General features: G+C 69.1%; 49 protein-coding genes (1 of these 49 only partly in view). 29 read left to right on the top strand and 20 right to left on the bottom strand.

The window, feature by feature from the left end; translation table 11 throughout:
* Positions 1-782: the 5' portion of an SLC13 family permease gene (locus tag HGBR_RS04215; RefSeq protein ID WP_019158082.1), read on the bottom strand. Its footprint begins 595 nt before the window's first position; only the first 782 of its 1,377 coding nucleotides appear in the window; its start codon is at positions 780-782; its stop codon lies off the left edge, out of view.
* 121 nt (positions 783-903) lie between these two features.
* Here HGBR_RS04215 and HGBR_RS04210 point away from each other — a divergent pair, with 121 nt between their 5' ends.
* Both HGBR_RS04210 and HGBR_RS04205 read left to right on the top strand, forming a co-directional pair.
* Positions 904-2,091 (top strand): trans-sulfuration enzyme family protein, encoded by a 1,188-nt coding sequence (locus tag HGBR_RS04210; protein ID WP_026077326.1) that lies wholly within the window; start codon positions 904-906, stop codon positions 2,089-2,091.
* 127 nt (positions 2,092-2,218) lie between these two features.
* The gene (locus HGBR_RS04205; RefSeq protein WP_019158080.1) at positions 2,219-3,325 is read left to right on the top strand and encodes a baeRF3 domain-containing protein; all 1,107 of its coding nucleotides are present in this window, start codon (positions 2,219-2,221) and stop codon (positions 3,323-3,325) included.
* Between the two features lie 390 nt (positions 3,326-3,715).
* Here the strand turns inward: HGBR_RS04205 and HGBR_RS16340 are convergent, their stop codons facing one another.
* From HGBR_RS16340 to HGBR_RS04175, 6 genes are all read right to left on the bottom strand, one after another.
* Positions 3,716-4,753 (bottom strand): type 2 periplasmic-binding domain-containing protein, encoded by a 1,038-nt coding sequence (locus HGBR_RS16340; RefSeq protein WP_019158079.1) that lies wholly within the window; start codon positions 4,751-4,753, stop codon positions 3,716-3,718.
* Between the two features lie 137 nt (positions 4,754-4,890).
* Complete coding sequence (gene dctP / locus HGBR_RS04195; RefSeq protein ID WP_019158078.1) at positions 4,891-6,183, bottom strand: TRAP transporter substrate-binding protein DctP; 1,293 nt, start codon at positions 6,181-6,183, stop codon at positions 4,891-4,893.
* 72 nt (positions 6,184-6,255) lie between these two features.
* Positions 6,256-7,797 carry a TRAP transporter large permease gene (locus HGBR_RS04190; protein ID WP_019158077.1) on the bottom strand — a complete coding sequence of 514 codons (1,542 nt, stop codon included), beginning with the start codon at positions 7,795-7,797 and terminating at the stop codon, positions 6,256-6,258.
* Between the two features lie 46 nt (positions 7,798-7,843).
* Positions 7,844-8,383, bottom strand: a complete 540-nt coding sequence (locus HGBR_RS04185) for a TRAP transporter small permease (RefSeq protein WP_026077325.1) — start codon at positions 8,381-8,383, stop codon at positions 7,844-7,846.
* A gap of 200 nt (positions 8,384-8,583) precedes the next feature.
* Entirely contained in the window at positions 8,584-9,756 is a 1,173-nt protein-coding gene (locus tag HGBR_RS04180; protein ID WP_019158075.1) for an acyl-CoA dehydrogenase family protein, read from the bottom strand.
* A 31-nt stretch (positions 9,757-9,787) separates the two neighbouring features.
* Positions 9,788-10,930 (bottom strand): thiolase family protein, encoded by a 1,143-nt coding sequence (locus HGBR_RS04175; protein WP_019158074.1) that lies wholly within the window; start codon positions 10,928-10,930, stop codon positions 9,788-9,790.
* Between the two features lie 168 nt (positions 10,931-11,098).
* Between HGBR_RS04175 and HGBR_RS04170 the strand changes: the two genes are divergently transcribed.
* From HGBR_RS04170 to HGBR_RS04155, 4 genes are read left to right on the top strand one after another with little or no spacing between them, the layout of a single operon-like run.
* Positions 11,099-11,851, top strand: coding sequence for an SDR family NAD(P)-dependent oxidoreductase (locus tag HGBR_RS04170; RefSeq protein WP_019158073.1), 753 nt, complete (start codon positions 11,099-11,101; stop codon positions 11,849-11,851).
* 17 nt (positions 11,852-11,868) lie between these two features.
* On the top strand, positions 11,869-12,546 hold the full coding sequence (locus HGBR_RS04165) for a TetR/AcrR family transcriptional regulator (protein WP_019158072.1): 678 nt from the start codon (positions 11,869-11,871) through the stop codon (positions 12,544-12,546).
* Positions 12,543-13,505, top strand: coding sequence for an NAD(P)H-dependent flavin oxidoreductase (locus HGBR_RS04160; protein WP_019158071.1), 963 nt, complete (start codon positions 12,543-12,545; stop codon positions 13,503-13,505). The genes HGBR_RS04165 and HGBR_RS04160 overlap by 4 nt, the downstream gene beginning before the upstream one ends.
* 52 nt (positions 13,506-13,557) lie before the next feature.
* The gene (locus tag HGBR_RS04155; RefSeq protein ID WP_019158070.1) at positions 13,558-15,105 is read left to right on the top strand and encodes an AMP-binding protein; all 1,548 of its coding nucleotides are present in this window, start codon (positions 13,558-13,560) and stop codon (positions 15,103-15,105) included.
* 10 nt (positions 15,106-15,115) lie between these two features.
* On the opposite strand, the gene HGBR_RS20690 is transcribed toward HGBR_RS04155, so the two are convergent.
* Positions 15,116-15,739, bottom strand: coding sequence for a PaaI family thioesterase (locus HGBR_RS20690; protein WP_245533259.1), 624 nt, complete (start codon positions 15,737-15,739; stop codon positions 15,116-15,118).
* 175 nt (positions 15,740-15,914) lie between these two features.
* On the opposite strand from HGBR_RS20690, the gene HGBR_RS04145 reads away from it, so the two are divergent.
* The 6 genes from HGBR_RS04145 (at position 15,915) to HGBR_RS04120 (ending at position 22,490) form a co-directional block, all read left to right on the top strand.
* Entirely contained in the window at positions 15,915-17,456 is a 1,542-nt protein-coding gene (locus tag HGBR_RS04145) for an acyl-CoA synthetase (protein ID WP_019158068.1), read from the top strand.
* Positions 17,457-17,564: 108 nt separating this feature from the next.
* Positions 17,565-18,359: an enoyl-CoA hydratase-related protein gene (locus tag HGBR_RS04140; RefSeq protein ID WP_019158067.1), complete on the top strand. Its 795-nt coding sequence runs from the start codon at positions 17,565-17,567 to the stop codon at positions 18,357-18,359.
* Positions 18,360-18,427: 68 nt separating this feature from the next.
* Complete coding sequence (locus HGBR_RS04135) at positions 18,428-19,417, top strand: NADPH:quinone oxidoreductase family protein (RefSeq protein ID WP_019158066.1); 990 nt, start codon at positions 18,428-18,430, stop codon at positions 19,415-19,417.
* 1 nt (position 19,418) lies between these two features.
* Complete coding sequence (locus tag HGBR_RS04130; RefSeq protein ID WP_019158065.1) at positions 19,419-20,228, top strand: SDR family NAD(P)-dependent oxidoreductase; 810 nt, start codon at positions 19,419-19,421, stop codon at positions 20,226-20,228.
* Between the two features lie 115 nt (positions 20,229-20,343).
* On the top strand, positions 20,344-21,960 hold the full coding sequence (locus tag HGBR_RS04125) for a long-chain-fatty-acid--CoA ligase (protein ID WP_019158064.1): 1,617 nt from the start codon (positions 20,344-20,346) through the stop codon (positions 21,958-21,960).
* The gene (locus HGBR_RS04120) at positions 21,960-22,490 is read left to right on the top strand and encodes a GyrI-like domain-containing protein (RefSeq protein WP_019158063.1); all 531 of its coding nucleotides are present in this window, start codon (positions 21,960-21,962) and stop codon (positions 22,488-22,490) included. The genes HGBR_RS04125 and HGBR_RS04120 overlap by 1 nt, the downstream gene beginning before the upstream one ends.
* 105 nt (positions 22,491-22,595) lie before the next feature.
* Here the strand turns inward: HGBR_RS04120 and HGBR_RS04115 are convergent, their stop codons facing one another.
* The gene (locus HGBR_RS04115) at positions 22,596-23,468 is read right to left on the bottom strand and encodes a hypothetical protein (protein ID WP_019158062.1); all 873 of its coding nucleotides are present in this window, start codon (positions 23,466-23,468) and stop codon (positions 22,596-22,598) included.
* 69 nt (positions 23,469-23,537) lie between these two features.
* Between HGBR_RS04115 and HGBR_RS04110 the strand changes: the two genes are divergently transcribed.
* The gene (locus tag HGBR_RS04110; protein WP_019158061.1) at positions 23,538-24,473 is read left to right on the top strand and encodes a 3-hydroxyacyl-CoA dehydrogenase NAD-binding domain-containing protein; all 936 of its coding nucleotides are present in this window, start codon (positions 23,538-23,540) and stop codon (positions 24,471-24,473) included.
* A gap of 96 nt (positions 24,474-24,569) precedes the next feature.
* On the opposite strand, the gene HGBR_RS04105 is transcribed toward HGBR_RS04110, so the two are convergent.
* Positions 24,570-24,923, bottom strand: coding sequence for a nuclear transport factor 2 family protein (locus HGBR_RS04105; RefSeq protein ID WP_019158060.1), 354 nt, complete (start codon positions 24,921-24,923; stop codon positions 24,570-24,572).
* A gap of 189 nt (positions 24,924-25,112) precedes the next feature.
* Here HGBR_RS04105 and HGBR_RS04100 point away from each other — a divergent pair, with 189 nt between their 5' ends.
* Positions 25,113-26,495, top strand: a complete 1,383-nt coding sequence (locus HGBR_RS04100; protein ID WP_019158059.1) for an NAD-dependent succinate-semialdehyde dehydrogenase — start codon at positions 25,113-25,115, stop codon at positions 26,493-26,495.
* 106 nt (positions 26,496-26,601) lie between these two features.
* Here HGBR_RS04100 and HGBR_RS20995 read toward each other — a convergent pair whose 3' ends face one another.
* A complete protein-coding gene (locus tag HGBR_RS20995; RefSeq protein WP_019158058.1) occupies positions 26,602-27,435 on the bottom strand; it encodes a DUF805 domain-containing protein in 834 nt (277 codons plus the stop codon).
* 216 nt (positions 27,436-27,651) lie between these two features.
* Here HGBR_RS20995 and HGBR_RS04090 point away from each other — a divergent pair, with 216 nt between their 5' ends.
* Positions 27,652-28,101, top strand: a complete 450-nt coding sequence (locus tag HGBR_RS04090) for an NUDIX hydrolase (protein WP_019158057.1) — start codon at positions 27,652-27,654, stop codon at positions 28,099-28,101.
* A 65-nt stretch (positions 28,102-28,166) separates the two neighbouring features.
* Here HGBR_RS04090 and HGBR_RS04085 read toward each other — a convergent pair whose 3' ends face one another.
* A complete protein-coding gene (locus tag HGBR_RS04085) occupies positions 28,167-28,466 on the bottom strand; it encodes a hypothetical protein (RefSeq protein WP_026077319.1) in 300 nt (99 codons plus the stop codon).
* Between the two features lie 252 nt (positions 28,467-28,718).
* On the opposite strand from HGBR_RS04085, the gene HGBR_RS04080 reads away from it, so the two are divergent.
* Both HGBR_RS04080 and HGBR_RS04075 read left to right on the top strand, forming a co-directional pair.
* Positions 28,719-29,948, top strand: coding sequence for an amidohydrolase (locus HGBR_RS04080; protein WP_019158056.1), 1,230 nt, complete (start codon positions 28,719-28,721; stop codon positions 29,946-29,948).
* Positions 29,945-31,438, top strand: coding sequence for an amidase (locus HGBR_RS04075; RefSeq protein WP_019158055.1), 1,494 nt, complete (start codon positions 29,945-29,947; stop codon positions 31,436-31,438). The genes HGBR_RS04080 and HGBR_RS04075 overlap by 4 nt, the downstream gene beginning before the upstream one ends.
* A gap of 278 nt (positions 31,439-31,716) precedes the next feature.
* Here the strand turns inward: HGBR_RS04075 and HGBR_RS04070 are convergent, their stop codons facing one another.
* The 5 genes from HGBR_RS04070 to HGBR_RS04050 form a co-directional block, all read right to left on the bottom strand.
* Complete coding sequence (locus HGBR_RS04070; RefSeq protein ID WP_147522211.1) at positions 31,717-32,136, bottom strand: hypothetical protein; 420 nt, start codon at positions 32,134-32,136, stop codon at positions 31,717-31,719.
* On the bottom strand, positions 32,133-33,137 hold the full coding sequence (locus tag HGBR_RS04065) for an aldo/keto reductase family protein (RefSeq protein ID WP_019158053.1): 1,005 nt from the start codon (positions 33,135-33,137) through the stop codon (positions 32,133-32,135). Before HGBR_RS04065 ends, HGBR_RS04070 begins: the two co-directional genes overlap by 4 nt.
* A 51-nt stretch (positions 33,138-33,188) precedes the next feature.
* Complete coding sequence (locus tag HGBR_RS04060) at positions 33,189-34,778, bottom strand: outer membrane protein assembly factor BamB family protein (RefSeq protein WP_019158052.1); 1,590 nt, start codon at positions 34,776-34,778, stop codon at positions 33,189-33,191.
* Between the two features lie 67 nt (positions 34,779-34,845).
* Complete coding sequence (locus HGBR_RS04055; RefSeq protein WP_019158051.1) at positions 34,846-35,550, bottom strand: hypothetical protein; 705 nt, start codon at positions 35,548-35,550, stop codon at positions 34,846-34,848.
* 126 nt (positions 35,551-35,676) lie between these two features.
* The gene (locus tag HGBR_RS04050; protein ID WP_019158050.1) at positions 35,677-36,864 is read right to left on the bottom strand and encodes a D-alanyl-D-alanine carboxypeptidase/D-alanyl-D-alanine-endopeptidase; all 1,188 of its coding nucleotides are present in this window, start codon (positions 36,862-36,864) and stop codon (positions 35,677-35,679) included.
* 90 nt (positions 36,865-36,954) lie between these two features.
* Here HGBR_RS04050 and HGBR_RS16325 point away from each other — a divergent pair, with 90 nt between their 5' ends.
* From HGBR_RS16325 to tagD, 3 genes are all read left to right on the top strand, one after another.
* Positions 36,955-38,268, top strand: a complete 1,314-nt coding sequence (locus tag HGBR_RS16325) for a CDP-glycerol glycerophosphotransferase family protein (protein ID WP_147522209.1) — start codon at positions 36,955-36,957, stop codon at positions 38,266-38,268.
* 95 nt (positions 38,269-38,363) lie between these two features.
* Positions 38,364-40,016 (top strand): stealth family protein, encoded by a 1,653-nt coding sequence (locus tag HGBR_RS18660; RefSeq protein ID WP_019158048.1) that lies wholly within the window; start codon positions 38,364-38,366, stop codon positions 40,014-40,016.
* A 27-nt stretch (positions 40,017-40,043) separates the two neighbouring features.
* The gene (tagD, locus tag HGBR_RS04035; protein WP_019158047.1) at positions 40,044-40,430 is read left to right on the top strand and encodes a glycerol-3-phosphate cytidylyltransferase; all 387 of its coding nucleotides are present in this window, start codon (positions 40,044-40,046) and stop codon (positions 40,428-40,430) included.
* Between the two features lie 30 nt (positions 40,431-40,460).
* On the opposite strand, the gene HGBR_RS19305 is transcribed toward tagD, so the two are convergent.
* Both HGBR_RS19305 and HGBR_RS04025 read right to left on the bottom strand, forming a co-directional pair.
* Entirely contained in the window at positions 40,461-42,299 is a 1,839-nt protein-coding gene (locus HGBR_RS19305; RefSeq protein WP_083882713.1) for a glycosyltransferase, read from the bottom strand.
* A gap of 35 nt (positions 42,300-42,334) precedes the next feature.
* Positions 42,335-45,577, bottom strand: coding sequence for a CDP-glycerol glycerophosphotransferase family protein (locus HGBR_RS04025; RefSeq protein ID WP_019158045.1), 3,243 nt, complete (start codon positions 45,575-45,577; stop codon positions 42,335-42,337).
* 347 nt (positions 45,578-45,924) lie between these two features.
* Between HGBR_RS04025 and HGBR_RS04020 the strand changes: the two genes are divergently transcribed.
* From HGBR_RS04020 to HGBR_RS04000, 5 genes are all read left to right on the top strand, one after another.
* Positions 45,925-46,785: a CDP-alcohol phosphatidyltransferase family protein gene (locus HGBR_RS04020; protein ID WP_019158044.1), complete on the top strand. Its 861-nt coding sequence runs from the start codon at positions 45,925-45,927 to the stop codon at positions 46,783-46,785.
* Positions 46,786-47,093: 308 nt separating this feature from the next.
* Positions 47,094-47,951 carry a glycosyltransferase family 2 protein gene (locus tag HGBR_RS04015; RefSeq protein WP_026077316.1) on the top strand — a complete coding sequence of 286 codons (858 nt, stop codon included), beginning with the start codon at positions 47,094-47,096 and terminating at the stop codon, positions 47,949-47,951.
* Positions 47,952-48,036: 85 nt separating this feature from the next.
* Positions 48,037-48,996: a UDP-glucose 4-epimerase GalE gene (galE, locus tag HGBR_RS04010; RefSeq protein WP_019158041.1), complete on the top strand. Its 960-nt coding sequence runs from the start codon at positions 48,037-48,039 to the stop codon at positions 48,994-48,996.
* Positions 48,997-49,055: 59 nt separating this feature from the next.
* Positions 49,056-50,777 carry a formate--tetrahydrofolate ligase gene (locus HGBR_RS04005; protein WP_019158040.1) on the top strand — a complete coding sequence of 574 codons (1,722 nt, stop codon included), beginning with the start codon at positions 49,056-49,058 and terminating at the stop codon, positions 50,775-50,777.
* Positions 50,778-50,919: 142 nt separating this feature from the next.
* A complete protein-coding gene (locus HGBR_RS04000) occupies positions 50,920-51,483 on the top strand; it encodes a GtrA family protein (protein ID WP_019158039.1) in 564 nt (187 codons plus the stop codon).
* Positions 51,484-51,561: 78 nt separating this feature from the next.
* Here the strand turns inward: HGBR_RS04000 and HGBR_RS03995 are convergent, their stop codons facing one another.
* On the bottom strand, positions 51,562-52,824 hold the full coding sequence (locus tag HGBR_RS03995) for a nucleotide sugar dehydrogenase (RefSeq protein ID WP_019158038.1): 1,263 nt from the start codon (positions 52,822-52,824) through the stop codon (positions 51,562-51,564).
* 90 nt (positions 52,825-52,914) lie between these two features.
* On the opposite strand from HGBR_RS03995, the gene HGBR_RS16315 reads away from it, so the two are divergent.
* From HGBR_RS16315 to HGBR_RS20155, 4 genes are all read left to right on the top strand, one after another.
* Positions 52,915-54,084, top strand: coding sequence for a glycosyltransferase family 4 protein (locus tag HGBR_RS16315; protein ID WP_019158037.1), 1,170 nt, complete (start codon positions 52,915-52,917; stop codon positions 54,082-54,084).
* Positions 54,081-55,745: an asparagine synthase-related protein gene (locus tag HGBR_RS03985; protein ID WP_019158036.1), complete on the top strand. Its 1,665-nt coding sequence runs from the start codon at positions 54,081-54,083 to the stop codon at positions 55,743-55,745. Before HGBR_RS16315 ends, HGBR_RS03985 begins: the two co-directional genes overlap by 4 nt.
* Entirely contained in the window at positions 55,742-56,176 is a 435-nt protein-coding gene (locus tag HGBR_RS03980) for a hypothetical protein (protein ID WP_019158035.1), read from the top strand. Before HGBR_RS03985 ends, HGBR_RS03980 begins: the two co-directional genes overlap by 4 nt.
* A partial coding sequence (locus tag HGBR_RS20155; protein ID WP_019158034.1) for a glycosyltransferase occupies positions 56,173-57,671 on the top strand: 1,499 nt, incomplete at its 3' end. The genes HGBR_RS03980 and HGBR_RS20155, both read left to right, overlap by 4 nt.

Raw genomic sequence — 57,671 nt, 5'->3', positions numbered from 1 at the left:
GTCGCGATCTGCTCCTGGTTGAAGGGGGCGGCGGAGTCCGCGGCCGCCTCCGTCGTCGCGTCCGCGGCGCTGAAGCGGGCGTCGTCATCGTCGCCCTCGCCGAACTCGACGGACGCGGTCGAGGCGCCGCCGCGGGTGAGGACGGCGGAGTCCCTGTGGGCCGCGGCCGCGGTGCGAGCTGCGGCGGCGCGGGAGCCGCGGCCCCACACGAAGTAGGAGAAGCCCAGCATGAGCAGGTAGGTGACGACCGCGATCCCGAACAGCAGGAACGGGTCGAGCTCGATGCCCGCTCCGTGCGCGGTCGAATAGGTGACGATGCCGTAGAGGCTCGTGGGGGCGAAGCCGCCCGCGCCGATCGCGAAGCACATGGACAGGCCCATGAGCGCGTAGTCGACGCCGTAGCGCCGCGCCACCTGCATGCCCACGGGCATCATGACGAGACCCGCCAGCGGTGCACCCATCGACGCGATCGCACCGGTGATGACGAAGAAGACCAGGGGCAGCAGGAGGGTGTTCGACCCCACCTTCGCCAGGGCCCGGTCGATCAGCTTGTCGATCGTCCCGTTGAGCTGGGCGATCGCGAAGAAGAGGGTCACGCCCGCCAGGAGCACCATGATCGACAGCGGGAAGCCTGCCACCACATCGTCCAGGGGCATGTCGGTGAGCAGGAGCGCTGTGCCGGCGGCACCCGCGAACATGAGCACACCGATGTGCACTCCGCGGATGGCGCCCAGGGCGAAGAGGGCGATGAAGATCGCCAGGGCGATGATCTGTGCAGTCATGATTCCTCGGGGAACAGGGGTTTCGGGTCGGCGCTGACGCCGCAGGGTAGCCTAGCGGACCGGCGCGGATGACGCCCTCGAGCGCCCCCCGGCCGGACGCGGCGGGGCACGGGTCTAGCATGTGGCCATGAGCGCTGACCACCGCACCGGACTCCGACCCTCCACCCGCGTCGTCTCGCTGGGACGGCCCCCGCACGAGGACGACGCAGCGGTGAATCCGCCCATCACCCTCTCCTCCACGTACGTGGGCACCGGTGCAGTGGCCAGCGGTTCGCGCGGATACGGCCGCTACTCGAACCCCACGTGGGATCCCTTCGAGGAGGCGCTGGCGGACCTCGAGGGCGCGCAGGTGCCGGGTCTGCTCTACGGTTCCGGCCTCGCGGCGATCGCGTCCGCACTGGACCTCGTGGCCCCCGGCGGCACCGTCGTCATGCCGGCGCACACGTACCAGGGTGCGCTGCTGGGCGCCCAGGAGACCGCCGCGACCGGACGCTTCGACCTCGTCACCGTCGACATCGCGGACACGCGGCAGGTGGTCGAGGCGCTCACAGAGGCGCAGCGGGCCACAGCGGACCTCGAGCACCCGCGTCCCGTCATGCTGTGGCTGGAATCGCCCACGAACCCCATGCTCGAGGTCGCAGACATGCCCGCGCTCATCGAAGCCGCGCACAGCCGGGACGCGTTCGTCGTCGCGGACAACACCTTCGCGACCCCGCTCCTGCAGCGTCCCCTGTCCGTGGGTGCGGACGTCGTCGTCCACTCCGTCACGAAGTACCTGGCCGGGCACTCCGACGTCGTCCTGGGCGCGTGCGTGCCGGCGACGGCGGAGGTCCGCGACCTCCTCCTGCACCACCGGTCGATCCAGGGCGCGATCGCGGGGCCGTTCGAGGCGTGGCTGGGCCTGCGCGGTCTGCGCACCCTGGCGCTGCGCGTCGAACGGTCGTGCGCGAACGCGCAGATCCTCGCCGATCGTCTGGCGGAGCACCCCGCCGTCACCGCGATCCGCTACCCGGGTCTGCCGGACGATCCCGGACACCGCGTCGCCGCCGCGCAGATGGACGGGTTCGGCGCGATCATCTCGATCGATCTGGGATCCGCCGCCGCGGCGGACCGCCTCGTCGAGCAGTGCCGCCTCTGGACCCCGGCCACCAGCCTGGGCGGAGTCGAGAGCCTCCTGGAGCGCCGTCGCCGGCACACGGCGGAGCCGGAATCCGTTCCTGAAGGCCTCGTCCGCCTGAGCGTGGGCATCGAGGACGTCGAGGACCTGTGGGACGACCTGACCGCCGGGCTGGCCGCCGCGGGGTCCTGACACCGCGACGGGCGACCGGGGCATCCGAACTGCGACTGCGTCGCATCTGCCGAAGTGGGCGTCCGCTCGATTAGGGTGGGAGGGGCAAGCTGCTGAGGCAGACGCCCCCGTCCAGGAGGTCTCGACGATGACGACCGACCCGCAGGGAACAGTGGATCCACTCGACTTCGACGCCGTTGTCGAAGCGGATGCGGATCCGGGACCCAAGGTCACCTTCTACGTCCCCACTGAAGTCACGACGACGGCCGGCGGACACGCCGCCGCGACCCTGACCGCGCAGCTCAAGACCGCTCAGAAGGGCCTCGAGGAGGCCGGGCTGAGCACAGCCGACGCCGAGGCCGCCCTGGCCGGGGCACGCGAGCTCACCACCGACTCCCCCTACTGGAGGAGGCAGAGCCGCGGACTCGTCGTGTTCGCGGCCCCCGGCTTCCACCGGGCGGTCCGATTGCCCATCGACGTCGCCGAGTCCGTCACAGTGGGGGACCGCTTCCACGTGCGGCCCCTGGTCCCCGTGCTCGAGAGCGCGGGTCGCGCGTACGTGCTGGCCGTTTCGAAGAGGTCGGTCCGCCTGTTCGAGACGACGCGGAACGCGATCGAGAGACTGCCGCAGGGACGCATCCCGGAATCGTTCGAGGACGTCGTGGACGAGCTGCCGGAGGCGCAGCTGCAGAGCCGTGCGACCGGTGGCGGACGTGCGGCGTTCCACGGGCACGGCAGCGCTGACGACACGGACGCGGTGCTCACGCAGAAGTTCCTGCGAGCGGTGGGTGAGGCGGTCGCCCGGGAGCTGGGGACGGCACGGTCGCAGCCGCTGGTCCTGGCGGCCGTGGCGGAGCACCTGCCGGTCTTCCGCGACGTGTGCCCCTACCCCGTCATCCACGACGAGGCCATCGCCGGCAATCCGGACCACACGGATCCGGACGAGCTGCGGTCCGCCGCCTGGCGACTGCTGCGCGCGCGGGCGACGCAGCAGGAGGCGGAGGAGGCGGAGCGGGCGCAGACCCAGGCCCACAACGGCCGCGGGTCGTTCGATCTGGCGGAGATCGCGGCCTCGGCGGTGGAGGGCCGGGTCGAGACCCTCTACCTGCCGCGCGATCCGCAGCGGCTCAGTGCGCCGGATGCGTCCGCGCTGGCGGATGCGGCGATCCTCGACACCGTCCGTGCCGGCGGCACCGTGCGCACGTGGGGCGAGTGGGAGCGGTCCGCGGACGCGGTCGCGGTCTTCCGGTACTGACGCGGCAGCGCGGTGGACCCTCCGGCCACCGCTCTGGAACCGCGACACGCCGGGTGAGTGTTCGACACGCCGAGGTCGTCCCTCAGTGCGTCGGACACTCACCCGGCGTGTCGCGTCAGTAGCTCGGGGTGATCAGCTGGGGCGGTGCTCCTGCGCCGTCCCGTCCTCGTACACGGCCTTCGCGTAGCCCGTGAAGTCCGTCTCCGTGTCGTACCACTCGTCGAAGTCCTCGACCGTGCCCTCGTCGGCGTAGCCCAGCTCCTCGAACCGCTGGGTCCACTCCTCCTCGGCCGCGACGATTGTGTCGACGATGTCCTCGGCGACCAGACCGTTCTCGATCGCGGCAGCCGACAGCTCCTCGGAGTACGCGCTGATCTCGTCCTGCAGCTCCTAGTCGTACGCGCCGATCTCGCCGTTCGCCTCCTTCGCCTGCCCCACTGCGGCGGCGTTGCCGCCGATGACCGCCTGCATGCCGCCGGACGCGGCGAGTGCGTTCGAGTCGAAGATGATCTGCTGGTACGCCAGCGGGAGGTCCTGGAAGCCGGACCCGGCGAGGTACGCACCCGGCAGGCGGGAGAACGAGGCCTGCGTCGTGTAGCCCAGATGGGGCGCGACCTCGAAGATGCCGCCCTCGGCCGAGGGGACCAGCTGGCCCAGTGTGCAGTCGACGGTGCCGCGCTGCAGCGCCTCGAACGTCTCCGCGTACTCCATCGACACGGGTGAACCGCCCAGGTGCTGCGTCTGCGCCGCCTGCGCGCTGGAACCGATCCGGACCTGCAGGCCGTCCCAGTCGTCCTTGGACTGGACCGGCTTGTTGCAGACGGTGTAGTACCCGCCGGATGCGGCCAGAGGGGTGAGCGGTGTGAGGCCCAGTTCCTCGTACGTGCTCATCGCCTCCTCATTCGTCCAGCCCAGCTCGTTGCCCACCGCGTTCGCCACGAGCTCGCCCAGGAACGGCGACGGGGTGAGCGAGGCCATGACCGTGCCCAGGTCGTTGATCGCTGCGAACTGCGCGGGGTCGTAGGGCGGCAGCGTGTACGCGACGTCCAGGCGACCGTCCGCCAGCGCGTCGTGGACCTCCGCGTAACTCGCGATGGCCTGGCCCCAGACCAGTTCGACGGTGATCTTCCCGCCGGAGCGCTCCTCGACGATCTCCTTGAAAACGGTGCCCGCCGGGGCCATGACCGAATCGGGGGAAGCGGCGGACGGCTGGAACGTGATGGTGACCGGATCCAGGTCGGCGATCGCCGCGTCGACGTCCTCCTGGGGCGCGTCGTACGCGAAGCCCTCACCGGCCTCGGCGCCTCCTCCGTTGCCGGCCGTGCCGGCCGAACCCGCGCAGGCGGACAGCGCCAGGGCGAGGACGCCCAGCCCGGCCGTCGCCGTCGCCGCACGTGTCGCGCGTGTGGTGTTCTGTGCATTCCGCATCGTCGGCTCTCCTTCGAGTCGACCGGACGACGATCGTCCGGTGGGTGGGGAATCTGCGGGACCCCCGCGTCGGTGAGGGGGTCCGGTGCCCTGCGGGCCCGGCCGTCACCGGCCGGGCCCGCAGTCCAGTCCTGGGATCAGGACGGGCGGTGGGGGAGGATGACCTCCTCGTAGATGGCCTGACCCAGGGGACGGAAGTCCGTCTCCGTGTCGTACCATTCGTCGAAGTCCTCCGTCGTGCCGTCGTCGGCGAAACCGAGTTCCTCGGCCTTCGCGGCCCACTTCTCGGCGGACTCCTCGACACGGGTCTGCAGTTCGCCGCCGGCCACGCCGGACTCCGCGAGCTCCGCGCGCTTGTTCTCGGAGAACTCCGCGATGTCCTGCTGGAACTCCTCCGGGAACTGCTCGATCTCGCCGCCGGCCTCCTTCGCCATGCCGATCGCGACGGCGTTGCCGCCCACGGTCGTCTGCATCTGGCCGTGGAAGTAGTCCGTGTAGGCGTCGAAGATGACCTGCTGGTAGCCCAGCGGCAGGGTCTCGAACCCGGACCCGGCCAGCAGGGCGCCCGGGCTGCGGGAGATGCTGGTCTCCGTCATGTAGCCCACGTGCGGGGCGACCTCGAAGATCCCGGCTTCCGCAGACGGGACCAGCTGGCCCAGGGTGCAGTCGACGGTGCCGCGCTGCAGGGCCTCGAACGTCTCCGTGTACTCCATCGAGACCGGGGAGGCACCGATGCTCGTCATGAGCTCGCCCTGGGTCTTCGACGCGATCCGGACCTGGCGTCCGTCGAAGTCCGCCTCCTCGACACCCGGGTCCGCGCAGACCGTGTAGTAGCCGCCCGAGGCGACCGTGGGCGCGATCGGGTGGATCCCCAGGGACTCGTACTCCTCGACGATCTCCGGGGTCTGCCACGCGACGTCCGTCGCGACGGCGTTCGTCACCATCTCGCCGAGGAACGGCGAGGGGTCCAGACCGCCCAGCGCGTCGCCCAGGGCGTTGACCGCAGGGAACTGCGCGGGGTCGTACACGGGGAGCGTGTAGGCGAGGTCGACGCGACCGTCGGACAGCGCGTCATGCACCTCCGCATACCCGGCGATCGCCTGGCCCCACACGGTGTCGACGGTGATCTTCCCGCCGGACCGCTCCTCGATCGCCTCCGCCAGGACGGTGCCCGACGGTGACTGGACGGACTCCTGCGAGGCGGCCGAGGGCTGGTATGTGATCGTCACCGGCTCGAGGTCCGCGAGCGCCTCATCGATCGCAGCCTGGTCGGCACCCGCCTCGTAGGCGCCGTCCCCGCCGCCGTCCCCGCCGGAGCTGCCGCCGGCGGATCCGGCGCAGCCGGTCAGGCCCACGGCCAGGGCCGAGGCCGCCGCGAGTGCGGGTGCGAGCCGCGACGTGCGGCTGCGGGTGATGAGAGAACGGGCCATCGAGGGCTCACTTCCTTCCCCGGGAGCGGGGATCTTGAGGGGGACTGCAGAGAGGGGCGCTGCGGGCGGTGACTACTGGGTCGCAGTGCCGCCTGCCGTCCGTTCGAGCAGATCGGGCAGCCATTCGGTCATCTGCGGCACCGCGATCATGAGGATGAGGAACAGGACGGCGATGGGCAGGAACCACAGCAGGGAGGTGAAGACGTCCCTGAGCGTGATGGTCTGCCCCAGGTTCACCTCCGGGTTCTTCGCGATGTTGTGGACGATGTAGGACAGGATGCCCACCGGCGGCGTGATCATGCCCAGCTCGCCCAGAAGCACGACGAACACGCCGAACCACAGCGGGCTCACCTCCATGGCGGACAGTGTGGGCAGGAGGATCGGGATCGTCAGCAGCATCATCGACAGGGTGTCGAAGAACATGCCCATGAAGAGGTAGAGGACGACGAGGACCAGCAGGAAGCCCACGCGGCTGAGGCCCAGACCAGTGATGAACTCCGTCATGACGGGGGCCAGTCCCGTGATGGCCAGGAGCTTCGTGAGCATCTCCGCGCCGATCATGATGAAGAAGATCGCGGCGGTCGCGGACACGGTCGAGATCGCGGCCTGTGCGACGTGCGAGAACGGCTTGTCCTTGCGGGTGTAGAGGAGGGTCAGCAGCAGCGCGGTGAGCGCGGCGGCCGCGCCGGCCTCGGTGGGGGTGAAGGCGCCGGAGAACATGCCGCCGAACAGCACGAGCATGATGACGGGGAAGCCCCAGATCTCGCCCAGCGACTCGAAGCGCTGCTTCCACGTGACCGTGGGCGTCTTTTCGCCCGTCGCATTCTTGCCGCGACCCACGAGCTTGGGCGCGAAGAGGCCCAGGCAGAGGATGAAGAGGCCGAACGAGAGGGCGACGCCGATGCCGGGGACCGCGCCCGCCATGAGCTGCGGGCCCACGGGGACGGAGGCGATGCCGGCGTAGACGACGAGCAGGATCGACGGCGGGATGAGGCCACCGGGCAGGCCGGAGACGATGACGGTGCCCACGGCCACGCGCTTGTCGTAGCCGGCCCGCAGCATCTCCGGGATGCCGGCCCGGCCCAGGGTGTAGGTCATGCCGATCGTCGAGCCGGACACGGACGCGAGGCCCGCACCCGCGGCGGTCGTGCCGATGCCGATGCCGCCGGGCAGCCAGGAGAACCAGCGATCCGTCGCGCGGTAGATCCGGGCGGCCATGCCGGAGTTCGCCAGGAGCATGCCCATGAAGATGAACATGGGCAGGACGGAGAACGACCACTTCGACACCGCGTGGAAGGGAGCGGTGCCCAGGATGTTCACCGTCGCGGGGATGCCCGCCAGCCCGTAGGCGCCCACGAGGCTGGGGATCGCCAGGGCGATCGCCACGGGGACGGACATGAACATGAGGACGATCATCATCGCGATGCACCAGAGGCCGGCGACGGGGCCGGACGGGCTGGTGAAGAACCCGACCAGGCAGACGGCCAGGAGTGCGAAGCAGACGATCATGCCGATGCGGCCGGGCTTCTTCCCGCGAGTGGCGGTAGGGAGCAGACTGCCGGACGTGAGGGTGGGGGCGTCGGTGCCCGCCGTGGGGGTGTTGGTCGAAGTCATGAGGCTTCCTTCAGAAGTGCCGTACGTGAAGTGGAGTCCGCCGCGCTCAGAGCGTCCGGCCTTCGACGAGTTCGTCCTCGATCGCTTCGCCGGTGATCGGGTCGAGGTCCGGGTCGCCGGTGCGCGCGATCACGTACATGTCGAATGCGTGCAGGAGGGCCAGGAGCACGAAGGTGATCGGGACCAAGAAGTAGATCGGCCACGTGACGATGTCCGTGACGCCGGCCGTCGCCCCCATCTCCATCTTCTCCATGGCCTCCTCGAAGCCGAAGAACGCGAAGCCCACGCTCACGAGGATGCAGACGGCTCCCACGAAGAGTCCCAGGATGTTCTTGTAGATCCGCCCCATGCGCTCCGTCACGAGCGTGACGGTGATGTGCTCGTTCTGCAGGTGTGCGGCCGGGATGCCCAGCAGGGCGATCGCGGGCAGGTACCAGTACGCCACGATCTCGTTCGTGCCGTACAGGGGGGAGTTGAGGAAGAAACGCAGCAGCGCGTGCGCGACGACGTGGAGCATCATCAGCACGGTCGCGACCGCAGCGAGGACCGAGAGGACCTTGTCGATTCCCGCGTTCACTCGTGTCATGAGAAGCCACCTTTGCCTTCATCGGGGGAGGAGCGGGAGACCGTCCCCCGCACCTCGTCATGCGGCCGGAACGGGACGGACCCGGGCCGGCGATCGTGCCGTCCCGGGTCCGTGGACCGAGCAGCACTCGGTCGAACTTATCGATTGATCATCCAAAGTGCAAGAGGCGTGGTCGCCTCCCGCATCACGATCTGATCTCCCTAGCGATCCTGCCGGTACCGCCGGCGGATGTCCTTCCCCACGATGTGCTTCATGACCTCCGTCGTCCCGCCGTAGATCGTCTGGATCCGACTGTCGCGGAACGCGCGGCCGATGGGGTACTCCAGCATATAGCCGTACCCGCCGTGCAGCTGGAGGCAGCGGGTGACGACCTCGACCTGGAGCTCTGCGCCCAGCATCTTCGCCTTCGACGCGTCGACTGCGGTGAGAGTGCCGTCATTGAGTGCCAGAGCGCACCGGTCGACGAAGGCCTCGAGCATGTCGATCTTCGCCTCCATGTCCGCCAGCTCGAACTGCGTGTTCTGGAGGTCCCCGATCGTGGCGCCGTAGGCCTTGCGGCTGAAGACGTACTGGGCCGTCCACTCGAAGGCCGCGCGAGCGCCGGCGAGGCCGCCCGAGGCGATCCCCATCCGCTCGTACGGGAGGTTCTGCATGAGGTGGATGAAGCCCTTGTCCAGTTCGCCCAGTCGCTGGGAGTCCGGGACGCGGACATCCTCGAAGGACAGCTCGGAGGTGTCCTGCGCGTCCAGGCCGACCTTCGCGAGCTTGCGACCCTTCGTGAAGCCCGGGGTGCCGTCGTCCACGATGAACAGCGACGTCCCCTTCGCGCCGGGTGCGTCCGGGTCCGTCCGTGCGACGACGATGACGAAGTCGCAGTTCTGCCCGTTCGTGATGAACGTCTTCGCCCCGCTGATGAGCCAGTCGTCCCCGTCCCGCACCGCGCGGGTGGCGACGTTCTGGAGGTCCGAGCCCACGCCCGGCTCCGTCATCGCGATCGCACCGATCAGCTCTCCCGCGGCCAGGCCGGGGAGGTACCTCTGCTGGAGGTGCTCGCTTCCGAACCCGGTGAGGTAGCCCGGGACGATCCCGTCGGACACGCCCCAGCCGCCGGTGGACGAGGCCAGGCCGCGCTTGGCCGACTCCTCGCCGCGGATCATCTCGAAGCGGTAGTCGCTGATCCCGCCTCCGCCGTACTGCTCCGGCAGTGAGAAGCCGATGACGCCCGCTTCCGCCGCCGCCGTCCACATCGAGCGGTCGATGATCCCCTGCTCCTCCCACCGCTCCTGGTGGGGGACGACCTCCTTGTCGAAGAACGCGGCGACGGTGCGCCGGAAGTCCTCGTGGTCCTCTTCGTACAGATTCCTCGTCACCATGGTGCGGTGCTCCTTCTCCCGTGAGCCCTGCTCAGAGCAGCTCGAGGATCGTCGCGTTGGCCTGACCGCCGCCCTCGCACATGGTCTGGAGGCCGTAGCGGATCCCGTTGGCCTGCATGTGGTGGACCATCGTCGTCATGAGGCGCGCACCGGAGCCGCCCAGCGGGTGGCCCATCGCGATCGCTCCGCCGTTGGGGTTGACCTTCGCCCAGTCCGCGCCGATCTCGTGCTGCCACGCCAGGGGGACCGTCGCGAAGGCCTCGTTGACCTCGAACACCCCGATGTCGTCGACGCTCAGGCCGGACCTCGCGAGCGCCTTCTGCGTCGCGGGGATGGGACCGGTCAGCATGATGACGGGGTCGGAGCCCGCCAGCACCGCGGTGTGGACCCGCGCGATCGGCGTGAGCCCCAGCTCCTTCGCCTTCGCGTCGCTCATCATGAGGAGCGCTGCGGAGCCATCGGAGATCTGCGAGGAGTTGCCGGCCGTGACGATGCCGTCCTCCTTGAAGACGGTCGAGAGCTTCGCGAGGCCCTCGACCGTGCCGCCGCGACGGATGCCCTCGTCCGCGCTGATGCGGCCGTGCTCCGTCTCGACGGGCGCGATCTGCGACTCGAAGGCGCCGGAGTCCGTGGCCGCCGCGGCACGCGCGTGCGACTCGATCGCGAGCTCGTCGACCTGCGTGCGGGTGAAGCCCCACTGCTCGCCGATCATCTCTGCGCCGATGCCCTGGTTGGGCTTGACCCCGTCGTAGCGGGCCATGAAGCGCTCGCCGTACGGGTTGGCCCCCTGGGAGGAGGAGCCCATGGGCACGCGGGACATCGACTCGACACCGCCGGCGATGACGATGTCGTACTGCCCGGCGATGATGCCGGCGGCGGCGAAATGGACGGCCTGCTGGGACGATCCGCACTGGCGGTCGACGGTCACGCCGGTGACGGTCTCCGGGAAACCGGCGGACAGGGCGGCGGTGCGCGCGATGTCACCGGTCTGCTCGCCCGTCTGCGACACGGTGCCCCAGATGACGTCCTCGACGAGCGCCGGGTCGACGCCCGCGGTCTTCACGAGGTCCTCGAGGACGTGGGCGGACAGGTCGGCGGGGTGGACGCCGGACAGGACTCCGTTGCGCTTGCCGGTGGGCGTGCGGCGGGCTGCGACGATGACTGCATCGGTCATGGTGTCTCCTCAGCTGAACGAATGTTCGAAGAATTCGTGTGCTCAGCTTCACATATCCGCCCAAACCGGTCAAGATGGACTGGTAATCGATTCCGGGTGGCGTTCGCCGTGCGAGCGCCGCCCCGGATCGCACAGGACCGGGTGCCGACCCGGAGAAGGAGCACAGGCATGCAGATCAAGGATCAGGTCGCGTTCGTGACCGGAGGGGCGTCCGGGCTGGGGCTCGCGACGGTCAAGGAGATCGTGGCGCGCGGCGGCAGGGCCGTCGCCTTCGACCTCAAGGGATCGGACGAGGTCCGCGCGCTGGGTGAGGATGTCATCGTCGTCGAGGGCGACGTGACGGACGAGGCGCAGGTGAAGGCCGCGATCGAGCGCACGGCGGAGCTGGGCGACCTGCGCATCATCGTCAACTGCGCCGGGATCGGCGGCTCGCACCGCGTGTCCGGGCGCAAGGGCGTCTACCCGCTGGACCACTTCACGAAGGTCGTGACGGTCAACCTCATCGGGACGTTCAACGTGATCCGACTGGCCGCCGCGCACATGCAGGGGATCGACCCCGTGGGCGAGGAGCGCGGCGTCATCGTCAACACCGCCTCCGCCGCCGCGTTCGACGGCCAGGTGGGCCAGGCGGCGTACTCCGCGTCCAAGGGCGGGATCGTGGGCATGACGCTCCCGATCGCCCGCGACCTGGCCTCGTCGAAGATCCGCGTCATGACGGTGGCGCCGGGCATCTTCCACACGCCGCTCATGCTGGGCGCCTCGGAGGAGACGCTCAACTCGCTGGGCGCACAGGTCCCGCACCCGTCCCGCCTGGGCCAGCCGGAGGAGTTCGGACTCATGGCCGCGCAGATCGTCGAGAACCCCATGCTCAACGGCGAGACGATCCGTCTGGACGGCGCCATCCGCATGGCCCCGCGCTGATCGAGACGAGGGTCGCAGTGGTCGAGGACACCGCCGCCGAGGCCGTGGTCGGGGAGCCGGATCCGTCCGGTTCCCCGGGCCGCGGCCCGGGCAGTGCGCCCGCGGAGCGGGGTCAGGAGCGCGGCCGGATCGCGAAGGACGCGATCCTCACCGCCGCGATCGAGTGCCTGCTGGAGGACGGCTACGCCGCGACGACGACCCTGCGCGTCCAGGAGCGCGCAGGGGTCTCCCGCGGGAAGCTCCTCCACCACTTCCCGTCGAAGCAGGTGCTGCTGTCCTCCGCCGTCAAGCGGCTCATGGAGCAGCGGCTCGATGAGGCCCGCAGCGCGGACCTCACGGGTGCGCCGCCGGGGGGCGACGCCCCCGCTCGGGCCCGGTGGGCGGTGCGACGGATGTGGGACTCGTTCTTCGCGGACACCTTCTGGACGGCGATGGAGATCTGGATCGCCGCGCGCACGGACCCGGCGGTGGCGACGGATCTGGTCGACCACGAGCGGCAGGTGCTGCGGCGCGTGCGCGACGGATACCGACAGGCGTTCGGAGAGCAGCTGGCGGGGCGCCCGGGCTTCCCCGACGCGCTGGCGCTCGTCTTCACGAGCATGCGCGGCATGGCCCTCACCTACACGTTCTCCGGGCGCGATCACCGGACGGAGCCCATGCTCGAGACGTGGACCGAGGTGTTCCTGAGGTCATGACGAGGACTCCGCCGGCGGCCCCGGACCTCTCCGGACTGCGCCTCCCGCTCATCGTGGCGCCGATGCTGCGCGTGTCCGACCTGCACCTCACGTCCGCCGCCGTGCGCGCCGGCGTCATCGGCGCGTTCCCCACCCTCAACGCACGGTCGGAGTCCGCGCTGGTCGAGTGGCTGCGGGAGTTGGACGCGGTGCAGTCCCACTCGACCGGCCTCCACTGCCCCAACCTCGTGATGGCGGATGCGGACGCGATCCGCCACGCGCGCCTGATCGCGGACTCCGGGGCCCGGATGGTCATCACCTCTGTGGGATCGCCCGCTCCCGTGACGGACCTCTTCGCCCGCGCGGGGATCGCCGTGTTCGCGGACGTCGCCACGGTCGCCCATGCGCGGAAGGCGGTGGCGGCCGGTGTCACCGGGCTCGTGCTGCTGACCGCGGGGGCGGGCGGTCAGGCGGGCTGGCTGAATCCCTTCGCCTTCATCGACGCCGTCCGCAGGTTCTTCGACGGCCCGGTCGTCCTGGCGGGCGGGATGACGGGCGGCCGCAGTGTCGCCGCGGCGCGGACGGCGGGCTACGACCTCGCCTATTCCGGCACCCCCTTCATCGCGAGTGCGGAGAGCCCGGCGGGCGCGGCCCACAAGAGCGCGATCGTCGACTCCGACCCGGACGGGATCCTGCTCACGCGCGCCTTCACCGGCCTCCCCACCAGCATGCTCACCTCCTCGATCCGGGCGGCGGGGCTGGACCCGGCGCGGTTGGACGAGGGGGCGAGCCCCGAGTCGACCGCCCGCCTCTTCGGGAACCGGGCACGGGGCGACGGCCCCCGCCGCTGGGCCGACATCCACTCGGCCGGCCACTCCGTGGCCGCAGTCGACTCCGTGCGCCCGGTCGCGCGCATCGTCGACGACTGGGCACACGCATACGACCGCATCCGCACCTCCCCGTGGGAGCGCGGCACCTGAAGCCCCCGCAGCCGCGGGCCCACCTCTGTCAACGACGACGAAGGAGCACCCGATGGAGATTCCCGCCCACCTGTCCGGCCCCACGATCGGCGCGCAGTACCGACGGATCCTCGAGCGCCATCCGGACCGCATCGCCTTCCAGGACGACCGCGGACCGCAGACCTACGCCGCTGTGCAGAGTCTGATCGGCGGGTACCAGGCCGTCCTCGAGAGATCCGGTCTGCGTCGCGGCGACGGGGTCGCGGCGCTGGGCGGCAATCGGTACGAGGTCTGGGCGCTGGGCATCGCCGTCCAGTCGCTGGGGCTCTACGTCACGTGGCTGCACCCCATGGGCGGACAGGCGGACCAGCTCTTCCAGCTGGAGGACGCCCGCGTGTCCGCGCTCGTCGTCGACGAGCTGCACCACGCGGACCGTGGCCGGGAGCTGGTCCGGGCCGCGGCCTCGGCGGGTCTGCGCACGTGGAGCTTCGGCCCGTCGGACTTCGCGGACGACCTGGAGACCGCGGTCCGGCAGACGGGACCGCAGGAGTTCCGCGATGAGGGGCGGCCGGAGGACCTGGCGATCCTCAACTACACGGGCGGGACCACGGGGCGGCCCAAGGGCGTCAGCCGCCGGCAGTTCAACCTGGGTCCCGCGATGGCCGACATCCTGGCCGACTTCGAGATCCCGGACCGGCCGCGCTACCTCCTCATCCCGCCCATGAGCCACGTGGCGGGATCGAAGGTGGGGCCCGTCCTGGCCCGGGGCGGCACCGTCCACCTCATGAACGGGTTCGATCCCGCCGCGGTCCTCGAGGCGATCGAGCGCGAGCGGATCTCGATGACCCTGCTGGTGCCCACGATGATCTACGTCCTGCTCGATCACCCGGACCTGGACGAGCGCGACGTGTCCAGCCTCGAGTACGTCCTCTACGGGACCTCGCCCATGTCGGAATCCCGGCTGCAGGAGGCGCTGGCACGGATCGGTCCCGTGTTCGGGCAGCTGTACGGGCAGACCGAGTGCTACCCGATCTCCGTCCTGTCGCGGGAGGACCAGCAGGTCCCCCAGCTCCTCCTGTCGTGCGGGAAGCCCGTCCCGTCCGTCGACGTGCGGATCCTGGGCGCGATGGGGGAGGACCTGCCGCGGGGCGAGGCCGGTGAACTGTGCGTGCGCGGGCGCTCCGCGATGGACGGCTACTGGCAGCGCGACGACACGACGGCGGAGACGATCGTCGACGGGTGGCTGCGCACCGGTGACATCGCCCGGATGGACGAGGCCGGCTACCTCTTCATCGTCGACCGGTCGAAGGACATGATCATCTCCGGCGGCTTCAACGTCTTCCCGCGCGAGGTCGAGGACGCTCTCATGTCCCATCCCGCCGTCGCCCAGGCCGCCGTGTTCGGGATCGCGGACGAGAAGTGGGGCGAGCAGGTGACGGCGGCGGTCGTGCTGCGCGACGGGCAGGCGGATCAGCTGGACGACATCACCGCGCACGTGCGCGCGCTCAAGGGCGCCGTGCAGACGCCCAAGGTGATCCGCGTCGTCGACCGGCTGCCGCAGACCGCGGTCGGCAAGGTCGACCGCCGGGCGCTCCGCGGCATGGTGGAGAGCGGGGACTGACGCGCGTGTGTCAGACCTGAGCGGCGTCCTTCGTGATCGACTGTCCGTATCCGGGCTGTGCCTCCCGCGGACTGATCCACACCCCGGTGGCGGAGGCGGCGACCCGCCCGTCGACCAGGACCTCGCCGGACAGGAAGCGCTTGCGGCCGTCGACCCGATCGATCCGGCCCACGACCCGGACGGGTGCGTCCAGCGGCGTCGCCTCGTTGTAGGTGATCGTGAGCTCGCGCGTGTACGACGGTGGGAGACCGGACGCGTGCGCGGCGTTGCCCAGCACCTGATCGAGCATGAGGGCGACGATGCCGCCGTGCACCCGGCCGGGCGGACCCACGTACTGGGGCGGCAGCCGCGTGTCGCTCACGGACTGCCCGTCCTCCTGCCGGATTGACAGGGGCGGCGCCAGGGGGTTAATCGCGGAGGTGATGGGCGTGAGGTCCTGCGCGAAGCTGGTGGTCTGCGGATGGGGATCCGCCACGGTCACCGCGGCGGGATCGTCCGTCGCCTCCAGCAGCTGCCGGGCGATCGTGCGGACGCGGTCGACCAGCGCCGCTTCGTCCCGCTCCTCGACGAGGGCGCGTGCCAATCCGCGTACCAATCCCGCGGAATGCTCCGCGAAGGGGGAGTGCTGTCCCACTGTCCGTCCTCTCCGGCGCCTGCGCGCGACGATCTTGTCTGGCGCCCGGGATCCCGATAAGGTCCTGAGCAAACGTTCACTCAGACGGAGTGTAGCGTCACTCCCGTCGACGGTCGCCGTGCGTCACCCGCGCACAGCGACCGTGCCGCGGAAGCATCACGAAGGAGTGATCACGGTGTACCCAGGAGCCCACGCAGTCGCGAACCCGGACAAGCCCGCCGTCATCATGGCGGACACCGGGCAGACCCTCTCCTACCAGCAGCTCGAGGAGCGCTCGCTGCGCCTCGCGAACGCCTTCCGGGACCGCGGGCTGGTACCCCGGGACCACGTGGCCGTCGTCGCGGAGAACCGGTTGGAGATCGTCGAGGCGCTGTGGGCGGCCCTGCGCACGGGCACCTACATCACGGCGGTCAACCGGCACCTCACCGCGGAGGAGGCCGCCTACATCGTCCACGACTGCGGGGCGAAGGCGCTGCTGCTGTCCGGCGAGCTGGAGACGGCGGACGAGCTGGCGGGCCTGTGCGCGGACGTCCCCCAGCGGATCGGGATCGGCCGCACACCGGACGGGTTCGAGCGCTACGAGGACGTTCTGGCCGCCGCGAGCGCCGTCAAGCCGGAGCGCGAGCCCCGCGGCGACGACATGCTCTACTCGTCCGGCACCACGGGGCGCCCCAAGGGGATCCTGCCGGCGCCGCGGGACATCGACATCTCCTCGCCCGAGGTCCCGCTCATCCAGCTCTTCACACAGGTCTTCGGCTTCGACTCCGACACCGTGTACCTGTCGCCCGCACCCCTCTACCACGCGGCGCCGCTGCGCTTCGTCATGACGACGATCGCACGCGGCGGCACCGTCGTCGTCATGCCGCGCTTCGACGCACGGACGGCGCTGGAGGTCATCCAGGAGCACCGCGTCACCCACTCGCAGTGGGTGCCCACGATGTTCATCCGCATGCTCAAGCTGCCGCAGGAGGAGCGCGAGTCGTTCGACGTCTCCTCGATGCGCTGCGCGATCCACGCAGCCGCTCCCTGCCCGGCGGAGGTCAAGCGGAGGATGATCGAGTGGTGGGGGCCGGTCATCTTCGAGTACTACGCCTCGACGGAGAGTGCGGGCCTCACGCTCGTGAACTCGGAGGAGTCGCTGCGGAAGCCGGGCACCGTGGGGCGCGACGGCCTCATGGGGACGGTCCACGTCTGCGGTCCGGACGGCGAGGAGCTGCCGGCGGGGGAGACGGGGATCGTCTACTTCGAGGTGGAGGAGGGACGCGAGCCCTTCGAGTACTTCGGCGATCCCGCGAAGACGGCGGAGTCGCGGCACCCGGAGCACCCGCGCTGGGTGACGACCGGCGACATGGGCTGGCTGGACGAGGACCGCTACCTGTTCCTGGCCGACCGCACGAGCTTCCTCATCATCACCGGCGGCGTCAACATCTACCCGCAGGAGATCGAGAACGCGCTGGCCCTCCACCCGGACGTGCGCGACGTGGCCGTCGTGGGCGAGCCGGATGAGGAACTGGGCGAGGTCGTCGTCGCCTACCTGGAGCCCGAGGACCACGTGGGCCCCGACCAGGACCTGGGGGAGGAGGTCCGGCAGTGGCTGGACGGCCGCCTGTCGCGCTTCAAGACCCCGCGTCGGTTCCACACGATCGACGCGCTTCCGCGAACGCCCACCGGCAAGCTCGTCAAGCGCAAGCTCGACCCCAGCCGGGCCCGCTCCTGAGGAATCCCGGGGAACCCGGGTATCGGCCGGCGGACCCGTCTCCGCCGGCCGGGCCTCCGCTGGCAGAATCCGTAACCGCAGTCACATTCCACTGAAAGGGCACACTCCATGACCTCTGATGCTCCCGTCCTCGTCGACACGGACGACCGCGGCGTCCGGACGATCCGCCTCAACCGCCCCGACCGCCTCAACGCCCTCATCCTCGACAGCGTCCGGATGGTCCGCGAGGCGATCGAGGACGCGCAGTCGGACGACGCCGTCCGCGCGATCGTGCTGACGGGCGACCAGCGCTCCTTCAGCTCCGGCGCGGACCTGCAGGCGAAGGCCGAGGCCGCGGCCGCGGGGATCGAAGAGCCCGGCAGCCTCCTGGACGACGTCAACGAGATCATCATGCTCCTGCGCGACTCGACGGTCCCGTCCGTCGCTGCGGTCTACGGCGCCGCCGCCGGCGTGGGATGCTCGCTGGCGCTCGCCTGCGACTACGTCGTCGTCGACGAGAAGGCGTTCTTCATGCTCGCCTTCACGAAGATCGGACTCATGCCGGACGGCGGCGCGACGGCGCTGGTCTCCGCCTCCGCGGGCCGCCATCGCGCGATGCGGATGGCGCTGACAGCGGAGCGCGTCCACGGTGCGAAGGCCCTGGAGTGGGGACTGGCGAGCGAGCTGGTGGACGCCGGCACGCAGCTGGAGCGCGCGCAGGAGATCGCCGCGACCTTCGCCGCCGGCCCGCCGCTGTCGATGGCGGCCACCCGCCAGGCGATCAACGAGATCGCCCTGCCCACGCTGCGCTCGGACCTCAACCGCGAGGTCGTGGGCCAGACCCAGCTGCTGGCCAGCAGCGACGCGGCCGAGGGCGCCGCGGCCTTCCGCGAGAAGCGCGCCCCCCGCTACACGGGCGCCTGAGCCGCCCGGCCGGTCCTTCACCGCAACGACGCACCACCCCCCCCCACGAAACCAATCGGAGGAGAACAATGAAGGCAGTCCAGGTCACCGTCCTCGACGGGCCCGAGTCCATCCAGGTCGCAGACGTCGAGGCCCCCGCACCCGGTGCGGGTGAGGTCCTCATCGACGTCGCCTACGCGGGAGTCACCTTCCCGGAGTTGCTGCAGACGCGGGGCTTGTACCAGGTCAAGCACCCGCTGCCGTTCACGCTGGGATCCGAGGCCGCCGGCGTCGTCACCGCCGTGGGCGCGGACGTCACGGATCTGGCCGTGGGCGACCGCGTCGCGACGATCGCGGGCAAGGGCGCCTACGCCGAGGCCATGGTCGCCCCCGCGAACGCGACCGTGAAGCTGCCGGACAGCGTGTCCCTGTCCGCCGCCGCGGGCATGCCCATGAACCTGCTGACCGCGGACTTCGCCCTGCGGGTGCGCGGCCGCCTCGAGGCCGGCCAGACCGTGCTGGTCCACGGTGCGGCCGGCGGACTGGGCACCGCACTCGTCCAGGTGGCCGTCGCGATGGGCGCGACCGTCGTGGGCGTCGTCTCCACGGAGGAGAAGGCGGAGACGGTGAAGTCGCTGGGCGCGCAGCACGCCGTCCTGAGCGAGGGTTTCAAGGACGCGGTCAAGGAGCTGTTCCCGGCGGGCGTCGACCTCGTGGCGGACCCGGTGGGCAACCCGGAGGACGGCGACCGGTTCACGGACTCGCTGCGCTGCCTGGCCCGCTTCGGCACCGCACTCGTCCTGGGCTTCACCGCCGGCCAGATCCCGCAGGTCAAGGTCAACCGCCTCCTGCTCAACAACGTGGGCGTCGCCGGTGTGGGCTGGGGTGCGGCGTTCGCGCAGGACCCCGGTCTCATCGCCAGCCAGTGGGAGGCGCTCCACGAGCACCTCGTCGCGGGCAAGCTGGACCCCGTCATCCACGCCACGTTCCCGCTGGAGGAGGCGGCCGAGGCGATCAAGCAGCTGGAGACCCGGGCCGTGCGCGGCAAGGTGCTCCTCCAGGTGAAGGCGGAGGTCTGACATGGCGGAGGCGAGCAGCGCGGCCCCGGTGACCGGGACCTCGGGCGGGGTCGGACTCGACCTCACCGGCAAGGTGGTCGTGGTGACCGGCGGCAACCGGGGCATCGGCCTCGGGATGGCCCGCGGCCTCGTGGGCGCGGGCGCGTCCGTCGCCGTGTGGGGCCGCAACGAGGAGGTCAACCGCGGCGCCGTCGAGGAGCTGCGCGGGCTGGGCGGCACCGCTGAGGCCTTCACCGCGGACGTGTCCCGCGAGGAGGACGTGACGGCGGCGATGGCGGGGACGCTGGAGCGGTTCGGCCGGCTCGACACCCTCATCGCGAACGCCGGCGTCTCCGGGGCCTACGGGCGCCTGCACGAGCTGTCCCTGGACGACTGGCGGCGCGTGTCCGCCGTCAACATCGAGGGCGTCATCCTCAGCTGCCAGGCGGCGGTCCGCACACTCATGGAGCAGGGCGAGGGCGGCTCCCTCGTGCTCGTGTCCTCGCTGGCCGGCATCGAGGCGCCCACCCGGAACACCCTCTACGGGGCGACGAAGGGTGCGGTGCTCTCGCTCATGCGCGGGCTCGCGACGGAGTACGCGCGCGAGGGGATCCGGACCAACGCGATCCTGCCCGGCTGGATCGAGACGGAGATGACCCAGAACTCCGTCAACAGCCAGAAGTTCACGGACAAGGTGATCTCCCGGGTGCCCTTCCGGACCTGGGGCACGCCGGACGACTTCGGTGCGGCGGCCGTGTTCCTCACCGGGGACGGATCCTCGTTCGTCAACGGGCAGCAATTGGTGATCGACGGCGGGTACACCGTATTCTGAGTCACATCCGCGAGTGTGAGGTCGATCTCACTGGAGGTCGGCCTCGCTCGCGTCCGACCGCAGATTCCCTTCTCACTCACCGGAGGTCCGATTGCTTCGAGGAATCCCGTCCACCATGGGCGACGACTACCAGCTCAACGTCCTCAACCTGCTGCGCCACGCGGCGGTCAACTTCCCGCGCACAGAGGTCGTGTACCGCCGCTCCGACGGGGAGTGGGGTCGCAGCACCTACGGTGACGAGTGGAAGCGGGTCGCCCGCATGGCGCACGCGCTGTCCTCCCTGGGCGTCGAGCCCGGAAGCACGGTGGGCGTGCTCGACTGGAACTCGCGCCGCCACTTCGAGGCGTACTACGCGGTGCCCGGCCTGGGCGCGACGATGGTGCAGCTGAACCTGCGACTGGGCGAGGCGGACCTGGGGTTCGTCGTCAACCACTCGCAGGCGCAGTACGTGATCGTCGACGAGTCGCTCCTGCCGATCGCGGAGAAGCTGGCCGCCGGCTCGTACGTGAAGCAGTGGATCGTCGCGGCGGACACGCCGTCCTCGGAGATCTCGACGACGCTGGAGAACGTCGTGTTCCTCGAGGACCTCATGGCCCAGCAGTCGGAGGAGTACGACTTCGAGCAGGTCGAGGAGTCGACCGCGGCCTACGCCGGCTACACGACGGGTACCACGGGCAAGCCCAAGGGCGTGTACTACTCGAACCGCGCCTCCTATCTGCACACGATGGCGATCACGGCGGGCCTGAAGGTCGGCTACACGGACGTCATCATGCCGATCACGCCCATGTTCCACGTGCTCTCCTGGGGCTTCCCGCAGATGGCCGCGGGCGCCGGGGCGAAGGTCGTGCTGCCGGGCCGGTTCTCCGCGGACGACATGGGCGCGATCGCCAAGGCGTTCGTCGACGAGGAGGTGACGGTCGCCAACGGCGCACCGGCGATCTTCGCGGGCCTGCTCGAGTACATCCGGGCCCAGGACGAGACACCGGACCTCTCCCGTGCGCGCCTGGTGAGCGGTTCGACGGAGCCGCCGGTCTCGCTCATGAAGGGCTTCCGCGATCTCACCGGCGCCGAGGTCATCCACGCCTACGGCGCCTCGGAGACCACCCCGGTCGTGACCGTGAACTGGCAGATCAAGCCGGAGCTGGGCGAGCTGGAGGAGGACGCGGCCTGGGACCTCAAGCGCTCGCAGGGCGTGCCGGTGGCCGGCGTCGAGGTCAAGGTCGTGGACCCCACCGGCGAGGAGCTGCCGCGCGACGGGAAGTCGATGGGCGAGCTGCTCATCCGCGGCCCCTGGATCGCGACCGCGTACCACAAGCTCGATGACAGCGCGGAGCGCTTCGACGGCGACTGGTGGCGCTCCGGTGACGTGGCCGTCATCGACGAGGCGGGCTACGTGAAGCTCACCGACCGTCTCAAGGACGTCATCAAGTCCGGCGGCGAGTGGATCTCCTCCATCGACATGGAGAACGCGATCATGGACGACCCGAAGGTGCTCGAGGCCGCCGTCATCGCGGTCCCGGACGAGAAGTGGGATGAGCGTCCCGTCGCCTACGTCGTGCTGCGCGAGGGCCAGTCGACGACGGCGGACGAGGTGCGGGAGGGCCTGCTCGCGAAGTTCGCGAAGTGGCAGCTGCCGGACGTCGTCGAGTTCGTCACCGAGCTGCCGCGCACCTCCGTGGGCAAGCTCGACAAGAAGGTCCTGCGCACCCAGCACCTGGGAGAGGACGGCTGATGAGCGACGCGACACCCACCCCCGCGGCTCCGGCGATCGTCGACGCGCCGGAGCAGGTCACGGCGGTCGTGCGGGTCGAGGGCTATCCCGCCGCCCAGCTGCCGCAGCTGTTCGACGGTGTGTTCACCCGCCTGTTCCCCGCGCTGGGGCAGGCCGGAGTGCAGCCGGCGGGGCCCGCGCACGCCCTGTACACGCGGGTGCCGGGGGAGACCGTCGACCTGGAGGTCGGCATCCCCGTCGACCACGTCCTCGAGGGCACCGTGGACCTGGGTTCGCTCCAGCTGGAGACCGGGGAGGAGATCCCGCTCGTCGCGCGGACCTCGTCCCTGCCGGGCGGCAGGATCGCGACCGCGGCGCACCTGGGCGGCTACGACGGACTGGGCCAGGCCTGGCAGACGTTCATGGAAGCCCTGGCCACCGGCGGCACACCGCCGGGGACGCCGTTCTGGGAGGTCTATGTGACGGAGCCGAGCCCGGACATGGACCCGGCGACGCTGCGCACGGACCTCTTCACCGCGCTGCAGGGCTGAGCACGCTGCGCAGCTGAGCGCACAGGAGGGCTGCCCGGGTCGACCGGGCAGCCCTCCTGTCGTCCGCGGGAGACTCCGTGCGCCGCCCCTGACCGCCCGCGTGCCCTACGGGTGCGTCAGCAGGTAGGCGCCGCTGCGGCGGAAGCCGCTCACCCGCCACCCGTCCGCCAGCAGCTCGACGAACCCCCGGCGGACGGCCTCGCGCCACTGGGCCGCCAGCCGGGGGTCCGTCGCGCGCAGGGTCTCGATGTCGCTGGGGATCTCGACCGCGACGACGGGGGCTTCGCGGGGCACGTCCAGCTCCTGCGGACGGCCGTCGTCGTCGATGCGGACGGCGGCCACTGCCTTGGCATCGGGGTCGGTGAGCGGGCTGGGCCGGGCGTCGGTCAGGTCCCAGTCGACGAATGCTCGGTCCGAGGCCTGCCCCGCGTTCACCCCGTCGCGCATCTGCCCGTAGAAGTCCTCGTGGTAGTCGACCAGGCGGGCGCCCAGCCGCGCGATGTTGAAGTGCGCATTGCGGGCGATGAGCGGGTCGAAGGTCCACGTCATGCGGGTGAGACCGTGCTCCAGGCACCAGAGGCGCTGGTGCAGCTTCATCGCGGCGCCGATCCCTCGGCCCACCGCCTCGTGCCGCACGCCGGCCACATGCGAGTGCATCGACGTGCCGACCGGAGCGGCGAAGAAGCCCACCGTGACCCCCAGCATCTGCCCGCTGTCGCGGTCGAACGCGGCCGCCGTGTAGTTGCGGGCGTGCGCCAGGGCGATGAAGAGGCTGGGCTCGAGGACGGTCGTGCCGGACCCGGTCACGTTCCACACCTCGTCCAGCAGCAGGGATGCGTCCGCGGCCTCCTGCGCCGACTCGATGATCCGCACGTCGATGCGCGCGTCGTCGAGCGCCTCCCGGAGCTGATCCTCCGCGGCGGTGCGGTGCTCCTCGCTCACCTGCGAGCTGATCTGTGGTGCGACCGGCGTCTCCATCCACCCATTGTGCCACCGGATGCCGCCGGAAGGCGGGAAGCCGTGGGCGCAGCGGGATACCGTGGGCGCATGGACACCGCAGCCACCCGCACCCCGCAGCCGCCCGCCCGCGTCGCCGTCATCGGAGCCGGCACGATCGGGCTGTCATGGGTGAGGCTCTTCGCCTCGTACGGGTCGGCCGTGCGGGTGTACGACCCGCGACCGGATCTGGCGCAGGTCGTGGGGACCGCCGTCGCCGCGGCGGGAGCAGACCCCCGGACTGTGACGTGCGCGGATTCCGCAGCCGAGGCGGCGGAGTCCGCGGACCTCGTGCAGGAGAGTGGCCCGGAGCGCGAGGACCACAAGGCAGCCCTCTTCGTCGAGCTGGCGGAGGCGGCGGCGCCCCACGCACTGCTGCTGTCCTCGTCATCCGCGATCCTGCCCACCCGCATCGCACAGTCCCTGGACGACGAAGCGGCCGCGCGCATGCTCATCGGCCACCCGTTCAACCCGCCGCACATCATGCCGCTCGTCGAGGTGGTGCCCGGTGAGCGGACGGCGCCGGACTCCGTGCAGCGGGCCCTCGAGGTCTACCGCGCGTACAGGCGCACACCCGTGGCGCTCGCGAAGGAGACCCGCGGGTTCGTGGGCAACCGCCTGCAGAACGCGGTGCTGCGGGAGGCGGTCCACCTCGTCCAGTCCGGGGTCGTCGACGCGGCGGGCCTGGACGCTGTCGTGACAGGATCGCTGGGACTGCGGTGGGCGGCCGTGGGGCCGCTCGAGGGCATGCACCTGGGCGGCGGTGAGGCCGGCCTGCGCGGCTTCATGGAGCACATCGGCCCGTCCTTCGCGCAGATCGACCTGCACGAACCGGACCTCACGGAGGCCGGCATGCGCCCGGTGCACGACCAGGTGGAGGAGGCCTACGGCCTGCCGCCGCGCCCGCGGATCGCGCGGGAGCGCGACCGCGTCCAGGAGGCGATCATCCGCCTGCGGGACGAGAACGCCGAGGCCGCGGACGGCTGACGGCGGCCGGTCACCGGGCGCTGGTGCTCGGTGTGTCCTGCGGTCGGAATCACCGGCCGACCGGTGTCGCCCGCTGACGGCCCCCCCCGAGGGGGCTCAGACCGCCGCGCGGAAGAAGAAGGTGGTGCGCGCGCTGATCCGGTCCTGGTCGTCGAACTCCATGAAGTCCGCGAAGCCCTCGCGGGCGGTCGACCCGTCCTTGAGGACGCCTTCGAAGACGCCCCGGATCGCAGCGCGGGTGTCGTCCGCGATGATCTCGTGGACCGTGTGCGCACCGGAGGCGATGACGCGCTCGCCGCGGTAGAACTCGCCGATCTGCGGGCCGGTCAGGGTGTCGTAGCCGGGCCGGTCGTAGGTGGCCTCCGGTGCGAACAGCGCGATGGTCGCGTCCGCGTCGCCGGCGTCGACGACGGTGTAGTACTGACGGGCGAGATCCTCTGTGCGGGCCATGGTTCCTCCCAGTGTGCGGTGTGGGCTGTGTGCGGGGTGTGCTGCGTTCGGGGTGTGCCGCAGTGCGGACGCGGACTGTGCCACGGACCGGACTGCCTTTGCCTCGCGAGTGTGACCCGCCTAACGTGGGACTCACACTAGTCGGCTTGATCGTCGGCTGTGCCGATACCCCACGCAGAGGAGTGTTCAATGTCGATCTATCAGGTCCTCAATCCGGCTACCGGTGAAGTGGTGGAGACGTATCCGACCGCCACGGATGAGCAGATCGCGGATGCGCAGCAGCGCAGCGCGGATGCGTTCAAGTCGTGGTCGCAGACGACGGTGGCCGAGCGCGCCGCGATTCTGACGAAGGTCGCGGATATCTATGGTGAGCGCATTGATGAGCTCGCGGAGATCATCAATCTGGAGATGGGCAAGGCGATCCCGGAGGCGAAGGGTGAGATCAAGCTGTGCCAGCTGATCTACCGGTACTTCGCGGATCACGCGGAGGCGTTCATGGAGGACGAGCCGCTGCGGGGCACCAGTGCGGATGAGGAGGCGTTCGTCCGCAGGAAGCCGGTGGGTTCGCTGCTGGGCATCATGCCGTGGAACTTCCCCTACTACCAGGTGGCTCGTTTCGCGGCCCCGAATCTGGCGCTGGGCAACACGATCCTGTTGAAGCATGCGCCGCAGGATCCGAAGTCGTCCGCGGTGATGGAGGAGATCTTCCACGCCGCGGGTGTGCCTGCGGATGCGTACATCAACATCTACGCGACGAACGAGCAGGTGGCGGACATCATTCTGCCGTCGCCGCTGAATCATGGTGTGTCGGTGACGGGTTCGGAGCGGGCTGGTTCTGCTGTGGCTGCGGCTGCGGGGAAGAACCTGAAGAAGGTCGTCCTGGAGCTGGGTGGTTCGGATCCGTATGTGCTGTTGGATACGGCGGATGTGAAGGAATCTGCGAAGACGTTCTTCGGTGCGCGGATGGGCAACAACGGTCAGGCGTGCAATTCGCCGAAGCGGATGATCGTGATGGAGGACATCTACGATGATTTCCGCACGGAGCTGACGAGCCTGGCGAAGGCCGCCACCCCGGCGGATCCCTCGACGGGGGACACGGGCTTGTCGCCGTTGTCGTCGCCTGCTGCGCGTGAGCGGTTCATGGAGCAGGTGGATGCGGTGAAGGCTGATGGTGCGACGGTGCTGGCTGGTGGTGAGCACTATGACACGCCGGGTTCGTTCGTGCAGCCGGTGGTGTTCGAGGATGTGAAGCCGGGCATGCGCGGGTATCACGAGGAGCTGTTCGGGCCTGCGTTCATGTTGTTCAAGGTGAAGTCGGAGGACGAGGCGATCGAGTTGGCGAATGACACGCCGTTCGGTCTGGGGTCTGCGGTGTTCTCGCAGGATCTGGAGCGGGCTGAGCGTGTGGGTTCGAAGATCGAGGCGGGCATGGTGTTCTTGAATGCGCCGGAGGGTTCGCGGGAGTATCTGCCGTTCGGTGGTGTGAAGCGTTCGGGTGTGGGGCGTGAGTTGGGTCCGTTGGCGATGGATGAGTTCGTGAACAAGCAGCTGGTGTACAAGAAGACCAGCTGACACACGCACTGATCGCCTGAGCGAGACGAGCGGGCCCCGGATCGATGATCCGGGGCCCGCTCTCGTTCTGCGTGGGTGCGACGGGGCTCAGCGGCCCCTCGGCGACTCAGTCGCCCTTGACGTCGTCCCATTCGGGCTTGCGCGCCTCGACCTTCGTGGGCAGGAACATGAAGACGAGGACGACCAGGGACCCCACGTAGGGGATCAGGTACAGCAGCAGGAACAGGGCGGAGAACCCGGCGTCGTGCAGCCGGCGGGCCTGGATGGCCAGAGTGGGGACGAGGATCGCCAGCGAGAAGAGACCGACGATGATGACGCCGATGATCGCGATGACCCCCATGATCCCCATGCCGGCACCGGCTGCGGACGAGGTGGAGTACGGATCATAGGTGGCGGCGCTGGCGATCATGCCGATGTAGCCGATCATGAGCGGGATCGACAGGACGAGGCTGATGATGCTCAGTGCGAGCGTCGACCACCAGTACTCGCTGAGCGACGCGTAGCCGGAGAAGCGGGCGTACTTCTTGAAGAAGCGCTTCGTCGCCTGCATGATCGTGGCGCCGTAGAGCGGCTGGCTGAGCATCGGCTCGCCGTCCGGGCCCAGTGCCGGCGGGCCCCCCGGGACGACCGTCGTGGACGACGGAGCGCCGCCGTAGGGGGCACCGCCGTACGGCTGCTGTCCGTAGGGGGCCTGCTGTCCGCCGGGTGCGGCACCGTAGGGCTGCTGACCCTGCGAACCGTACGGAGCCTGTCCGCCCGGCTGCGCGCCGTACTGCGGCTGCGACCCATAGGGCTGCTGCCCCGGCGCACCGTAGGTCGGGGGCTGCGGCGACCCGTAGGGCTGCTGTCCGCCCTGCGGAGTCGAACCCGAGTAGGGGCCCGAGCCGTAGGGTCCTGCCCCGCCCTGCGAAGGGTCGGTCGGAGAATTGCCGTAGGTCATCGTCTGCTCCCGGTCTGTGGGTGTGCTTACTGCGCCCACCCTAGCGAGCGAACCGGTGTCTGCGCGCGTCCGGGCGTTGCAGATCCGCATCATCGGCGGGGACCGGTCGCAGCACGGTCACATTCCCAGTGCCATGATGGCGGAGAACCGACCGGTCAGCAGGCGACAGCGACCGGTGCGACTGCGTGCGGAACGACACAGACCCGAGGAGCCCCGATGCAGACCGACCGCGAGTCCCCGGAGATCCGCGTGAGCGCACTGGTGCTGCGCGTCGACGGCGCGATGCTCATGGTGAGGAAGAGGGGGACGACCGCGTTCATGCTGCCCGGCGGCAAGCCGGAACCGGGCGAGACCCCGCTCCAGACGATCCTCCGGGAGGTCCGTGAGGAACTGGATCTGACCCTGGACCCCGCCGACCTCGACGAGCTGGGCACCTTCACCGCGAACGCCGCGAACGAGTCCGGCCACCGTGTCGTGGGCGACGTGTTCGTCCACCGCGGTCTGCCGGACGGCTTCGACATCGAGCGGATCGTGCCGCACGCGGAGCTCGAGTCCGTGGGCTGGTTCGACCCGGACGCGCTGCCGGACGACACACCCCAGCGCACCTTCGCGCCGCTGACCCGGTGGAGTGTGCTCCCCGCCCTCGCCCGCCGCGACGCGGACTGAGCCGGCGGCTCCTCCCCGCGCACCGTGCGGCACGCGCGGACCCCCACGGACCTGCCGGGCACCACTCACCCTCCTGCCAGCAGGCCCACCGCGGTCGCGGCCGCGGCTCCCACCCCCGCCGAGGTCGTCGTCACGACCGCCGCCCCGACGGCACCCAGCCACACGGCCGGGGAGAGACGGGGGCGGGCGGTGACCGGGGCCTCGGCGGGCTGGGGCCGGGGGAGCGGCTGGGGCGGCGGCAGCGCCGGCAGCCCGTAGAGATCGACCGGGACCTGCGGGTCGTGCGGAACAGGGTCGGGACCGCGGTCCCCGAGCGGAGCGGACGCGGGGCGGCGGTCCTCCGGTGACGGGCTGGCACAGGGCACGTCCGGGTCCTCCTCGTCTGCGGCGGGTCGTGGTGGCGGCGTGGGGCCGCGCGCTGCTCCTATTCCACTCCTCTCAGGTGCGGTCGGTGTGTTCACCGTGTGCCGACTTCGCAACAGCGGCGTCCGGCGGATGAGAGGTGTCTGTCGTCGGCCGCGCAATCGCGTTACCGTGAGGTGGAGCACCGCCCACCGGGCGCCCTCGCGAGAGCGCCGGAGCGGTCGGCGCCTGGATCGTCTGACGAGAGGAACACGATGGGTCTGCCGGAAGAGATGACCGCGAGTCTCGAGGAGGGTCTCGACGCGCTCGTCGGGCTCTACCGGGGATTCCACGCCGCACCGGAGCTGTCGATGCAGGAGCACGGGACAGCCGCTGCGATCGCTGAGCACCTGCAGTCCTACGGGCTTGAGACGCAGACCGTGGGCGGGACCGGAGTGGTCGCCGTCATCGAGAACGGAGACGGCCCCGTCGTCGCGTTCCGCGCGGACACGGACGGGCTGCCCATCGAGGAGGCGACGGGACTCGAGTACGCGTCCACGGCCTCGGGCACGCTGTCGGATGGGACGACGACGCCGGTCATGCACGGCTGCGGCCACGACACCCACATCACCGCCGGCCTGGAGATCGCCCGGCTGCTGACACTGCACCGCGAGGCCTGGGCCGGCACCGTCGTCATGCTCTTCCAGCCCGGCGAGGAGACCGCCGCGGGCGCCGCCGCGATGGTGGCGGACGGACTGTGGGATCGCGTGCCCCGCCCCGAGGCCGTCTACGGCCAGCACGTGTGGCCGTCCGTCGCCGGCACTGTCGCGCTGCCCGTGGGCACCGCACTGGCGATGGCGGACTCGCTGCGGGTGACCGTGCACGGGCGGCAGGCCCATGGCTCGCAGCCGGAGAACGCGATCGACGCCCTGGTCCTGGCCGCCTACATGGTCACCCGGCTGCAGTCGGTCGTCTCCCGCGAGATTGCGGGCACGGACATGGCGGTCGTGACGGTCGGCACCTTCCACGCGGGGACGAAGGAGAACATCATCCCGGCGAAGGCGGTGTTCGAGCTCAACATCCGCACGTTCGAGCCGGACGTGCGCGACCGCGTCCTGGACGCGATCAGCCGGATCATCCGCGGCGAGGCGATGGCCGCCGGCGCACCGGACCCGGACATCGAGGAGATGTACAGGTTCCCCCACTGCTTCAACGACGAGGAGGAGGCACAGACAGTGCTGACAGCTCTCCAGGAAGAACTGGGCGCGGATCGCGCCGTGCAGAAGGAGCCGGCCACCGGCAGTGAGGACTTCGGGACCTTCGCGGACTCGCTGGGCGTGCCGGGGGTGTTCTGGTTCTTCGGCGGGTTCAAGACGCAGACGGTGGAGAACGGTGTGCCCGGCGGCAACCACTCGCCGTACTTCGCGCCCGACGACGTGCCCACGGCCCTGTCCACCGGCGTCCGCGCGGGCCTCACCGCACTCTTCACGCGGGTGGGCAAGTGAGCGGGCAGGCGGCGGAGACGCCGCGCTTCGAGCCCGCCGCGGGTGCGGCCCACGAGTCGGAGCTCACCTGGCTGAGCACGCGGGCACTGGCCTCCCGGATCGCGTCCGGGAAGGTCTCCGCCCGCGAGGCGCTGACGGACCACCTGGCGCGCATCGACGCGGTCGATCCCGCACTGAACGCGATCGTCACCCGCGACGACGAGGCCGCCTACGCCGCCGCCGCAGCAGCCGACGAGTCCTTCTCCCGCGGCGACCGGCTGGGTCCCCTGCACGGCGTGCCGATGACCCACAAGGACACGCACGACACCGCCGGGCTGCTCACCACGTACGGCTCGCCGCTGCTGGCCCAGAACGTGCCGGTGCGGGACTCGCTCATCATCTCCCGTCTGCGCGCGGCCGGCGTCGTGACGACGGGGAAGTCGAACGTGCCGGAGTTCGCGGCCGGCTCCCACACCTTCAACCCGCTGTTCGGGACGACGGTGAACCCGTACGACACGTCGAAGTCCGCCGCCGGCTCCTCCGGGGGTGCGGCCGCCGCGATCGCCGCGGGCATCCAGGCCTCCGGCGACGGGTCGGACATGGGCGGGTCCCTGCGCACGCCGGGCTCGTTCAACAACGTCGTGGGCATGCGTCCCACGAACGGGCGGATCCCGCATGCCCTGCCGGGCCGGCCGTGGGCGTGGCTGTCGCAGCCGGGCTTCCTGGCCCGGACCGTGGGCGACGTCGCGCTGCTCATGTCCGTGGGCAGTGGTCCCGCACCGGGTGCGCCGGCCGCGCGCCCGGAGCCGGGCAGCGTGTTCGACCGGCCGGAGTTCCGCTACCCGTTCGAGCACCGGCCGGGCGCCGGCCTGCGCGGGCTGCGGATCGGTTTCTCCGCTGACCTGGGCGGTCTGCTCCCGGTCGAGGCCGCCGTCGCCGAGGTCGTGGACCGTGCCGCGCAGTCCCTGGCCGTGGGCGGTGGGCACGTCGATGCGTACGCGCCGGATCTGCGCGACGCGGACGAGGTCTTCCGGGTGACGCGGGCCTATGACTTCGCCGCGCAGCACGGACAGCGGCTGCGCGACCACCGCGATCAGCTCAAGGACGCGATCGTCTGGAACACGGAGATGGGCCTGAACCTCACGGTCGACGACCTCGTCTCCGCGGAGGCGGCCCGGGGTCGTCTCCAGGGTGCGCTCGAGGCGTTCTTCGGGCACTACGACCTGCTGGTGCTCACCTCCAGCCAGGTCGTACCGTTCGACAAGGACCTCGAGTACCCGGCGGACATCGACGGCGTGCAGCAGGAGGACTACCTCCAGTGGATGCGGGCGGCGACGATCATCTCCGCCACCGGGTGCCCGGCGATCTCCGTGCCCGCCGGCTTCACGCGCGACGGACTGCCCGTGGGCGTCCAGCTGGTCGCCGCCCCGGGCAAGGATGTCGAGCTGCTGCTGGCGGCTCAGGCCTTCGAGGAGCTCACGGAGCACCACCTGCGCCGCCCGCCGCTGTGAGGTGACTCGTCCCGCCGCTGCGGGTCTCAACCGCCGAGGGGCCGGCCGGATCGCCAGATCGCCGGGGCCGGCGCCCGGTCAGTCACGTCACCGAGGGACCGCTTTCTGTCAGCCCCAACACCGAGGGACCGCTTCCTGGAACGAGAGCCCACTGCGCGCAGTGGCGCCTCGACCCGGGGAACGGTCCCTCGGTGCAATCAGCCTCCGCTCGTGGCTGCGACGACGGGCGCGATGCGAGGGGCAGATCGCGTGCACGCGTCCAGGATGACTTCAGGAAATCATCGATCACTTCGGAACTTGCGATGTGACCTGAACTTGAATAAATAACTTGCGATCGTCGCGACCACCAGCGAGCGCCTGCGCCATGTCTCATCGTCGAATCGCCGCAGCGTCTGCACCTCGCGGCGCCTGCGCAACTGGTCGCGGAACGCGTAGAGGGCCACGGCGAACGAACCGGAGACGGTCAGGAGCGTGCCGATCATCGCGATCGCGAATTCGCGCCAGTACGTGTCCGGTGCCGTGAAGTGCGTGTACGCGACGAACGACACCACGAAGAGCAGTCCCAGCGCGCACAGGATCAGAAGCGGACGGAACAGCCACCACGAGGTGCTGATGAGTGCGCGGAATCGTCGCCACGCGCCCACAGGCACAGACGTGGCGCCGCGAGCCGCCGCCGGGCGATATTCGCGACGGGTCACGAGGGGCGCGTCGCGGGGGAGACCGTCTTCGCGGGGTCGCGCTCGGCCAGGTGGCCGATCGCGGCGTCGATGCGTGCCAGGACGTCCGCCTCGAGCGTCACGCCGGCGGCTGCCGCGTTCGACGCGATCTGCTCCGGGCGGGATGCGCCCACCAGGGCAGAGGCCACGTTGTCGTTCGACAGCACCCACGCGATGGCCAGCTGCGCCATCGTGAGGTCGAGTTCTGCGGCGATGGGCTCGAGCTTCGCGACGCCGTCCAGGATCTCATCGTCCAGGAAGCGCTGGACCGCACGGGCACCGCCGGCCTCGTCCGTGGCACGGGAGCCCTCGGGCAACGGCTGACCCTTCTTGTACTTCCCGGTCAGGACGCCCTGCGCGATGGGTGACCAGACGATCTGGGAGAGGCCCAGCTCCTGCGAGGCGGGGATGACCTCGTCCTCGATGACGCGCCAGAGCATGTTGTACTGCGGTTGGTTCGAGATGAGGTGGATGCCCAGGTCCTGCGCCAGAGCGTGGCCCGCGCGGATCTCGTCCGCCCGCCATTCGGAGACGCCGATGTAGAGCGCCTTGCCCTGCCGGACGACGTCCGCGAACGCCTGCATCGTCTCCTCGAGCGGCGTCTCGTAGTCGTAGCGGTGCGCCTGATACAGGTCGACGTAGTCGGTGCCCAGGCGGGTGAGCGATCCGTTGATCGACTCCATGATGTGCTTGCGCGACAGTCCGCTGTCGTTGGGTCCCTTGGGGCCGGTCGGGTGGTAGACCTTCGTGAAGATCTCCAGCGATTCGCGGCGCTGACCCTTGAGGGCATCGCCCAGCACCTGCTCCGCCTTCGTGTTGGCGTAGACGTCTGCGGTGTCGAAGGTCGTGATGCCGGCGTCCAGGGCGGCATGCACGCACTGCGTCGCGATGTCGTTCTCCACCTGCGAGCCGTGGGTGAGCCAGTTGCCGTAGGTGACCTCGGAGATCTTGAGGCCGGAATGTCCCAGGTAGCGGTACTCCATGAGCGTCTGCCTTCCTGCTGCGCGTGAGTTGTCCGGGGTGCGGACCCGGCCTCAGCCTACGGGGTGAGTCGTGCGCACCCTCGTCGTCCCTGTCATGAAGTCCGTGATCGTGATGACGTCGTCCACCCCGAAGACGGGTCCGTCCGCCGGTTCGTCCCAGAGCTCGGTCCCGGTGAGCGCATCGATCCCAACAGCGCGGTCGTTAACAGCCACGACGACCTCCAGTGCGTCCGGCACCACGTGCCCGGCGACGGCCGTCCCCTCACCCGAGTCCCAGGTCCAGACCGTGTCTCCGCCTGCGATGTCCACGGCGTGGAGCCCCGCGTCGGTCGGGAGGATGATCGCTGGGGCATCGGCGCCCCGCGCTGATGCCGGGATGAGCGCGTCGTTCTCGACGACGGTGGGAGCCTCCACGAATCCGTAGTACTCGTCGGCGTCGATGAGCGAGGCAGGAGCAGGAACAGCGAGCGGCTCATCCGTGGCAGCTCCAGACGACGGGTCGGCCACTGACACGAGGAACTGTGCGTCGTGTTCCGGGTCCGGGGAGGACGTGAGGAGCAGACAGTACGGGTCACCCGCACTGCTGCGCTGCATGCGGTACTCGCACGGCATCTCATAGTCCAGATCCTCGACGGTCACGTCGCCGGTCTCCATGGGGTCGTCGGCCCATGCCTCGACGGTGGCGAGGTGTCCACCGTCCATGTGCGACTGGATGAGGAAGCGGTCCTCGCCCGCAGCTGTCACGGTGGCGGGGCCCAGTGAGGCGTCCAGGTCCGGATCGAAGTCGGAAGGATCCGGGTAGTGCAGCATCGCCCAGTGCTCCTCGCCCGTCGTGGCGTCGACACGGATGACATTCACGCTGGCCTGCAGTTCGAAGGGCACGTCGATGTAGCGGCCGGACGGATCCGGCATCGACATGCCCGGGATCGCGGTCCCGGCGATCCGAACCGGTTCTCCGGTGACCTCGCCCGTCGTCGCATCGACGACCAGCATGGCGAGGGTCCCCGGATGCGTGGCGTTGGGACCGTCGTGGCAGTCCCAGTCGGCTGGCTGCGTGTGCGACAGGATGAGCTGTCCGCTCTCCGCCACCTCGTACGACTGCGACACGGACGGGGACAGTTCCCACGCATCCGCGAGTGCGCACGCATCGAGCGTGCCGGGGGAGACCCGCCAGACCTCGCTGCCGTCCTCCGCGCTGTAGGCGACGAGCGATCCGTCTCCCGACCCGCGCTGGGTATAGATCGTGTCCTCGTCGTGCAGCACCAGCCCGTGCTCCCACGCGGCGCCCTCGGTCCAGTCGTCGTCGGTCCAGCCCTCCGCGCTCGCCCCGTCCGCACCAGAACCGTCACCCTCCGCATCGTCACCGATCCGCCAGACCTCGTCGCCTGTGGACCGGTCCAGCACGACGACGGTCGATGCATCGAGACCGCTCACGATGATGCGGTCGGTCGTCGAACCGACTGGCATCATCGCACCGTCGACGTCGGCCCAGTCACCCCAGGCCGCGCTGGGTGTGGGAGTGGCAGGGGCAGCGGCCTCCGGGGGCTCTGCGGGCGCGGACGTGCATCCGGTGAGGACGAGCAGGCCGGAGGCACACAACGAGGCGACGGCCGTGAGGCGGCCGCGATGCAGGGAGTTCATACGATTCTTATACCAACCAGGCCGGACACAGCCCGGTGCGGGGCAGGGCCGTGTCCCTCGGTGAGACCTACTTCTTGACGGTCTTCGAGGTCGACGCGGCGGAGGTCGAGGTCTTCACAGTCACGAAGCGGTACGACTTCTTCTTCGACGTCTTCGTGGTGTAGGTCGCCTTCCCCTTCTTGAGGGTCACGGTCTTGAGCGTCTTCCACGAGGAGCCGGACTTCACCTGGAACTTGGCCTTCTTGGGGCTGTAGGTCGCATACCCCCACTTGTCGAGGCTGTAGCGCTTCGCAGTCGCGGTGAGTGTGACCTTCGAACCGGACCGCTTGGCGCTGAGTCCGGACTTCACGTGCGCGCGGACGTTGAAAGTCCCCTTCGTGAAGTCATCGCGGTCCACGTAGGTGTATCCGCGGGATGGCGCCGCAAAGATGGAGCTGGGGCCAATCCGGTAGGTCCCGTAGTCGGAGTTGCTCCACGGGCAGATCGTCGACTTCGCCGTCTTCGTGTTTCCGGATGACGAGTAGTCGACGTAATCAACGACCGCACCGGACTTCGTGATGTCCGTGTAAACGTCCCACGAGCGGACCCCAGACTTCTTGTGGGACATGGTGACAGTCGTGTTGTAGCAATCCCAGCTCTTCACGACGATGTCCTTCGCCGTCAGCTTCGTGACGTCGAAGGAGACGGAGGCGGCATGGGCGGGTACGACGGCACCGGCGACCAGCACGATGGATGCGAGCGCGGACAGGAGGATGCGCATGAGCGACTTCACAGAGACTCCTGAGGGAGGAATTCGACAGGGGAGTGCCACGGTGCAGGAGTCAGCGGGGTGTTCGTCGGCAGTCGTGCGTTACGAGTCAGAGAGTTCCGATGATCGGATCATAACGGACGATCACGCTCAGCCGCACCAGTCGGCGAGTGCCAGCATCATCCGGTCGAGGCCGGCGCGTGAGCCGATCCGCGACTCTGCCCGTTCGTTCACGAATGAGAATGCGACCGATCGCTTCCGGCCCCGGCAGTACCCCGCCAGGGAGTCCTGCAGCGGTCGACGGACACGGCGTCCCGCGACCTCCCTCCATTCGGTGAGCGTGCCGGTCTTGGCCCGCACTGTCTCGGCCGCGCGGGTGTTCCGCAGCCGGTACGTGAGAGTCCCCTGAGTCCCGGCCTGCGGCAGTGTCTGCTCGAACGACGGGAAGAGAGGGGATCGGTGCATCGCCACGAGATAAGTGGTGATCGCTTGGGGCGCGCACCGGTTCTCCGGCCCCAGCCCGGACGCGGTCGCCACGGTGATCTGCGCACCGTGGTCCGCGGCGTGCCGCTCCAGGATCCTCGTGCCGCGCCGCGTCGAGCCTCGGGTCCCGTCGACGGCGGACATGCGCTTCGCCAGCGCGGCCGCGATGACGTTGTCGCTCTCGTGTCCGCAGATCGTGAGGAGGTCGAGGATCGGCAGCGATTCGACGGCCCCCACCTCGTGGAGGTCTGCGGCACGTGTGCGCCGCGCGGCCGGGCTTCCCTGGATCGAGACGCCGGCGGCCTCGAGGGCCTCGCTGATCTGCGTCGCAGCGACGAGGACGGGCCGCGGGGACGCGGATTGGTTGAAGGACAGCGCCGTGACGTGCCGCGCCGGATGCTCCTCGCGTGCGAAGAGGGTGCCATCGCCGACCACGCTGCCGCGGATCTGTCGGATGCCCGCGTTGGTGACGGCCTGGACGAGCCGTTCGACGGACGTGCCGGTGCCCCCGTACCGCCTGCGCAGGAACTCCTCATCGCCCAGCAGAGGGTCTCCACCGCCCACGACGATCAGATCGCCCGCGAGGATCCCTTCGGCCGTGGGCAGTTGCTCAGAGAACAGCCGAGTCGTGAGGGTCGATTCCGCCCCCAGGTGTGTGAGGGCCGCGCCTGCGGTGAAGAGCTTCGTCGTCGATGCCATGAGCCGGGGCTCTGCCTGGCGCAGTCCGAAGAGGGTGCGCCCAGACTCCAGGTCGACGACATGGCCGCCCGAATCCTGGAAGATCGGATCGTCGAGCTCTCGTGTCAGCACTGTGGCGAGGGAGCGGAGATTGCTCGAACGACGGAAGAATCCCATACAACGATCGTATGCACCCGCTGAGGCCGCAGACGCTACCGGGTCAGAGCACTCACAAGATCCGAGCGCTCGCCCACTACTGTGTCCTCCATGACGACTCCCTCGCACCCGCACGATGGCCCGGCCAGCGGCGCCGTGGGCCGGGCCGCTGCGCGCGCCTCGCAGACTGCCGCGCGTGCAGCAGCGCGACTCCCGGGACCGATGAAGGGCGCGCTTCGGCTGGCCCGGCGGGCAGCGGATACCGCGCTGGACGCCTCCGCAGAGGCGCGAGCCGCGAGTGACCTCCGGCCTCAGCCCGATGACCGCTTCCCCGTCGTCGTCCACTTCGCCGGAGACGGGGACTCCGCCTACCAGCTGACCCAGTGGCTGTGGCCGCTCGAGCAGCTGGACCAGAGGCTACCCGTTGTCATCCTCTGCCGCAGCGCACGCACGGCGCAGCAGATCGCCCGGAACACGCACCTGCCGGTCCGCTTCGGCCGTCGCTTGGCGGACCTGGATGCGGTTCTGGGCGACGACGCGGTCCGGTGCGTCCTGTACGTGAACCAGTCGCCGCTGAACTTCCATGCGCTGCGGCACCCACGGCCCGCGCACGTGCACCTGTCGCACGGCGAGAGCGAGAAGTCGTCGATGGTGACGAACCAGCTCAAGGCCTACGACCGGGTCCTCACGGCGGGCCAGGCGGCTCGGGACCGCATCCTCGCCCAGCTCATCGGCTTCGGTGAGGACCGGATGATCGACGTCGGCCGCCCTCAGTTGGACGCGCCGACATCCGTGCCGCAGGAGTGGACGTCTCACCTTGCCGGACCGGACGCTGACTCATCGGCACCCACCGTCCTCTGGGCCCCCACCTGGGAGGGCGACTCGCCGCAGATGGCCTACGGGACCCTGCCCCAGACGGGCGACACCATCGCCGAGGCCCTGCTCACCGCCGGTGCCCGCGTCATCTACCGGCCCCATCCGCGGACGGGGGTCGCCGACCCCCTGTTCCGCGCCGCGGACGCTCGGGTGCGCGCGCGACTCGAGGCAGCCGGCGGCTTCATCGACACCACTCCGTCCGTGGGCTGGCAGTTCGCGGAGGCGGATGCCTGTCTCGCGGAGATGTCCTCCGTGGCCTTCGACTGGCTGGCGACGGGCAAGCCGCTGGCTCTCATCCGGCCGGTCGATCGGCGGGCGGACACGATCCCGGGCGGACTGCTGGACCGCGCCGATGCCGTTGCAGCCGACCATGCGGCTGAGGCCGTCACTTCGCTCCTGTCCGCACTCGACTCTGACGCTGCTCAGCTCGGGGAGGTCGCTCAGCACTACTTGGGCGATACGGAGCCGGGAGATCAGCTGGCACGGTTCGTCTCTGCAGTGGGCACGATCGTCGAGGAGCGGGAGAGCATTCTCAGCAGACGTGAATGACAGATGACATCGCTCTGATCGAACGGTGAACAACAGGCGATATCATGTCTCGGAGCCGAGACCCACCCCACCTGCTGTCCGAGGAGCCACCCCGCGTGCCGACCGCGTCGATCCCCGCAGTGCGTGCCGCACTCGCGAAGCGATTGCCGCCGCACGTCAAGCGAGCGCTCCTGCGCGCCCTCCACGGAGAGTTCCCCCGTCGTCGAGCGGATGTCGCGCCGGTCGCCGGGTCGTCTCGACCCTTCGACGCGCGTGTGGAGCAGGCCGACGCCCTGGTCACGGTGCGGTCGACGCTCGCCGGCGCGGGCATCGAGTTCGTCGAGCTGCCGCGTCTCAGCGCCTTCCGCCCCGTCCTTGCCGTCCGACGCAGTGCAGGAGCGGACGTCCTCGCGGCACTCACGGGTGGGCTGGAGCAGGCGGCAGGCTGGACCGTGCGAGCGGAGGACGAGCACGGCGCGACCCTGCGCTGGAACAGTGCAATGCGCGATCCAGACAGCGTGGCCCGTGTCCTGTGTCGCCGCGCGGTGACCGCCCCCAACGGGCGGACTCTCACGACCAGCGACCTGGAGATCGCCGTGGAGCTCTGGGACGAACTGATGCACGGTGCAGCAAACGACGACGGGGCTGCCTACCCGGCCGGGACGCTCCGACGTCGACAGATCCGCAGGGACACGCTGATCGAGCACCTCGACCCCGACACGTGGCGCGGTGCTGTGGATGAAGGCGGAGCGAAGCTGACACTGCCAGCCGCGCACATCCGCAGCGTGACGGAGCCGATCGATCTCGTGTACACGTGGGTCGACGGTGCAGATCCCGAGTGGCGGGAGGCCATGACCGCAGCGCGTGACGGGGTGTCGGCGGCGGCAGGGGTCGAACGGTCCGCGCTCGCTGACTCCCGCTTCACGTCGCGCGACGAGCTCCGCTACTCCCTGCGATCCGTCGAGTATTACGCCTCATGGTTCCGTCAGATCTTCCTCGTCACAGCGGGACAGATCCCCGACTGGCTGGATACGGACCACCCCCGGATCACCGTGGTCGATCACCGCGACATCTTCACCGACCCGGACGTGCTGCCCGTCTTCAACTCCCACGCGATCGAATCGCAGCTGCACCACATCGACGGGCTCGCAGAGCGGTACGTCTATCTCAACGACGACGTGTTCTTCATGCGCCCCACAGACCCGGAGCTGTTCTTCGAGGGAAACGGGATGGCACGGTTCTTCCCCTCGATCGTGCCGCTGGACCATCGTCCGGCCGCTCCCGGAGATCTCCCTGTCATGAGCGCGGCGAAGCGGGGACGCGACCACCTCATCGACCGCCACGGCAGAACCGTCACCCACCGGTTCAAGCACACACCGCATCCCCAGGTGCGGACGGTCCTCGAGGAGATGGAAGCGGAAGCGCCGCACATGTTCAGCCAGGTCGCGGCCTCGCGCTTCCGCCACCCCGACGACTACTCAATCGCCTCGTCCCTGCATCATCACGAGGCGTACGTCCGCGGCCGAGCGGTTCCCGGTGAGCTGTCGTACCAGTTCATCGACCTCGCCTACCCGGATCGGGGCGTGCGACTGGACCGGGCCGCACGCAGGACGGACCTGGACATCTTGTGCCTCAACGAATCGACGATCGACCCAGGCGATGCGGACACGATCGCAGACGAGGTCGCACAGTTCCTCGACCACCGCTTCCCAGTCGCATCGACCTTCGAGACTGACGCCGTAGCGCACGGCGCACAGAACCATGACTGACCAATCCCGCACCACAAGGAGACTGACATGCGCCGCGTGATCACCTACGGCACGTTCGACCTGCTGCACTACGGCCATATCCGGCTCCTGCAGCGCTGCAAGGCGCAGGGCGACTATCTGGTCGTCGCGCTGTCGACCGACGAGTTCAACGAAGGCAAGGGCAAGAAGTGCTACTTCTCGTTTGAGGACCGCAAAAACATGCTCGAAGCGATCCGTTATGTCGACCTCGTCATTCCGGAGGAGACCTGGGAGCAGAAGGTGACGGACATGGAGAAGTACCATATCGACACGTTCGTGATGGGTGATGACTGGACGGGGATGTTCGACTTCCTCAAGGACCAGGTCGAGGTCGTCTATCTCCCGCGGACTCCGGAAATCTCAACGACGCAGATCAAGCAGGACCTCGGGAGATGAGCTGTGCCAGGCACATGTGCCGCTACCTGATCAGCTTTCGTCGTCAGTGACAAGATCTGCGCTCAGGCTGCCATATTTAGTCCCGTAGAACCTGATGCCCTGCGCCGATGAAACAGCCTCCTCCCGCTTCACACCTTTGATCCTGAGCCGGAGGGGGTTCCCCTGGACTCCGAGGTCGATCCAGAAGTCGACGTTCTTGTCCATCTGACGCGATAAAATGTCCAGCGGTATGGAGCCTTCGACGAGTGATCCGCCCTTTACTTGTCGGGCAGTGGCGGGAGTTCTGCCGAATCCGATGCCGCGTCGCTGTTCCCACACCAGCATGGCCCAGTCGGGATGTTCCACTTCTTTTCCAGAAATCAAGACAGAGAGATGAATATCGCGCGCGTCAGTGGAGATCGAGCTGAGCTCAGCTCGACCGCGAGGAACTGCAACGGGAACTTTGCTGTCGAGGGCGTCCTGTAGAGTCTTTCCCCATCTACTAGTGATGACGGAAGGTCTGAAGTCCTGAGCGCGCTTCATGGCAGCTTTGCGCATCTTCCTGATCTCTCGGTCAGTCATCTGCGTCAGCTGCTGGATCCGTGCCCCCAGGGCTTCTATATCGCCCGCCTTCACAAGGAACCCGTCGACTCCATCTGTAATGATGTCCGCAGGACCGTAGGCGATGTCGTAGGCAATTGGAATGCAACCCGCGGCCATCGCTTCGAGTAGGACCAGAGGCTGCCCCTCGTACTCGCTCGTCAGGAGGGTGAACGACGCGTGCTCAAACTGCTGCTTCGCGTGAGGCACGTACCCTCGCAATGTGACAATGCCGTCTAATCCTTGATCGACAATCAAGGTCTTGAGGTGCTCACTGGCATCGTCATCCATGCCGTAGACATCGAGTGTCGCCTGTGTCAACCCATCGGCTCTGGCGTGGAACACCGCCTGGATCGCGTGATGGATTCGCTTCTGATGGCTCAGACGTGCCAGCATCACGCCGGAACCCGCGGGTCGATCTGCGCGCTTCTTCGGTGGGTCAGCGACGAACATATTCGGAAGAGTTACGAGGTTGTCGGCACCAAAATGTAAACGCGTGAGGTCGTCGTGTTGAGCCTGGGTGAGTACTGCGACTCGGTCGAACTGCTCCATGTGCTTCAGCGTCGGAAGGTAGGTGGGCGATAGCGCTCCGTGCGGAGAGTCAGGGGCCGAAGAATGGCGGCTGTGAATGGTTTGGACGAACACGACCGTGTCGCGCCTGTACTTGTGCATGTACTTTGCCAGCGGTGGTCCGTCGTTGATGAGAACTGCGCGTGTGTCGCCGATGACCCAGTCGATCCATGCGAAATAGAGATCATGCTGCTCAGACCAGCGTCCTATCGCGGTCTCATTATGGGAGTACAGTGTGACAGTCTTGCCGCCGGGATTGTCAGACGTGTGCGCGTCGATTCTGTAGCTGAGAAAGCGTGATCCGTCGTCGCGAAATCTGTCGGTTTGCAGCTTTTTGCCGCTGTCGCTGAGTCGAACGCTTTCAGGGTTTCCTTCATATGGGAGGAGGCCCTCGCCTCTGCTGGCTGACGTCTTGATTCGGTGCTGACCAGTTATCGTCTGAAGTTGCGAATCATCAGCGCGTCGAAGATCGGCCCAGATGTTCCTGATGGCAACGCGGTTGCCGATTCTTCCTTCAGACCGGAGCCGTGCGGTGAGTCCTTCGGGGTCTACGGCGTGAGCGGGAGACAGGGTGAGAATCTCGATATTTCTCTTGTCGAGTTCTGCGAATGCATTAGCTCGTTGCAGACAGGCGCTGGTCCGTCCGCCGAACGTCTCTGGCACACCGCCGATGAAACCGTAGATCGGCACCTGGGGGAGAAGTGGGGTTGAGTGAAACATGAATCGCTTCTTTCATGGGTGCCATAGACCGATTGTCACAGCAGCAGGTCGATGACGCGTCCTGACGCTCCGCCGTCATCATTGGGAGAGTACTCGCGGGAGAAGTCGCCCACCGTGTCCTCGGGGTCCATCCGACCCTCGCGGAAATCATCGATCGCGGATGCCAACTCCACCTCGGTGCGCACGATCGGGCCCGGCAGATCCGTGTCGTAGTTCAGATAGAAGCCGCGAAGGTTGTCGCGGTAGTTCTCGAGGTCGAACGCGTAGAAGATGATGGGTCGCTTCAGGATCGCGTAGTCGAAGAACGAGGAGGAGTAGTCAGTGACGAGCATGTCACTGGCGAGGAACAGCTCTTGGATGTCCGGATACTTCGAGACGTCCTTCACGGCGTCTGTCAGTTCCTCCGGGATCGGGAGCTTGTTGCTGATGAGGACGTGCGTGCGCACGAGGAGCACGACATCGTCGCCCAGTGATGACATGAATGACGGCAGGTCGAACGGCCAGTCGAAAGCAAACCGTCCCTTCGTCGTGGGCTGATCATCACGGAACGTCGGTGCGTACAGGACCACGCTCTTGTCGGGGTCGATCCCCAGCTGCTGCCGTACCGATTCCCGGATCGTGGGTGCATCAGGCGACGACAGGATGTCGTTGCGGGGATAGCCGACTTCATGGACGCGTCCGGTGTATCCGTAGGAAGAGCGCATCGCCTTCGTGGCGTAGGGGCTCGGAGAGACGAGCTCGGACCACTGTGCACTGGCCTCGGTGACCCGAGCGATGTAGCCGGAGTCGCGACCGAAGAAGTTGTCCTGGTCGAGGAACATCCTCTTGAGAGGGGTTCCGTGCCACGTCTGGATGTAGACGCCGTCCTTCCTGCGGTGGATGTAGTGCGGGAAGTTGTGGTTGTTGATCCAGTATTTCGCGGTCGCCAGATGCCAGAAGAACTGCGGGGAGTGACGCTTGACGACAGTCGTGTGGGCATCCCTTTGGGGCAGCCGTCCGTTGTAGATCCACACTTTCCGGCGTGGATCGTTCCGACGCACGAGTTCCTCGTAGATGGCACGGGGGCTGTCGCCGTACTGCTTGGCCTGGCCGCTCTCGAACACGATCGTGTCGGTATCCAGCGGGAAGAGCCTCATCACCTTGTAGGCACGCTTCATGACGGACATGTACCGGCGGTTCTTCCGCAGGACGCGCCCCGCCAAGGTGGCGGGCTCCGACTTCAGGAGATCGTCGAGAGGCGTGAAGAGGGGCTTGAAGTCACGGATCGCGGCGAAGATCCGCTCGTTGTTGTGGGTGTCGCGGTGCGCGATGAACCGATCTGCGCGCTGCCGGTAGACGTCGTCCATGCGAGCGCCGGCCTCGAAGATCTGCTCCAGTGCATCGAGCACGCCGTGATCGGTGCGGACGACCGGGCCCGGCAGTTCGGTGAGCGGATCCGCATGCGGCTTCGCGAATCGCTGTGCATCGAACTGGTAGTACACGACCGGCCGATGCAGGAACGAGAAGTCGAATGCGACGCTGGAGTAGTCGGTCACCATGACGGCGCTCTGCTTCATGAGGAGCTGAACGTCCACGTCGCCCTGGTAGACGATCCTGGCGCCCAGACCGGTGAAATGATCGCTGAACTGCTGCATGTTCGGGTGCAGGCAGAAGACGACCTCGAGCGAGTACTTCTGCACCTGCTCCTTGAACGCGTCAGAGGTGAGCAGAGACGACCAGCGATCGAAGTAGTCGGACTCTGTGAATCGCTCGGGATCCTGCAGCCAGGGCCGCCACGTGGGCATGATCATCAGCTGCCGAGGATTCATCTCGACATCACCCGCCAGGAGCGCGTCGAAGCGGGAGAAGCCTGCGACTGCCACCTCTGCGGGGGCGTATCCGAAGTCCTTGACGAAGAACTCCTTCTCGCGCTCGGAGCACACCATGATGAGATCGGTGTCGAACCCCGCCGCGGTCTTCCCGTAGTTGGGAACCATCCACTTCGCCGCTGTGACTCCGTGCTGGAGGAAGATGTTGTCGGCGTGCAGTCGCTTCTCGAACGACGGCTCCCGCGTGGGATAGAGGAAGCCCGGGTGGTGTGTGCCGACGATCTTGTCGGCGGCGAGGGTTACATCGATGTGCTCTTTCGAGCGGAAATCGATGACGTTCGTGTAGCCCTCGAGATTGCGCCGTTCGGGGGAGTCCTTCCGGATGACGTAGTACGCGTCGATCTCGGGGTGGTTGTCGCGCAGGTATCGGAAGAAGTGCATGCCGTTGTCCTGCGCCTTGTACGGCAGCTCCCCGACGAGCCAGACGGGCTTCGTCGACTGTCGCCGTCCAACGCGTCGCGGATCACGGAGGCGGTTCTGCAGATAGTCGAAGACTGATCGGTCGAAGACCTCCAGGTGCAGGGAGGGGTTCTTCGCCTTGAAGGTGTAGTACGGGGTGATCGACAGCGCCTTGGTGCTGGTCGTCGCGTGGCTGGACGAGGCTTGCTGGCGCACCAGGAACGGGCTGCGACCGATGCGAGCGCGGATGACGTCGTCTTCGCCGTCCGCATCGAGTTCGAGGTAGAGATCCGCGGTGTCGTCTACGATCACGTCCACGTCGTCGTGGAAGTCGTAGGTGACTTCGTACTCATACTGTCGCAGGCCGTATCGAGCAGAGGTGGCCGACTCGTTGTACGAGATCGTCAGCGGTGCGGTCCGGCGGAAGTCCGTCACTCTGCCCACCAGGACGAGCTCTCCCGTTCGCACCCGAGTGTTCCGCGTCATGACGTGTCCGCGGACTGTCAGCATCCCGTTGTCCACGGTGAGGTGGCCGTTGTGCACACGGGCGTACGGGCGGATCGACTCGTTCACGGCGATGGAGAGGAGCCCCTGGCGATTGACGTAGGGAGTGAGGGATCCCGCGGGAGTGTCAATGGTGCTGAAGTCCGGCAGCTCGGTCGTCTTTGCGCGCCCCAGGGGGAGCAAGTACTGCAGCTCGGGTCCTCGCGTGTCCTTGTCCTTGGCGAAGCGAGGTGCCCTGTCGCGTGTGGTGACGACCTGGACGAACAGCTTGAACCGATAGCCGCCATCCTCGCTGTCGCGCTCCTGCGCCAGCGCCTCATAGTCTTCGGTCCACTCGTGCACGGCCTCTGCGACGTGATGGAGGTCGATCGTCGCTACGTAGTGGGTGAGGGCCGAGTCGGGGGACTCTGCCTTCGTGAAGGAGCCCAGCTGGACCCACTCTCCGTGATGTTGCGCCCACAGCGTCCCCAGGAGGACATCTCGCGACGTCTCCGCGCGAACCGTCATCGAAGTTTTCTGGTCGTCCGTGTACGAGCACACCAACCGTTCGAAGACCGGCAACGTCGCGGCGTTCGCCTTGCGCGTGGCTGATTGGGCTGAGCGAACCTTATTGATGGCGGACATCGCGTGACCTGCGAGGCGGTATGCGTCCATGGTTCCTTCCGACGTTCTGGGGCTCGTCAGCTGTGCGCTCGACGCGCGATCATTGCGTGCGGTCACTTTACCGTCAGTTCACATGAGTGTGAGCCGCGGTGCCCTCTTGTGCCCGGTATCCATCGCGACATGAGGGAACGATACGCTCGGCTGCGATGATGTTCAGATGAACCCCGGGTAAACTCAAACGCTTGAGGCCTGTGCTGACACTGCAGCGGGCATTGATCGATGAGGGAGGGATTGTGGAGACGGCGGTTCGCGGACGATCCCCCTCGCTCGAGGAGCTTCGCGCCGTTGCGCAACCGCCGGAGGTTCGTGCTCGTAAGAACGCGGAGCACTGGACGGCCGAGCTGTACCTGCGGCACATCTCCATCTATTGCACTGCGCTGCTGGTCCGTACCCGTATAAGCGCGAACGGTGTCACCGCCCTTATGATCCTGGCTGGCTGGTGCATTGCTGGGGCACTGCTCATCCCAGGCATCTGGGGTGCTGTGCTGGCACTTGTCTTCTCGCAGATTCAGCTCTATCTCGACTGCTGCGACGGAGAGGTGGCGCGCTGGAGAGGGACGCGTTCTGCGAAAGGTGTATTCCTCGACAAGGTGGGCCACTACACGACCGAGGGCCTTGTGGCAGTTGCGCTGGGCCTGCGCGCAGTGGGGGACCTGAGTCTGCTGAGGACGGATCCGGGCATGGCCTATCGTTTCGTGGTCGCCGGTCTGGCACTGGGCTGGCTTGTCCTGCTCAACAAAGCGCTCAATGACATGGTTCACGTCTCACGCGCCTTCAACGGGCTAGATCGACTGCCGGATACGGCGGATGCCACAGCGATCCCCCGCGGACCCATCGCGACGCTCAAGAGCATTGCGCGGTTCGTCCCGTTCCACAGGATCTACCACTCCGTCGAGATGTCGATCCTCGCAGTGGTCGCGGCTCTCGCAGCGCTGATCCCGGGCGTCGGGATCAGCGCAGAGCGCACCCTGGTGATCGCACTGGCCGCACTGTGTGCCCTGTCCGTCGTGGGACACTTCATCGCCATCATGGCGTCCAGGAGGCTCGGATGAGCAAGCAGTCGCCCAGTCAGAGGCCACGTCGCGATCGCCGTCTGCTCACAACCGATCCGCTGACGGCAGACGGTCGGGTTCAGGTGGGCGATGCGCGAGACATTCCCGATCTGCCGTCGGCGTTCGACCGCGATCACCACCTGCAACGAGACGCGGGTGTGCTGACTGCCGGTTCTGCCCCCGGCGTTGACCAAAGCTACGAGCTGGTGCCTGACTCCGATGGCGATCTGCGTACGCGCTCCGGTCGCAGGCGGAAGCGCCGTTCGACTCCGGCCCCACCTGCGACGGGCCGCTACCGCTACGGTGTCGTGGTGCTGACGCAGGGCACGCGACCGGATGATCTGACGCGCGGACTGGAGTCACTGCTGGCTCAGCGCGGAGTCGAGCTCGATATCGTGTGCGTGGGGAATGGGTGGGAGCCCACTGGTCTGCCGGACGGGATCAGATCTCTCGCGCTCCCTGAGAACCTGGGCATCCCGGCTGGCCGGAATGAAGGAGTTCCCCACGTGACGGGCGACTACCTCTTCTTCCTAGATGATGACGCGTGGCTGCCGGATGACACGACCCTGCTCCGCATGGCCCAGCTCATGCGGGCTCACCCGGACATCGGCCTGGTGCAACCGCGGGTCGTCGACCCTGACCGGGACGACGCGCCCCGACGCTGGATCCCACGACTGCGGAAGGGGTCCGCAGAGCATTCGTCGACGGTCTTCTCCGTCTGGGAGGGCGCCGTCGCGATGCAGCGTCGGGCCTTCGAGGACTGCGACGGTTGGCCGGGTCCCTTCTGGTACGCGCACGAAGGTATCGAACTGGCGTGGCGCGTCTGGGACGCCGGCTACCGGGTCTGGTACATGGGCGACCTCTCCGTCGCCCATCCGGTTATCGACCCCAAGCGTCATGACGAGTACTTCTACATGAACGCCCGCAATCGCGTCTGGCTCGCTCGTCGTAATCTGCCGTGGCCGTTCAACTGGGCCTATGTGGGGTCGTGGACGCTGGTGCAGACTGCGCGGTGGGCAAAGTCTCCGGGGCAACTCCGGCCCTGGTTCCGTGGGTGGCGTGACGGGTGGAGAGACCACCCATGGGCAGAGGACGAGAACCCGCACAAGCTCTCGGGGCGCGGAGTACTCAAGATGTCGATGGCTGGCCGTCCGCCCATCGTGTGATGTGCCAGGTGCGACGCACCTGAGTATCCTCCCAGAGGACGGCGGCTGAACGGCTGGTCGCCGGGAGGCGGAAAGGAAATGAGTCATGGCAGTCCTGGTGACGGGCGGAGCGGGGTACATCGGGTCGCACGTCGTGCGACTGCTGGCACAGCGCGGCGACGACGTCGTCGTCGTCGATGACCTGTCGAACGGAATCGCGACACGGGTCGATGGCCACCCGATCGAGCAGATCGATCTGGCGGATGCGGGAGCGGAGGACTCCCTCGTGGACGTTCTGCGGCGCTATGACGTCTCCTCCGTCATCCACTTCGCGGCGAAGAAGCAGGTGGGAGAGTCCGTCGAACGGCCTATCTGGTACTACCGCCAGAACGTGGGCGGACTGGCGAATCTTCTCGCCGCGCTGGAGCGCGTCGGCGTCGAGCGTCTTGTGTTCTCCTCGTCCGCGGCGGTCTACGGCATGCCGGATGTGGAGCTCGTGACGGAAGACACCGACTGCCGCCCAATCAACCCCTACGGGCAGACGAAGCTGATCGGCGAGTGGATGATCGATAATGCGCGGGCCGCGACGGGTCTGCGAGCGGTCAAGCTGCGTTACTTCAACGTCGCGGGCGCTGGTTGGCCGGAGCTCGCGGACACCGCCGTCATGAATCTCGTCCCGATCGTCTTGGACCGTGTGGCTTCAGGCCAGCCGCCTGTCGTGTTCGGGGACGATTACCCGACTCCGGACGGCACGTGCATTCGCGACTATGTTCATGTGACCGACCTGGCCGAGGCTCACATCGCCGCACTTGACTACCTGGCCGACGACCAGCCGCAGGAGTCCGTTTTCAACGTGGGCACGGGCACCGGGTCGTCCGTCACCGAGGTCATCGACGCCATCTCCCGAGGCCTGGGCCGGGAGATCATCCCGGAGATGGGTTCGCGCAGGGCGGGGGACCCGCCACGGCTGGTCGCAGACGTCTCCCGGATCGCTGCCCAGCTCGTGTGGAAGGCTCAGCACGGTCTGGACGACATCGTGGGCTCTGCCATCGCCGCACGACGCTGAGCGCGTGACCTGGCCCTGTCTTCCCTCCGCTCGCGCATGTCCTCGGGCACAATGGCCTCATGAGCATCGATCTGGAGATCGCCCAGGCAGCGACGCTGAAGCGGATCACTGATATCGCGGACACGGTGGGACTGAGCACCGACGACCTCATTCCGTATGGCTGGACGAAGGCGAAGGTGCCGGTCGCCGTCCTCGAGCGCCTCGAGGCGGACACGACGCCCGGCAGGCTCATCCTCGTCACCGCGATGAGCCCCACCCCGGCGGGGGAGGGGAAGACGACGACCAGCATCGGCCTGGCGGACGGGCTCAACGAGCGCAACCGCCGCCGGATCGTCGCCGGTGAGGCCCCTACGGGACAGGCCGTCCTCGCTCTGCGCGAGCCCAGTCTGGGGCCCGTCTTCGGGATGAAGGGCGGTGCCGCGGGCGGCGGGCACGCGCAGGTCGTCCCCATGGAGGACATCAACCTCCACTTCACGGGCGACTTCAACGCGATCGCGCTGGCGAACAACCTGGCCGCGACGATGCTGGACAACCACATCGATCACGGCAACGCGCTGGACATCGACCCCCGTCGGATCCACATCCACCGCGTCATGGACCTGAACGACCGCGCGCTGCGGAACACGACGATCGGCCTGGGCGGGCTGAATGGCGGCGTGCCGCGCGAGGACCACTTCGACATCGTCGTCGCCAGCGAGGTCATGGCGGTGTTCTGCCTGTCCACCAGTGTGGCGGACCTGCGGGCCCGCCTGGCCCGCATCGTCGTCGCCCACACCCGTGACCGCACGCCGGTCACGGTCGATGACATCGGCGCGGCTGGCGCGATGACGGCACTGCTGCGTGACGCACTGTCGCCCAACCTCGTCCAGACCCTCGAGCACACACCCGCGTTCATCCACGGCGGGCCCTTCGCCAACATCGCCCACGGCTGCAACAGCGCGCTCGCCACCCGGTCCGCGCTCGCCCTGGGTGACTGGGCGATCACGGAGGCCGGCTTCGGAGCGGACCTGGGCGCGGAGAAGTTCCTCGACATCAAGTGCCGCGCGACCGGCCTGTGGCCGGACCTCGTCTGCGTCGTGGGCACCGTCCGCGCGCTCAAGTACCACGGCGGCATCGAGAAGGAGGCACTGGAGGAGGAGAACGTCGAGGCGATGCTCGCGGGAATGCCCAACCTCGAGCACCACCTGTCCGTGCTGCGCGACGTGTACGGCCTCACCGCGGTCGTGAGCCTCAACCGGTTCCCGTCCGACACTGACGCCGAGGTCGAGGCCGCCATCGCGCACCTCGCGCAGCAGGGCGTCCGCGCCGTCTCTGCCGAGCACTGGGCGCACGGCGGCGCAGGCGCGCTCGACCTGGCCGACGCCGTCATCGCGGCGGCAGAGGAGCGGAGCACCGCAAGCGGAGGCGGACCGCGCCACCCCTACGAGCTCACCGCACACCCCGCAGAGAAGATCAAGGCCCTCGCCACGACGGTCTACCGCGCCGGCTCTGTCCAGATCCCCGCCGCCGTGCGCCGCACCCTCGACCAGTACGTGCAGGAGGGCTACGGCGACCTGCCGGTCTGCATCGCGAAGACGCAGTACTCGCTCAGTTCCGACCCCTCGCTGCGCGGTGCGCCGGTGGGCCATGAGCTCACAGTGCGCGATGTGCGCCTGTCAGCGGGTGCAGGCTTCATCGTCGTCATCTGCGGTGACATCATGACGATGCCGGGCCTGCCCAAGGACCCCGCCGCCCACCGCATCGACGTGACGGACGACGGGAGCATCACGGGACTCTTCTGAGCCGGCCGGGTGAATGGAGTCCGAACAGCCGCTGAGTCCGCGCGCGCCCGGTTCGTCTCCCAAGCCCGGGCGCGTAGAGTGCTCCGGTACGCGCTCACCGCAGGGACTGCGGCCACGAGCGGGACGACGACAGAGGACTGGGATGTTGGAACGGCGACGAGACGACTCGGCCGCCCCGAGGCCACGGCTGCGCGACGCGTGGTCGAAGCACTGGGCGAACCGGCGCCGCCTCTTCCGCGAGGTCCTGTCGTTCCTGTCCGTGGGCGGCGTGGCCTACCTGGTCGACGTGGGCCTGTCGAACCTGCTGCTCTTCGGTTTCCTGGGCATCCCGGCGCTGCTGGTCGCCAGCCCCGTCAAGGCGAAGATCGTCTCGACCATCGTCTCGATGGCCGTCGCGTGGGTGGGCAACCGGTTCCTCACCTACGGGCAGCGCGACTCCGGCTCCGCCCTCTCGGGCATCTGGAAGTTCGTCGTCGTCAACCTCATCGGCATGGTCATCGTCGTCGCGCCGCTGGGCGTCACCTGGTACCTGCTTGGCCTCCACGACCCGCTGTCCTACAACATCTCCACCAACGTCGTGGGCATCGGCCTCGCCATGGTGTTCCGCTTCTGGGCCTACCGCACGTGGGTGTTCCCCGACCGCGGTGAGGAGGACCCCGCCGCCGAGGTCGTCGTCACCGACGGCTTCGACCGGACCGCCCGCTGACCCCGGGGCCCCGGACTCCGCCGGGCGGCCGGGTGCCGGCCGTGCGGACCGTGTGCGGCCTCGGGCCCGGTCCTGCCGTCAGAGGCGCTGGGCGCCGTCGACGGTGACCTTCCCCTTCGTGTCGAGGAACCGCTGGGAGACGCCCGCGATCGCGTCGATGTCGTAGCCGCGGTGGTTCTGGACGACGACCACGATGTCCGCCTGGGGCGCGGCCGTCAGCGCGTCCTCGACGCGGGGGACCTCGACGCCTGCGACGGTCCACTGCTCGATCGCCGGGTCGTGGTAGGACAGGTCCGCGCCGTGCTCCAGCAGCGCCTCCGCCAGCGGGACCGCGGGGGATTCGCGCCGGTCGGAGATGTCGGGCTTGTACGTGACGCCCAGCAGCAGGACCCGGGCACCGCGCAGCGCCTTCGCATCGTCGTTCAGCATGTCCTGCACGCGGCGCACCACGTACGCGGGCATCGACGAGTTGATCTCCTGCGCCAGCTCGACGAAGCGGAACGGGTAGCCCAGGCGGGACTTCACGTTGTAGGAGAGGTAGTTGGGATCGATCGGGATGCAGTGGCCGCCCACCCCGGGTCCGGGGTAGAACGCCTGGAAGCCGAACGGCTTGGTGCCCGCCATGTCGATCGCGTTCCACAGGTCGATGCCCAGCTCGTGGCAGAACTGCGCCATCTCGTTGACCAGGGCGATATTCACATGGCGGTACGTGTTCTCCAGCAGCTTCGCGGTCTCCGCCTCGCGGGTGCCCTTCGCCGCGACCGTCGTCTCGATGAAGCGGCCGTAGAACTCCCGCGCCCGCTGCGTGCCGGCGGGGGTGATGCCGCCCACCACCTTCGGAGTGTTGACGAGGCCGTACGTGGGGTTGCCCGGGTCGATGCGCTCGGGGGAGAACGCGAGGTGGAAGTCGACGCCCGCGCGCAGGCCGCTGGCCTCCTCGAGGATCGGCTGCACCAGCTCCTCCGTGGTGCCGGGGTACGTCGTCGACTCGAGGACGACGAGGGTGCCGGGGGTCAGCCGCGCGGCGATCGCGCGGGTGGCGGCCTCGACCGCGCCCACGTTGGGGCGGCTGTCGTCGTCCAGCGGGGTGGGCACGCAGATGACGATCGCGTCCGCCTGCGCCAGCACCGCATCGTCCGTCGTCGCGCGGAAGCCCCGCTCGCGGATCTCCGCGATGTCCGCGTCAGTCAGGTCGTCGATGTGGGAGCGGGAGTCCATGAGCCCGTCGACAACGGCGTGCGACACGTCGAATCCGACGACCTCGAGTCCCGCCCGGACCGCGGCGTGCACGAGCGGCATCCCCACGTACCCCAGTCCCATGACGACGGCGTCCACGGCCATGACGGCTCCTCCGGGGTGAGGGGAGGGCCGCGGCGCGCGACGCGTCGCGAGCGTTCTCCCGGCTGCAGGTCGGTCAGTACACTACCAACCATGGCTCCACCCCTCCGCATTCTGGTCGCGACCGTCGTGCACGATCCCGAGGACGCGAGGATCCGTCACCGGCAGCTGCCGGCACTCATCGATGCGGGGCACGAGGTCGCGTACGCGGCGCCCTTCAGGGCCTTCGGCCGGATGCCGCCGGAGGGCGTGTGGGGGATCGACCTGCCGCGGGCGCGGGGCAAGCGCCGCCTCAGTGCGATCCGGACCGCCCGCACGCTGCTGAGCTCGATGTCCCGCAGCGTCGACGTCATCCTCATCCACGACCCGGATCTGCTCCTGTCCGTCGTCGCGCTGCCGCGCCGGCGGGCGACGATCATCTGGGACGTCCACGAGGACACCGCCTCCGCACTGCACATGCGCGACTGGGCGCCGCTCGGCGTGCGTCCCATCCTGAGCGCCGGGGCGGTCGCGGCAGAGCAGTATGCGGAGATCAACTTCCGCCTGCTGCTGGCGGAGCACGGCTACCGCGACCGGTTCACCCGCATCCATCCCGTGGTCCCCAACTCCGTTCGGGTGCCGGAGGAGGAGCCCGCGGATCCGGGGGACGACCGCGTCGTCTACCTGGGCAAGCTCACGCGACCGCGCGGGGGTGCGGAGCTCATCGAGCTGGCCCGCCGCGTCCCGGAGGTGACGGTCGAGATCATCGGCCCGGCGGAGCGCGACATCGAGGACGAGCTGCGCGCCGCTGCGGACGAGGGGATCGTGGACTGGCGCGGCTTCCTGCCCAACGACCAGGCGCTGGCCAGGCTGCGCGGCGCGCTCGCGGGCGTGAGCCTGCTGCACGACGAACCCAACTACACGAACTCGCAGCCCACCAAGATCATCGAGTACATGTCCCACGGACTGCCGACCATCACGACGCCCAACTGGGCACCCAAGGAACTGGTCGAGCACGCGGACTGCGGTGCGGTCGTGCCCTTCGGCGACGTGGACGCCGCGGCGTCCGTCGTCCGCCGGTGGCGGGAGGACCGCGCGGAGCGCGTGCGCCTGGGTCGCAGCGGCTACGACTACGCACGGACCCACCTGAACTGGAACGTGGACGCGCACGACTTCGTCCGTGCGATCGACGACGCGCGGATGCTCGACCTGGCGAAGCGCCGCCGGGTGAGTTCGACCGCCAAGCGGGTGATGGGACGCGGTCGGGGAAGGACCCGCGTGTGAGTGCCGACGGCACGCACCCGGCCGCACCGGCGGCGTCGGACCCGCACGTGCGGGACGTCGTGGGCGCGCTGGGTGCGGACGGGGGACCCGCTGCACCGGACGGCCCCGACTCGCGGGACCCCGGCCTCCACGGCCCCCGCGTGCACGGCCCCACCGTGCGCCTCGACGCCTCGACCCTCGCCTGGGCCCCGCGCACGCTTCACAGCTCCCATCTGAGGGACGCGGACACGGCACGCCGGGCCGACGCCCTCGTCGTCCGCCGCACGCGGGACGGCGAGGAGCTGCTGAGCGGGATCTCCGGCGCCGTGCCGGTCTACGTCGCGGACGACGGCGACTCCGCCCGCTTCTCCAGCCGGCTGTTCGCGCTCACCGCGGGCGCACCGGTGCGGGGGGACTGGGACGCGTGGGCGGATGTCCTGGCCGCCGGCGCACCTCTGAACGGGAGGACGACGGTCGCGGGAGTCCGTCGCCTGCGCCCGTGGGAGTCCGTGCACGTCCAGGACGGCACGGTCCGCTTCGAGCGCGAGCGATGGCCGTGGCTGGATGTGCAGGAGGACTCCACCGCCCGGATCGAGGATGTGGCGGACGCGCTCACCTCGACCCTCACCCACCTGGCGGAGGACCACCTGCTCCTGTCGACGCTGAGCGGCGGGTGGGACTCGCGGATCCTCGCCGCCGTCGGCGCCGCGGTCTCCCGCGTCGCACCCACCCATGCGACCGGCGCGCACGCCGCTCCCACCCCGCCCGCGGCGATCACGACCTCGTCGGACACCGGCATCGTCCTCGAGGAGCTGGTCGCCGCGCAGGTCGCCCACCGCCTGGGCCTCGAGCACACGATCGTCGTCCCGCGCGTCGACCGGTTCGAATCCGACCTCCGCCGCTTCGTCGACGCCGTCGACCACCAGACGTCCTACCACGTGTGGCTCGTGCCCGTGCTGGCGCGGATCGCGGGCGTCGACGGGCTGGTCCTCGACGGTCTGGGCGGCGGCCTCATGCTGGGCGGCGACTTCACCGGGGGAGACCACCGCGCCGCCCGGATCGCCGGCCTCCTCAAGTACCTGCAGGGCGCGGAGCAGGTGCTGCGGCCGGAGGCGGTGCGCGGCATCCGGGAGCGCACCCGCGCCTCGTTCGACGCCTTCGACGCGGACTGGCCGGAGATCGCGGACCACCCGTTCGAGGCGACGTTCACCGCCTACCTGAACCGCACGCTGCCGGGCATCAGCCAGTCGCCGTACGGCCTGGTCGCCCGCACCCACGCGGTCGCCACCCCGTTCCTGGCCGACGAGGTCGCCCGGGCCTGCCTGCGCATCCCCGCGGCCGCGCACGCCGGCGGTGCGCTGTACCCGCGGCTGACGGCCCTGTTCGACCCGGACCTGGCCGCGCTGCCCACCGCGCAGAGCATGGTCCCGTGGCCGCGCCCCCACCCGCGCCGCATCACCGCGGACGAATCCGTCGCCGTCCTGCGCCGCCTCGTCCTCGACGGACCCGCCGCCGCTCTGCTGGTCGACGGGCTGGCCGACGAGGGCACCCCGCACTGGCGCCGCCTGCTGAGCCGCACCGGCCCGCAGCACCTGCTGCGCAGCCTCGCGATGCTGAACCTCTGGTGCGAGGCCCACGCCCAGAGTCTCACCGGTCCCGGCGTCGAGGAGCTGCTGGCATGAGCGCCCACGTGCACGTGCGAGCGGATCGGATCATCACCGTGGCGCCGGCTGTCACCGTCCTGCTGGTTCCGGGGCCGTCGCTGGGCGGACCCGTGCAGCTGGACCCCGCCCTCGTCCGCCTCCTCATCGACGCGGACGTGCGCGGGCTGCAGACCGTCGCGCTGGCCGGTGCGCTGCACGACCTGGACGCCGCCCCGGTGTCGCTGGCCCGGTACGTCGCGACGGATGACGGGGCCACCGCCGCCGAGGCCGTGGCCCGCCTGGGTGCCCACCGCACCCTCCGCGTCGCGGACGTCTCGCCGGACGCCGTCCAAGCCTGGATCGGGCGGGTGCCCGCCGTCGAGGCCCGCACCCTGCGACGCCGCGTCCGCACCGCCCTGCGCCGGATCGCGCCGGTCCGTCGGGTCTACGAGAGGATGAGGACACGATGAGCGACGGGTATGAGAGGGGCGCGGACGACTTCGACGTCGTCATGGCGACCGACTGCCGCTTCCCCGGCGGGTCGACCGCCAGCGTCGTCGAGGAGATCGAGGCCCAGCACCGCGCCGGCTACCGCACCGCGCTCCTGCACCTGCCCTCGCCGGTGCAGCGCAGCCGGCGGCCGTTCGCGCAGCGCATCCAGGACGTCGTGGCGGCGGGGAAAGCGGAGCTGATCCTGCCGCACCAGTCCGTGCGCGCCCGCACCCTGCTGGTGCGCCACCCCACCCTCTTCAGCACCATCCCGGAGGACCTGCCGCGGATCAGGGTCTCCTCGACCGTCATGATCGCCAACCAGGTGCCGGTCGACGACCGGGCGACGGAGCCCTACTACGACGTGGAGACCGTGCATCGGAACGCGCAGCGGGCGCTGGGACACGCACCCGTCTGGGCGCCGATCGGGCCGCTGGTGCGGACCGCGATCACCCGGTCGTGGCGGGACGTGCCGATGGTGGACGAGGACTGGGTCAACATCATCGACGCGCCCGTCTGGGCGACGCCCCGCGACGGCCTCGTGGGGGAGACCCCCGTCATCGGGCGGCACAGCCGCGGGCACTGGTCGAAGTGGCCGGACACCCGCGAGGACCTGCTGGCCGCCTACCCGGACGACCCGCGCTACCGGGTGCGCGTGCTGGGCGGGACGGAGGCGCCCCAGGAGATCCTGGGCGGCCTGCCGCAGACCTGGACGTCCCTGCCCTTCGGCTCCGTCCCCGTGCCGCGGTTCCTGGCCGGCATCGACTTCCTCGTCTACTTCCACCACCCCGGGCTCGTCGAGGCCTTCGGCCGCGTCGTGCTGGAGGGACTGGCCGCCGGCGCCGTCTGCATCGTCCCGCCGCAGATGGAGCAGGTCTTCGGCGACGCGTGCGTCTACGGGTCCCCGCAGGACGTCACCGGGATCGTCGACCGTCTGAGCGCGGACCCGGCTGCACTGGCCGCCCAGCGCGAGCGCGGGCTGCGGGCCGTCCACGAGCGCTTCAGCTACGAGGCCCACCTCGACCGCCTCGCCGCGTTCGCGGGTGACCCCACGGGCACACCCGCGGCGCTGGGGACCCAGAGGAAGGGGGCGGCCACGGCCCTGCTCGTCGCCCCCACGGGCGCGCCGCAGGACACCGTCGCCGAGGCCGTCGCCTGGATGCGGGAGACCCTCACCCAGGTGCCCGTCGTCGTGACGGCCGACCACGATCTGGACCTCGACCCGGCCATCGAGTCTGGTCCCGTCGATGCCCCACGGGTCGCGCACCTGGCGCGCGCCCACCGGGCTGCGCGGGTACTGGTGCTCGACGGGCAGCCGGCCGGGGCCTCGGCGCCGGAGCTCGTCTCCCGTCTGGGCGACGACGTGGACGCGGAGCTGCTGCGCCGGGACTCCGGTGCCTGGCGGGCGGAGCCGCTGGAGCGGCGGCGGGAGGCCGCGAGCGGCGCGACCGCAGCGGTGCGTCGCACGGTGGGCCG

The sequence above is a fragment of the Brevibacterium senegalense genome (genome assembly GCF_000285835.1).
Classification (GTDB): Bacteria; Actinomycetota; Actinomycetes; order Actinomycetales; family Brevibacteriaceae; genus Brevibacterium; species Brevibacterium senegalense.
This window is presented reverse-complemented; position numbering and strand designations above follow the sequence as displayed.

Coding starts and splice junctions, on each gene's coding strand:
- HGBR_RS04190 (WP_019158077.1), bottom strand. CDS start 7,797: ATGACTTCGACCAACACCCCCACGGCGGGCACCGACGCCCCCACCCTC.
- dctP (WP_019158078.1), bottom strand. CDS start 6,183: ATGGCCCGTTCTCTCATCACCCGCAGCCGCACGTCGCGGCTCGCACCC.
- HGBR_RS04180 (WP_019158075.1), bottom strand. CDS start 9,756: ATGGTGACGAGGAATCTGTACGAAGAGGACCACGAGGACTTCCGGCGC.
- HGBR_RS04110 (WP_019158061.1), top strand. CDS start 23,538: ATGGACACCGCAGCCACCCGCACCCCGCAGCCGCCCGCCCGCGTCGCC.
- HGBR_RS04205 (WP_019158080.1), top strand. CDS start 2,219: ATGACGACCGACCCGCAGGGAACAGTGGATCCACTCGACTTCGACGCC.
- HGBR_RS04105 (WP_019158060.1), bottom strand. CDS start 24,923: ATGGCCCGCACAGAGGATCTCGCCCGTCAGTACTACACCGTCGTCGAC.
- HGBR_RS04115 (WP_019158062.1), bottom strand. CDS start 23,468: ATGGAGACGCCGGTCGCACCACAGATCAGCTCGCAGGTGAGCGAGGAG.
- HGBR_RS04100 (WP_019158059.1), top strand. CDS start 25,113: ATGTCGATCTATCAGGTCCTCAATCCGGCTACCGGTGAAGTGGTGGAG.
- HGBR_RS16340 (WP_019158079.1), bottom strand. CDS start 4,753: ATGCGGAATGCACAGAACACCACACGCGCGACACGTGCGGCGACGGCG.
- HGBR_RS04125 (WP_019158064.1), top strand. CDS start 20,344: ATGGGCGACGACTACCAGCTCAACGTCCTCAACCTGCTGCGCCACGCG.
- HGBR_RS04000 (WP_019158039.1), top strand. CDS start 50,920: ATGTTGGAACGGCGACGAGACGACTCGGCCGCCCCGAGGCCACGGCTG.
- HGBR_RS04025 (WP_019158045.1), bottom strand. CDS start 45,577: ATGACGGTTCGCGCGGAGACGTCGCGAGATGTCCTCCTGGGGACGCTG.
- HGBR_RS04060 (WP_019158052.1), bottom strand. CDS start 34,778: ATGAACTCCCTGCATCGCGGCCGCCTCACGGCCGTCGCCTCGTTGTGT.
- HGBR_RS04185 (WP_026077325.1), bottom strand. CDS start 8,383: ATGACACGAGTGAACGCGGGAATCGACAAGGTCCTCTCGGTCCTCGCT.
- HGBR_RS04155 (WP_019158070.1), top strand. CDS start 13,558: ATGGAGATTCCCGCCCACCTGTCCGGCCCCACGATCGGCGCGCAGTAC.
- HGBR_RS04170 (WP_019158073.1), top strand. CDS start 11,099: ATGCAGATCAAGGATCAGGTCGCGTTCGTGACCGGAGGGGCGTCCGGG.
- HGBR_RS03980 (WP_019158035.1), top strand. CDS start 55,742: ATGAGCGCCCACGTGCACGTGCGAGCGGATCGGATCATCACCGTGGCG.
- HGBR_RS04120 (WP_019158063.1), top strand. CDS start 21,960: ATGAGCGACGCGACACCCACCCCCGCGGCTCCGGCGATCGTCGACGCG.
- HGBR_RS04050 (WP_019158050.1), bottom strand. CDS start 36,864: ATGGGATTCTTCCGTCGTTCGAGCAATCTCCGCTCCCTCGCCACAGTG.
- HGBR_RS03995 (WP_019158038.1), bottom strand. CDS start 52,824: ATGGCCGTGGACGCCGTCGTCATGGGACTGGGGTACGTGGGGATGCCG.
- HGBR_RS04160 (WP_019158071.1), top strand. CDS start 12,543: ATGACGAGGACTCCGCCGGCGGCCCCGGACCTCTCCGGACTGCGCCTC.
- HGBR_RS04005 (WP_019158040.1), top strand. CDS start 49,056: ATGAGCATCGATCTGGAGATCGCCCAGGCAGCGACGCTGAAGCGGATC.
- HGBR_RS20995 (WP_019158058.1), bottom strand. CDS start 27,435: ATGACCTACGGCAATTCTCCGACCGACCCTTCGCAGGGCGGGGCAGGA.
- HGBR_RS04175 (WP_019158074.1), bottom strand. CDS start 10,930: ATGACCGATGCAGTCATCGTCGCAGCCCGCCGCACGCCCACCGGCAAG.
- HGBR_RS04130 (WP_019158065.1), top strand. CDS start 19,419: ATGGCGGAGGCGAGCAGCGCGGCCCCGGTGACCGGGACCTCGGGCGGG.
- HGBR_RS16315 (WP_019158037.1), top strand. CDS start 52,915: ATGGCTCCACCCCTCCGCATTCTGGTCGCGACCGTCGTGCACGATCCC.
- tagD (WP_019158047.1), top strand. CDS start 40,044: ATGCGCCGCGTGATCACCTACGGCACGTTCGACCTGCTGCACTACGGC.
- HGBR_RS04080 (WP_019158056.1), top strand. CDS start 28,719: ATGGGTCTGCCGGAAGAGATGACCGCGAGTCTCGAGGAGGGTCTCGAC.
- HGBR_RS04140 (WP_019158067.1), top strand. CDS start 17,565: ATGACCTCTGATGCTCCCGTCCTCGTCGACACGGACGACCGCGGCGTC.
- HGBR_RS16325 (WP_147522209.1), top strand. CDS start 36,955: ATGACGACTCCCTCGCACCCGCACGATGGCCCGGCCAGCGGCGCCGTG.
- HGBR_RS04135 (WP_019158066.1), top strand. CDS start 18,428: ATGAAGGCAGTCCAGGTCACCGTCCTCGACGGGCCCGAGTCCATCCAG.
- HGBR_RS04090 (WP_019158057.1), top strand. CDS start 27,652: ATGCAGACCGACCGCGAGTCCCCGGAGATCCGCGTGAGCGCACTGGTG.
- HGBR_RS04065 (WP_019158053.1), bottom strand. CDS start 33,137: ATGGAGTACCGCTACCTGGGACATTCCGGCCTCAAGATCTCCGAGGTC.
- HGBR_RS19305 (WP_083882713.1), bottom strand. CDS start 42,299: ATGTTTCACTCAACCCCACTTCTCCCCCAGGTGCCGATCTACGGTTTC.
- galE (WP_019158041.1), top strand. CDS start 48,037: ATGGCAGTCCTGGTGACGGGCGGAGCGGGGTACATCGGGTCGCACGTC.